Annotated in this window: 50 protein-coding genes, 1 tRNA gene and 3 pseudogenes (2 of these 54 only partly in view); 40 read left to right on the forward strand and 14 right to left on the reverse strand. The window is 65.0% G+C overall.

Features of this window, described 5'->3' with window-relative positions; all coding sequences use genetic code 11:
* The 6 genes from NXY83_RS04835 to NXY83_RS04860 all read left to right on the forward strand — a co-directional run.
* Positions 1–162, forward strand: the final stretch of a protein-coding gene (locus tag NXY83_RS04835; RefSeq protein ID WP_258804955.1) for an HNH endonuclease. 339 nt of this gene lie to the left of the window's left edge; only the last 162 of its 501 coding nucleotides appear in the window; its start codon lies off the left edge, out of view; its stop codon occupies positions 160–162.
* 54 nt (positions 163–216) lie between these two features.
* Entirely contained in the window at positions 217–879 is a 663-nt protein-coding gene (gene mobA / locus NXY83_RS04840; RefSeq protein ID WP_258804956.1) for a molybdenum cofactor guanylyltransferase, read from the forward strand.
* 15 nt (positions 880–894) lie between these two features.
* Positions 895–1,188, forward strand: coding sequence for a DUF6457 domain-containing protein (locus NXY83_RS04845; RefSeq protein ID WP_258804957.1), 294 nt, complete (start codon positions 895–897; stop codon positions 1,186–1,188).
* Positions 1,185–2,564 (forward strand): molybdopterin molybdotransferase MoeA, encoded by a 1,380-nt coding sequence (locus NXY83_RS04850; RefSeq protein WP_258804958.1) that lies wholly within the window; start codon positions 1,185–1,187, stop codon positions 2,562–2,564. The genes NXY83_RS04845 and NXY83_RS04850 overlap by 4 nt, the downstream gene beginning before the upstream one ends.
* Positions 2,565–2,627: 63 nt before the next feature.
* Positions 2,628–3,506 carry a formate dehydrogenase accessory sulfurtransferase FdhD gene (gene fdhD, locus NXY83_RS04855; protein WP_258804959.1) on the forward strand — a complete coding sequence of 293 codons (879 nt, stop codon included), beginning with the start codon at positions 2,628–2,630 and terminating at the stop codon, positions 3,504–3,506.
* 121 nt (positions 3,507–3,627) lie between these two features.
* Positions 3,628–6,666: an alpha-mannosidase gene (locus NXY83_RS04860; protein ID WP_258804960.1), complete on the forward strand. Its 3,039-nt coding sequence runs from the start codon at positions 3,628–3,630 to the stop codon at positions 6,664–6,666.
* A 229-nt stretch (positions 6,667–6,895) separates the two neighbouring features.
* Here the strand turns inward: NXY83_RS04860 and NXY83_RS04865 are convergent, their stop codons facing one another.
* Positions 6,896–7,633, reverse strand: coding sequence for a hypothetical protein (locus tag NXY83_RS04865; protein ID WP_258804961.1), 738 nt, complete (start codon positions 7,631–7,633; stop codon positions 6,896–6,898).
* Positions 7,630–8,367 (reverse strand): hypothetical protein, encoded by a 738-nt coding sequence (locus NXY83_RS04870; protein WP_258804962.1) that lies wholly within the window; start codon positions 8,365–8,367, stop codon positions 7,630–7,632. The genes NXY83_RS04865 and NXY83_RS04870 overlap by 4 nt, the downstream gene beginning before the upstream one ends.
* A gap of 246 nt (positions 8,368–8,613) precedes the next feature.
* On the opposite strand from NXY83_RS04870, the gene NXY83_RS04875 reads away from it, so the two are divergent.
* Both NXY83_RS04875 and NXY83_RS04880 read left to right on the forward strand, forming a co-directional pair.
* Positions 8,614–10,269: an ABC-F family ATP-binding cassette domain-containing protein gene (locus NXY83_RS04875; protein ID WP_258804963.1), complete on the forward strand. Its 1,656-nt coding sequence runs from the start codon at positions 8,614–8,616 to the stop codon at positions 10,267–10,269.
* 45 nt (positions 10,270–10,314) lie between these two features.
* Positions 10,315–12,228: an ABC transporter ATP-binding protein gene (locus tag NXY83_RS04880; RefSeq protein WP_258804964.1), complete on the forward strand. Its 1,914-nt coding sequence runs from the start codon at positions 10,315–10,317 to the stop codon at positions 12,226–12,228.
* Here the strand turns inward: NXY83_RS04880 and NXY83_RS04885 are convergent.
* The 3 genes from NXY83_RS04885 to NXY83_RS04895 all read right to left on the reverse strand — a co-directional run bounded on the left by NXY83_RS04885 (position 12,225) and on the right by NXY83_RS04895 (position 13,284).
* On the reverse strand, positions 12,225–12,710 hold the full coding sequence (locus NXY83_RS04885) for an NUDIX hydrolase (RefSeq protein ID WP_258804965.1): 486 nt from the start codon (positions 12,708–12,710) through the stop codon (positions 12,225–12,227). The two genes, NXY83_RS04880 and NXY83_RS04885, sit on opposite strands and share 4 nt — an antisense overlap.
* Complete coding sequence (locus NXY83_RS04890) at positions 12,707–13,210, reverse strand: DUF6314 family protein (protein WP_258804966.1); 504 nt, start codon at positions 13,208–13,210, stop codon at positions 12,707–12,709. The genes NXY83_RS04885 and NXY83_RS04890 overlap by 4 nt, the downstream gene beginning before the upstream one ends.
* Position 13,211: 1 nt before the next feature.
* A tRNA-Arg gene (locus NXY83_RS04895) sits at positions 13,212–13,284 on the reverse strand.
* 82 nt (positions 13,285–13,366) lie between these two features.
* Between NXY83_RS04895 and NXY83_RS04900 the strand changes: the two genes are divergently transcribed.
* Complete coding sequence (locus NXY83_RS04900; protein ID WP_258804967.1) at positions 13,367–14,125, forward strand: DUF998 domain-containing protein; 759 nt, start codon at positions 13,367–13,369, stop codon at positions 14,123–14,125.
* On the opposite strand, the gene NXY83_RS04905 is transcribed toward NXY83_RS04900, so the two are convergent.
* Positions 14,118–14,747 carry a hypothetical protein gene (locus tag NXY83_RS04905; RefSeq protein WP_258804968.1) on the reverse strand — a complete coding sequence of 210 codons (630 nt, stop codon included), beginning with the start codon at positions 14,745–14,747 and terminating at the stop codon, positions 14,118–14,120. The two genes, NXY83_RS04900 and NXY83_RS04905, sit on opposite strands and share 8 nt — an antisense overlap.
* A gap of 32 nt (positions 14,748–14,779) precedes the next feature.
* On the opposite strand from NXY83_RS04905, the gene NXY83_RS04910 reads away from it, so the two are divergent.
* The 6 genes from NXY83_RS04910 to sucD all read left to right on the forward strand — a co-directional run bounded on the left by NXY83_RS04910 (position 14,780) and on the right by sucD (position 22,670).
* A complete protein-coding gene (locus tag NXY83_RS04910) occupies positions 14,780–15,610 on the forward strand; it encodes an inositol monophosphatase family protein (protein WP_258804969.1) in 831 nt (276 codons plus the stop codon).
* 82 nt (positions 15,611–15,692) lie between these two features.
* Entirely contained in the window at positions 15,693–18,257 is a 2,565-nt protein-coding gene (gene pcrA, locus NXY83_RS04915) for a DNA helicase PcrA (protein WP_397427591.1), read from the forward strand.
* Positions 18,258–18,356: 99 nt separating this feature from the next.
* On the forward strand, positions 18,357–19,646 hold the full coding sequence (locus NXY83_RS04920; protein WP_258804971.1) for a glycosyltransferase: 1,290 nt from the start codon (positions 18,357–18,359) through the stop codon (positions 19,644–19,646).
* 9 nt (positions 19,647–19,655) lie between these two features.
* Positions 19,656–20,363 carry a hypothetical protein gene (locus tag NXY83_RS04925; RefSeq protein WP_258804973.1) on the forward strand — a complete coding sequence of 236 codons (708 nt, stop codon included), beginning with the start codon at positions 19,656–19,658 and terminating at the stop codon, positions 20,361–20,363.
* Positions 20,364–20,585: 222 nt separating this feature from the next.
* Positions 20,586–21,755, forward strand: coding sequence for an ADP-forming succinate--CoA ligase subunit beta (gene sucC, locus NXY83_RS04930; protein ID WP_258804974.1), 1,170 nt, complete (start codon positions 20,586–20,588; stop codon positions 21,753–21,755).
* Between the two features lie 12 nt (positions 21,756–21,767).
* The gene (gene sucD / locus NXY83_RS04935) at positions 21,768–22,670 is read left to right on the forward strand and encodes a succinate--CoA ligase subunit alpha (protein ID WP_258804975.1); all 903 of its coding nucleotides are present in this window, start codon (positions 21,768–21,770) and stop codon (positions 22,668–22,670) included.
* A 152-nt stretch (positions 22,671–22,822) separates the two neighbouring features.
* Here the strand turns inward: sucD and NXY83_RS04940 are convergent, their stop codons facing one another.
* Together NXY83_RS04940 and NXY83_RS04945 are read right to left on the reverse strand one after the other, a co-directional pair.
* On the reverse strand, positions 22,823–23,305 hold the full coding sequence (locus NXY83_RS04940) for an SRPBCC family protein (protein ID WP_258804976.1): 483 nt from the start codon (positions 23,303–23,305) through the stop codon (positions 22,823–22,825).
* A complete protein-coding gene (locus tag NXY83_RS04945) occupies positions 23,302–23,661 on the reverse strand; it encodes an ArsR/SmtB family transcription factor (RefSeq protein ID WP_258804978.1) in 360 nt (119 codons plus the stop codon). The genes NXY83_RS04940 and NXY83_RS04945 overlap by 4 nt, the downstream gene beginning before the upstream one ends.
* Before the next feature lie 151 nt (positions 23,662–23,812).
* Here NXY83_RS04945 and NXY83_RS04950 point away from each other — a divergent pair, with 151 nt between their 5' ends.
* The 16 genes and pseudogenes from NXY83_RS04950 (at position 23,813) to NXY83_RS05025 (ending at position 40,781) form a co-directional block, all read left to right on the forward strand.
* The gene (locus tag NXY83_RS04950; protein WP_258804980.1) at positions 23,813–24,217 is read left to right on the forward strand and encodes a tautomerase family protein; all 405 of its coding nucleotides are present in this window, start codon (positions 23,813–23,815) and stop codon (positions 24,215–24,217) included.
* Positions 24,218–24,403: 186 nt separating this feature from the next.
* A complete protein-coding gene (gene iolC, locus NXY83_RS04955) occupies positions 24,404–25,402 on the forward strand; it encodes a 5-dehydro-2-deoxygluconokinase (protein WP_258804981.1) in 999 nt (332 codons plus the stop codon).
* Positions 25,399–26,334: a Cgl0159 family (beta/alpha)8-fold protein gene (locus tag NXY83_RS04960; RefSeq protein WP_258804982.1), complete on the forward strand. Its 936-nt coding sequence runs from the start codon at positions 25,399–25,401 to the stop codon at positions 26,332–26,334. The genes iolC and NXY83_RS04960 overlap by 4 nt, the downstream gene beginning before the upstream one ends.
* A 6-nt stretch (positions 26,335–26,340) precedes the next feature.
* The gene (gene iolD, locus NXY83_RS04965; RefSeq protein ID WP_258804983.1) at positions 26,341–28,314 is read left to right on the forward strand and encodes a 3D-(3,5/4)-trihydroxycyclohexane-1,2-dione acylhydrolase (decyclizing); all 1,974 of its coding nucleotides are present in this window, start codon (positions 26,341–26,343) and stop codon (positions 28,312–28,314) included.
* 33 nt (positions 28,315–28,347) lie between these two features.
* A complete protein-coding gene (locus NXY83_RS04970) occupies positions 28,348–29,859 on the forward strand; it encodes a CoA-acylating methylmalonate-semialdehyde dehydrogenase (RefSeq protein WP_258804984.1) in 1,512 nt (503 codons plus the stop codon).
* A gap of 77 nt (positions 29,860–29,936) precedes the next feature.
* On the forward strand, positions 29,937–30,848 hold the full coding sequence (locus tag NXY83_RS04975) for a sugar phosphate isomerase/epimerase family protein (protein WP_258804985.1): 912 nt from the start codon (positions 29,937–29,939) through the stop codon (positions 30,846–30,848).
* Positions 30,849–30,882: 34 nt separating this feature from the next.
* Positions 30,883–31,896 (forward strand): Gfo/Idh/MocA family protein, encoded by a 1,014-nt coding sequence (locus NXY83_RS04980; RefSeq protein ID WP_258804986.1) that lies wholly within the window; start codon positions 30,883–30,885, stop codon positions 31,894–31,896.
* Positions 31,897–31,918: 22 nt separating this feature from the next.
* Positions 31,919–32,794, forward strand: coding sequence for a sugar phosphate isomerase/epimerase family protein (locus NXY83_RS04985; RefSeq protein WP_258804987.1), 876 nt, complete (start codon positions 31,919–31,921; stop codon positions 32,792–32,794).
* Entirely contained in the window at positions 32,791–34,233 is a 1,443-nt protein-coding gene (locus NXY83_RS04990; RefSeq protein ID WP_258804988.1) for a sugar porter family MFS transporter, read from the forward strand. Before NXY83_RS04985 ends, NXY83_RS04990 begins: the two co-directional genes overlap by 4 nt.
* Positions 34,234–34,495: 262 nt before the next feature.
* Positions 34,496–35,497: pseudogene (locus NXY83_RS04995) on the forward strand (substrate-binding domain-containing protein).
* A gap of 66 nt (positions 35,498–35,563) precedes the next feature.
* The gene (locus tag NXY83_RS05000) at positions 35,564–36,613 is read left to right on the forward strand and encodes an ABC transporter permease (protein ID WP_258804989.1); all 1,050 of its coding nucleotides are present in this window, start codon (positions 35,564–35,566) and stop codon (positions 36,611–36,613) included.
* 12 nt (positions 36,614–36,625) lie between these two features.
* Positions 36,626–37,561: an ATP-binding cassette domain-containing protein gene (locus NXY83_RS05005; RefSeq protein ID WP_258804990.1), complete on the forward strand. Its 936-nt coding sequence runs from the start codon at positions 36,626–36,628 to the stop codon at positions 37,559–37,561.
* A gap of 94 nt (positions 37,562–37,655) precedes the next feature.
* A pseudogene (locus NXY83_RS05010) lies at positions 37,656–37,845 on the forward strand (inositol 2-dehydrogenase); the annotation flags it as partial.
* A 25-nt stretch (positions 37,846–37,870) separates the two neighbouring features.
* On the forward strand, positions 37,871–38,959 hold the full coding sequence (locus NXY83_RS05015) for a Gfo/Idh/MocA family oxidoreductase (RefSeq protein ID WP_258804991.1): 1,089 nt from the start codon (positions 37,871–37,873) through the stop codon (positions 38,957–38,959).
* A complete protein-coding gene (locus NXY83_RS05020) occupies positions 38,959–39,744 on the forward strand; it encodes a TIM barrel protein (protein WP_258804992.1) in 786 nt (261 codons plus the stop codon). The genes NXY83_RS05015 and NXY83_RS05020 overlap by 1 nt, the downstream gene beginning before the upstream one ends.
* Positions 39,741–40,781, forward strand: a complete 1,041-nt coding sequence (locus tag NXY83_RS05025) for a Gfo/Idh/MocA family protein (protein WP_258804993.1) — start codon at positions 39,741–39,743, stop codon at positions 40,779–40,781. The genes NXY83_RS05020 and NXY83_RS05025 overlap by 4 nt, the downstream gene beginning before the upstream one ends.
* A gap of 34 nt (positions 40,782–40,815) precedes the next feature.
* Here NXY83_RS05025 and iolB read toward each other — a convergent pair whose 3' ends face one another.
* Positions 40,816–41,709, reverse strand: coding sequence for a 5-deoxy-glucuronate isomerase (gene iolB, locus NXY83_RS05030; RefSeq protein ID WP_258804994.1), 894 nt, complete (start codon positions 41,707–41,709; stop codon positions 40,816–40,818).
* Positions 41,710–41,727: 18 nt separating this feature from the next.
* On the reverse strand, positions 41,728–42,468 hold the full coding sequence (locus tag NXY83_RS05035) for a GntR family transcriptional regulator (protein WP_258804995.1): 741 nt from the start codon (positions 42,466–42,468) through the stop codon (positions 41,728–41,730).
* 306 nt (positions 42,469–42,774) lie between these two features.
* On the opposite strand from NXY83_RS05035, the gene NXY83_RS05040 reads away from it, so the two are divergent.
* On the forward strand, positions 42,775–43,908 hold the full coding sequence (locus NXY83_RS05040) for an LOG family protein (protein ID WP_258806068.1): 1,134 nt from the start codon (positions 42,775–42,777) through the stop codon (positions 43,906–43,908).
* Here the strand turns inward: NXY83_RS05040 and NXY83_RS05045 are convergent, their stop codons facing one another.
* Positions 43,909–44,835, reverse strand: a complete 927-nt coding sequence (locus NXY83_RS05045; RefSeq protein WP_258804996.1) for a matrixin family metalloprotease — start codon at positions 44,833–44,835, stop codon at positions 43,909–43,911. It abuts the gene before it with no gap.
* Positions 44,835–46,001, reverse strand: coding sequence for a VIT1/CCC1 transporter family protein (locus tag NXY83_RS05050; protein WP_258804997.1), 1,167 nt, complete (start codon positions 45,999–46,001; stop codon positions 44,835–44,837). The genes NXY83_RS05045 and NXY83_RS05050 overlap by 1 nt, the downstream gene beginning before the upstream one ends.
* A 254-nt stretch (positions 46,002–46,255) precedes the next feature.
* Here NXY83_RS05050 and NXY83_RS05055 point away from each other — a divergent pair, with 254 nt between their 5' ends.
* Entirely contained in the window at positions 46,256–46,489 is a 234-nt protein-coding gene (locus tag NXY83_RS05055) for a hypothetical protein (RefSeq protein WP_258804999.1), read from the forward strand.
* A gap of 90 nt (positions 46,490–46,579) precedes the next feature.
* On the opposite strand, the gene NXY83_RS05060 is transcribed toward NXY83_RS05055, so the two are convergent.
* Entirely contained in the window at positions 46,580–48,100 is a 1,521-nt protein-coding gene (locus NXY83_RS05060) for a sodium:solute symporter (RefSeq protein WP_258805000.1), read from the reverse strand.
* Between the two features lie 274 nt (positions 48,101–48,374).
* On the opposite strand from NXY83_RS05060, the gene NXY83_RS05065 reads away from it, so the two are divergent.
* Positions 48,375–48,950, forward strand: a complete 576-nt coding sequence (locus NXY83_RS05065) for a helix-turn-helix domain-containing protein (protein WP_258805001.1) — start codon at positions 48,375–48,377, stop codon at positions 48,948–48,950.
* Here the strand turns inward: NXY83_RS05065 and NXY83_RS05070 are convergent.
* Positions 48,947–49,207, reverse strand: a complete 261-nt coding sequence (locus tag NXY83_RS05070; RefSeq protein ID WP_258805002.1) for an endonuclease domain-containing protein — start codon at positions 49,205–49,207, stop codon at positions 48,947–48,949. The genes NXY83_RS05065 and NXY83_RS05070 overlap by 4 nt on opposite strands.
* A 397-nt stretch (positions 49,208–49,604) precedes the next feature.
* On the opposite strand from NXY83_RS05070, the gene speB reads away from it, so the two are divergent.
* From speB to NXY83_RS05100, 6 genes and pseudogenes are all read left to right on the forward strand, one after another.
* On the forward strand, positions 49,605–50,669 hold the full coding sequence (gene speB / locus NXY83_RS05075) for an agmatinase (RefSeq protein ID WP_258805003.1): 1,065 nt from the start codon (positions 49,605–49,607) through the stop codon (positions 50,667–50,669).
* A gap of 4 nt (positions 50,670–50,673) precedes the next feature.
* The gene (locus tag NXY83_RS05080) at positions 50,674–52,380 is read left to right on the forward strand and encodes a thiamine pyrophosphate-binding protein (protein ID WP_258805004.1); all 1,707 of its coding nucleotides are present in this window, start codon (positions 50,674–50,676) and stop codon (positions 52,378–52,380) included.
* A 153-nt stretch (positions 52,381–52,533) separates the two neighbouring features.
* Positions 52,534–53,019, forward strand: a complete 486-nt coding sequence (locus NXY83_RS05085; RefSeq protein WP_258805005.1) for a MarR family winged helix-turn-helix transcriptional regulator — start codon at positions 52,534–52,536, stop codon at positions 53,017–53,019.
* A pseudogene (locus NXY83_RS05090) lies at positions 53,019–54,605 on the forward strand (MFS transporter); the annotation flags it as partial. The gene NXY83_RS05085 and the pseudogene NXY83_RS05090, both read left to right, overlap by 1 nt.
* Before the next feature lie 181 nt (positions 54,606–54,786).
* Complete coding sequence (locus NXY83_RS05095) at positions 54,787–56,520, forward strand: ABC transporter ATP-binding protein (RefSeq protein ID WP_258805006.1); 1,734 nt, start codon at positions 54,787–54,789, stop codon at positions 56,518–56,520.
* On the forward strand, positions 56,517–57,671 hold the 5' portion of the coding sequence (locus tag NXY83_RS05100) for an ABC transporter ATP-binding protein (protein WP_309484121.1). Its footprint extends 909 nt past the window's final position; the window shows 1,155 of its 2,064 coding nt (coding positions 1–1,155); its start codon is at positions 56,517–56,519; its stop codon lies beyond the right edge, outside the window. Before NXY83_RS05095 ends, NXY83_RS05100 begins: the two co-directional genes overlap by 4 nt.

The following is a 57,671-nucleotide window of genomic DNA, read 5'->3' on the forward strand; positions in this document are numbered from 1 at the left end:
CTTCGCTGCAACAACGTCAAAGGCGACCATACCCCGGCTGAAATGGGCTGGAAACTGCGGTTCGTACCGGAGCCTCCACGCGGCGCCATCTGGCAAATCAAGGAACTGGAAAAGCCCACGCCAGCGTGGGATCCGTTCCTGTTGCCCGAACGCGCTGCCTGACGTACCCGCTGTACGGCCGGCCAGCCACGTCCGGGGAGCCGGTAGGCTGGGACAGTGGAAGAGAGCGCCCCGTACTTTGATGCCTTGATCCTGGCCGGAGGCCGGTCCTCGCGGCTCGGTGGTGTGCCGAAACAGAACCTGGTGTACCACGGCGCTACCCTCCTGCAGCGGGCCCTTGCCGCCGCTTCAGGTGCCGGTCGCGTCGTGGTGGTGGGGCCCGACCCCGGACGCCTGCCGCAGGGCGTCCTCTCCTGTCGGGAGAAGCCGGAATTTGCAGGGCCTGCTGCTGCCATTGCGGCCGGACTCGAAACCCTGAAGCCTGATGGGGGAGGTGCTGAATACACGCTGGTGCTGGCCTGCGACATGCCCCTGGTGTCCGACGCTGTCAAGGCCCTGCGCTCGGAGCTGCTGTCTGGGAAAAGCATGGAAGCAGACGCGATTCTGGCCCGGACGGATGACGGAACTCCGGAGGGCAGGATCCAGCCGCTGGCCGGCCTTTATCGCACAGCCGGGCTAAATAAAGCCGTGCGGGATCTTGCAGCCAAGGGGGGCTTAATCAACGGCTCTGTCCGGTCGCTCCTTGCTAGTCTGGACGTGCGGCTTGTCACCGTCCCTGATGCGTCCACAGCAGACGTGGATACCTGGGACGATGCCTCCGCACTAGGGATTGCCGCCGGCAACCAGGACACCGCACCTGGCCGGCGCGGCCGCAGTTAACTTGGGAGGCAGTTCGTGAAGAGCCAGGATGAAACGCTGGAGGAATGGTGCAGGTCCCTGCTTCAGGCCTATGAACTTGAGGACGTCCAGGTGGATGTCAACGCCATCCTCTCGCTCGCCGGCGTAGCCGCCCATTCCGTGGTCCGCCCCGCTGCTCCGCTCACCACCTTCATTGCAGGTTTTGCCGCCGGCCTTGCCTCGGGAGCGGACCGGACGGCGGACGCCGCCTCCATGGACGCGGCCCTGGCCGTGGCCCGCAGCCTGGCGGCTGACTACGATGCTGAAGCCGCCGGGACTCCCGGCGAATGACCGGGGAATCCCAGGAAGAAACCGGCAAGCCCGAAGGGCAGGAAGCACCGCATCACCTCGCCCACACCTGGGAAGAAGCCCGGCAGGCGGCCTTCGACGCCGCCACGCCTATTCCTGCCGGGCCCGTGGCGCTGGAGCTGGCCCTTGGCCGCCGCCTGGACCAGGACATCGTGGCTCTCCAGGACATGCCGCACTACGCGTCTTCAGCGATGGACGGATGGGCTGTGAACGGAACCGATCCGTGGATCCCGGTGGAGCCGGGGACCAGGCTGGCGCCGCACCAGGCCAGTCCCATTGTGACGGGCGGCCTCGTTCCTCCCGGCGCCAAGGCCGTACTCCGCAGTGAGAGCGCCGTCATGGAAAAGGACGACGACGGGCTGCCCGTCCTGGCGGCCGGCGGAACCGCCCGTCCGGGCGAACCGCGCAATGGCCAGCACATCCGGAAGGCGGGGGAGGAAGCCCGGGAAGGGGACATCCTGGTCAAGGCTGGCGTGGAGCTGAATCCGGCGCATCTGGCACTCGCTGCCCTGGCCGGCCACGACGAGTTGCGCGTCCAGGGCAAGCCCCTTGTGCGGCTGCTGCTGACCGGTTCCGAGGTGGTGGCGCACGGGCTCCCGGTCCCGGGCCAGGTGCGTGACACGTTCGGTCCCCAGTTGCCGGCAGTCGTCACGATGCTCGGCGGCATCGCCGGCGGACAGCAGAAAATCGGAGATTCCTATCCGGAATGGCTCGCCGCCCTGGAGGACGTGGTTCCGGAGGTGCCCGGTGCGCCTGACCTGCCCGCCGACGTCGTCATCACCACAGGCGGGACGGGGCGCTCCGGCACGGACCACCTGCGCCGCGCAGTTGCTGAGCTGGGCGGGCGGCTGATCATCGACGGCGTGGCGATGCGTCCCGGGCATCCGGCTGTCCTGGCTGAGTTGCCGGACGGCCGCTTTGTGCTGGGCCTGCCGGGCAATCCGCTCGCGGCAATGATGGCGCTGTCCACCGTGGGCGCCCCGCTGCTGGCCGCACTGGGCCACGGTCCGATGCCAGCGGTGCAGGATGTGCCGTGCGGAACCGTGATCGACCCCGAGCCGGGCCGCACCCGGCTGATGCCCTTCAGTCTCCTGTATGGCATGGCCTCGCCAGCGCAGCATACGGGACCGGGCATGATGCGGGGACTCGCCTCCGCCGACGGCGTCATGGTGGTGCCGCCGCACGGGGTGCAGTTGGGTGAGGCAGTGCCTGCCTTCGCTTTACCCTGGTCTGCTCCCATTCCCGGGCCTGCAGAAGCCCCGGCCAAGGCAAAGCCCCGGAGCGGCGGCCGGACTGCCCGGACTGCTGCCAAGCCCGCCCCGGACGGCCCGGTGGACTGGAGCGCCCTCCTTGGTTGAACCCTCGGTGCCTGCCGGCTCCCCGCGGTGTCATGATGGAGTTATGGAAAGGCAGGGTGGGACATGGGACGCGTAACCCAGCGCCGCAAGGTGCATAAGTATGTGCTGGACGGTTCACAGAATGCCCTCGAGTTCCCGGTGCGGTACCGGGAGGACGTCCTGGCTGTGGAGGAACCGCTGGAGATCCGTTTGGGCCGGCTCTCCTTCTCCGTCACCATGCGGACTCCTGGCGACGACTTTGACCTGGTGGCCGGGTTCCTGGTGTCCGAGGGCGTTATCTGGACCGCAGAACAGCTCGTTTCGCTGCGGTTCTGTGCCGGCGAAGACGAAAACGGGGTCCAGACATTCAACGTGGTGGAGGCGCAGCTGCGGCCGGACGTCCCGCTCCCCGCCACCGGGCGCAATGTCTATACGTCCAGTTCCTGCGGCATTTGCGGGACGGATTCGATCGAGGCGGTGGAGAAATCCTCGCACTACAGCCCGCAGTCCGATCCTGTGACGGTGGATGCCCAGGTCCTTGCCTCACTTCCTGCACTGCTCCGCCAGTCCCAGCGCGTCTTCGACGAGACCGGGGGAGTGCACGCGGCCGGGCTGTTCAAGGTAAAGGACGACGGCGGTGTGGAGCTTCTCTGCCTCCGCGAGGACGTGGGGCGGCACAACGCGGTGGACAAGGTGGTGGGCTGGGCACTGCGCGAAGGACTCCTCCCGCTGCGGGGAACGGTTCTGCAGGTATCGGGCAGGGCATCCTTCGAGCTGGTGCAGAAAGCCGCCCTGGCAGGCATTCCCGTGCTGGCCGCCGTCAGCGCGCCCTCCAGCCTGGCCGTTGAACTAGCCGAAGCAAGCGGAGTGACCCTGGCAGGCTTCAGCCGCGGTACCAGCCTGAATATCTATGCCGGCGATGAGCGCATCGCCAGGCCTGTGGTCAACATGCCACCCGCCTGAGCTTTCGCCGTGGGGTTTCGCGCGCGTTCCGCGGAGGGGTTGGTTATCAGGCTACTAGCGGGTAGATTTGTCCATCGAATGGACACGTTGGTCCAGCTGCAAACTCATAAGAAGGCCTACATTGCATGACGACCGCCGGATCACGGAAGTCCGCCTGGAAAGGTTTGTGCGTGAGCGCATCATCCCTGCCATCTACAGCCGGACCCTTCCCCTCTCCCTGAGCAGCTGGGACGTCCCCGACGAACCGGTCCCCGCGCTGGAGGCAATGCGCCAGGAATTCCAGCCGCAGGAACATGGCGCACCCTGGGGAAAGCCCTGGGGGACCAAGTGGCTTCACCTTCGGGGCGAAGTCCCCGAATCGTGGGGCACCGCGCCGGATACCACGGTGGAGGTGGTGGTGGACATTGGCTTCACCATCGAAACCCCGGGCTTCCAGTGCGAGGGCATTGCCTGGCGCCCGGACGGCACCATCATCAAGGCCGTCTCCCCGCGGAACCGGTACATCCCGTTGAAGCTGCTGGGTGGCGGCATGGCGGTGGACTTCTACGTCGAAGCCGCCGCCAACCCCGATGTTGCCCAGGGCTGGACCTTCGCCGCTACGCCGTATGGGGACAAATCAACGGCCGGAACAGCCCCGCAGTACAGGCTCGGAACCATTGCCATTGCCGAGCTGAACCAGAACGTGTGGGAGTTGCAGCAGGATGTCTGGACCCTGGCGGGACTCATGGAGCAGTTGCCGCTGGAGCTGCCGCGCAGGCATGAAATCCTCCGGGCACTTGAGCGCATGATGGACGTGATGGATCCGGACGACGTTGCCGGAACAGCCGCAGCAGGACGCGACGCGCTCGCCGAAGTCCTGGCCAGGCCCGCCTACGCCTCAGCCCACCAGTTGGTTGCCACCGGCCACGCCCACATAGACTCCGCGTGGCTCTGGCCGGTACGGGAAACAATGCGCAAATGCGCCCGGACGTTTTCCAACGTGGTGTCCCTCATGGACGAAAACCCTGACTTCGTCTTTTCCTGCTCCTCCGCCCAGCAGCTTGCCTGGATCAAGGAGTTCTACCCCGAGCTGTTCAGCCGGATCCGGGAAAAGGTCCGGTCCGGGCAGTTCGTACCCGTGGGCGGCATGTGGGTGGAATCGGATACCAACATGCCCGGCGGCGAGGCCATGGCGCGGCAGTTCCTGGAGGGGAAGAGCTTCTTCCTGGCCGAGTTCGGCGTGGACTGCCGTGAAGCCTGGCTGCCGGACTCGTTCGGGTATTCCGCAGCCCTGCCGCAAATCGTCAAGTCCGCCGGCAGCCGCTGGTTCCTGACCCAGAAGATTTCGTGGAACCAGACCAACAGGATGCCCCACCATACTTTCAACTGGGAGGGCATCGACGGCACCCGGCTCTTCACCCACTTCCCGCCGGTGGACACCTACAACTCCGAACTCAGCGGACGCGAACTTGCCCATGCCGAACGGAACTACCGCGACCACGGCCGCGGGACAGTCTCGCTGGTGCCGTTCGGCTATGGGGACGGCGGCGGTGGACCCACCCGCGAAATGCTGGCGGCGGCAGCCCGCACCGCAAACCTGGAGGGCTCCCCGAAGGTCCGGATCGGTTCCGCCGAGAGTTTCTTCCGGCAGGCTGAACAGGATTACCCTGCGCTGCCCGTGTGGGTGGGCGAAATGTACCTTGAACTGCACCGCGGCACGTACACCAGCCAGGCCCGCACCAAGAAGGGGAACCGGCGCAGCGAACACCTGCTCCGCGAAGCGGAACTGTGGTGCGCCACGGCCGCCGTCCGGACTGACGGTGCGTTCGCCTACCCGGCGGCCGAACTGAAACGCCTGTGGCGGCTGGTGCTCTTGCAGCAGTTCCATGACATCCTTCCCGGCAGTTCCATCGCCTGGGTCCACCACGATGCGGAGCGGAACTACCAGGCGATTGAAACCGCCCTTGAAGCACTTATCGGGCAGGCTGCTTCCGCGGTGCTCGGCAAGGGGGAGCGGCAGTTCCTGCTGAATGCGGCACCCCATGCCAGGGAGGGAGTGGCGCCGCTGTCGGCAGCGGAACCCGTCACCATTCCTGGCGCCGTTAGTGCTACTGCCGATGCCGGCGGCTACGTCCTGGATAACGGGGTCATCCGGGCTGTCCTGGACGCTCACGGCCTGATCGTCTCCCTGCGCGACTACGCCAGCGGCCGTGAAGCAATCGCTCCGGGCGAGTACGGAAACTTGCTCGAACTGTACCGCGACACCCCCAACGAGTGGGATGCCTGGGACATTGATGAGTTCTACCGGCGCAACGTCACAGCCCTGACCAGCGCACAGTCATTGCGGCTGGAGGAGCATGGCGGCGCCGCCGTCGTGGTGGTCGAACGGCTGGCCGGGGCGTCGCCGCTCACCCAGCGCATCACCCTTGCGCCCGGAAGCCCCTCGCTGTCCATCTCCACCTCGGTGGACTGGCAGGAACGCGAAAAGCTGCTCAAGCTTGGCTTCGCAGTGGACGTCCGAGCGGACCGGTCCGCCGCGGAGACCCAGTTTGGGCACGTTTTCCGGCCGACGCACACCAATACCTCCTGGGAAGCGGCGAAGTTTGAGATCTGCGCCCACCGGTGGATCCATGTGGCCGAACCCGGCTACGGCGTGGCGGTGTCCAATTCGTCCACCTACGGGCACGATGTCACCAGGAGCGTCAGGGCTTCCGACGGCGGCACCACCACCACGGTGCGCCTGTCGCTGCTGCGTGCCCCCAAGTTCCCGGATCCGGAAGCAGACCGTGGGCGTCACGAGCTGAACGTCACTATCCGGCCGGGCGCCGATATTGCCGACGCTGTCCAGGAGGGCTACCGCACCAACCTGGCGCCCCGTCTGGTCCGCGGCGCTTCCCCGGTTGAACCACTGTTCTCCGTCACCAATCCCGCCTTGGTGATCGAAGCCGTCAAGCTTGCCGAGGACGGGTCCGGAGATGTGATCGTCCGGCTGTACGAGTCCTTGGGCCAACGTTCAGCCGGAAGGATCACCGGCAACTTCCAGGCAGGGGCGATACAAACGGTGGACCTGCTGGAACGTGAGGTTCCAGCCCCGGGGGTGGAGCCGGATGGGAAGGGCGCCACACTGCACCTGCGCCCGTTCCAGCTCGTCACCCTGAGGTTCGTCCGGGCGGCAGTCTGAACGTCGCGGCTCGGCGAACCAGGCCTTAAATCAGCGAACAAGGCCTTAAATAGGCTGAGTGGGGGCGGTCCCCAACGGCCCGCCACCACTCATCCCCCCAATGATGTGCGAAGGCCCCCGGGACGGCAGACGTCCAAGAATTTATCCCCGTTCTAAAACGTCCGTCCGCCCCACCTTCACACATTCATGATTGTTTCACATTCTAATGATTTTGTGAAAGGTGATGAGGTTACATTTCGGTAGATGTCCGGCTGCGGCTGGTGCTCCTGCCGCTCTTCACCCTTGCTGCCCAAATCAGTGCCAGGCCGATCACAAAGCACAGTACCGCCGTGTAGTTGATGACGTACTCTATGGCGGCCCAGTCCCTGGGGATGACCGGGAAAAGAAGTGAAAGGGCGATGGCAATCGCGCCCGCTGCCAGAAGCCCCGCTGCGAGCCGCACCAAAACAGGCAGGCGGCTTCGCACAGCACGGAGCATGGCCGGCAGCAGGACCAGCGAAACGTAGGACGGGTATGCCCGGCCGGCAGCGCCGTAGTACTCAACCAGCACTCCGTTACGGACATTCGTTCTGGCTATTTCCACAAGCCCTGCCGAGGAACCTGCCGTATCCATCATGAAGAACACCGCCATGAGCACCAGGGAGATGGTGAGCAACACGGCCATTCCGGCCTTGCCTGTGATCAACCGGTAAGCACCATCGGCACCAAACCCCTTCGTGACGCGGATGCCCACGAAGTAGATGGCAGCAAAGATGACGAAGCGCAGCAGCAGGTTAGCCAGGTTGATCCCGCCCAGGGCCTGGTCAATCGCGACGTAGGGCCCCTGGATGCTCAGAAGAATAGCCACGGTCATCAGGGCGAAGATGTAGAACACGGTTCTGTTCTCCCCGCGCAGCGCACTGGGTATTCGGGCCAACGCGATCAGGCCGCAGATGGCCAGTGTGCTCCACTGAAGAATTGCTATCATCCCAGGTTCTCCCATATCTTTTCCGTCTGCGCTTGGTCCTGTTCCTGCCGGCGCAGAACTTTGCCCAGGGCCTGCAGCCTGTCACCGGCAAGGGCGGTAAGGTCGCCGTCGGACAGGCTGTCCAGCGCCGCCTGCCGGGCGCCGGGAGGCCAGCCGGCCTCCTCCTCGGTGATCAGGCCGGTGGCCACCAGCCCGTCCACAGGTCCGACGCCGGCTGCCAGCGCAGTGGCTACGGCCAGTTCGGCGGACAGCCGGTTGGCACTCAACTGCGCGGAATAGTTCTGGGGAGCCACCCCCGTGGCGGCGGAGACCCGGTGCCGCACCTCGCCGTCGTCAATGGCGTCCACCCAGTTCTTGACGGAGGTGGCGTGGGGTGCCGGGGTCAGCGCCGGGGGCCTTTCGCCGGATTTCCCGGCAGTTTCCATGGCAGGGCGCGCCAGCAGGGAGCGAAGGAGGTCGGCAGTGGAAATCTGGCTGACCAGCTCACACCGGGTTGGAGGACGGGCGGGACCCCCCAGCTCCCGGTACGGCTCGAAATCGGCGAGGGCCGCTACCGGATTGATGTTGTAGGCGCGGCTGATGCTGACCACGGTGCTCACGGATACTTTCCCGCGGACCAGCTGCTGCGCAAGCGTGGTCCGCTTGATCCCTGAGACCCTGCAGACATCTGCCGTGCTGGCGTCCGGCGCGATGCCGTGCAGCCAGCGCTGGAACGCCTTGGCGGGGAGGGTCATGAAGAGCTCTCTGCAGAACGGACACTTGACTTGATTTTAGCTGCCCTCATGCAGCCGATTTTACCGGCGGGTCCGATTCGACTATGCTTGATGGTCGAGCCCGTTGGTCCGTACACCCCCCAAGTCCGGACCAGCGGGTTCTTTATGTCCTGCGGGCCCGAACACCTTGTCCCTGGTGATTTCGCAAGGCAATGCCGGGACGCTTCCGGCAGGAAACCGGCTGCACACCGGTGAAAGGACCGATCGATGACTGCAACGCTCGTTGCCAAGGACGTCGCCGGCGGCCATGACCACCGCCGGCTCTTCTCCAAGCTTTCCCTCACTGTTGCACCCGGCGATGTGGTGGGAGTGGTTGGCGCCAACGGCGCCGGCAAGTCCACCCTGCTGAGGCTCCTCGCCGGCGTCGACGAGCCGCAGGAAGGCAATGTCAGCCTTGCTCCCGCGGACGCGTTTGTGGGCTGGCTTCCCCAGGAGCATGAGCGGGTCCCCGGTGAGACAGTGGCAGGGTACATCGCACGCCGCACCGGCTGTGCCCAGGCCACGGCAGAAATGGAATCAACCGCAGAAGCACTGGGCTCTGGCGCACCCGGTGCCGACGACGCTTACGCCCGCGCCTTCGACCGGTGGATGGCTTCCGGCGCCGCCGACCTCGATGACCGCATCCCTGCCGTCCTGGCGGACCTCGGCCTGGAGGCCGGCCCGGACGCGTCCATGACCGGGCTCTCCGGCGGCCAGGCGGCGCGGGTGGCGCTGGCGGCGCTGCTGCTCAGCCGTTTCGACGTGGTGCTCCTGGACGAGCCCACCAATGATCTTGATCTTGCGGGCCTGGCCAAACTGGAGGACTTCGTCAAGGGCCTTCGCGGCGGTGTTGTCCTGGTCAGCCATGACCGCGAGTTCCTGGCCCGCTGCGTCACGACGGTGGTGGAACTGGATCTGGCCCAGAACGACGTGGCGGTTTACGACGGCGGCTATGACGCGTTCCTGGAGGAACGCGCCGTCGCGCGCCGGCATGCCCGGGAAAGGTACGACGAGTTCGCCACCACCAAGGCCGATCTTGTCTCACGTGCCCGGACCCAGCGTGAATGGAGCTCGCAGGGCGTCCGGAACGCCATGAAGAAGAACCCGGACAACGACAAGATCCGCCGCGCCGCCAGCAGTGAGTCCTCAGAAAAACAGGCCCAGAAGGTGCGGCAGATGGAATCCCGCATTGCCCGGCTGGACGTAGTGGAAGAGCCCCGGAAGGAATGGCAGCTTCAGTTCTCCATCGGCAAGGCCCCCCGCTCCAGTGCCGTGGTGGCGACCCTCCGTGACGCGGTGGTGCAGCAGGGAAGCTTTACCTTGGGACCGGTGAACCTGCAGCTCAACGCGGGGGAGCGGGTCGGCATCACCGGCCCCAACGGAGCCGGCAAATCGACCCTGCTTCGCCTGCTGTTGGGTATCACTCCACCGGACTCGGGCAGCGCCTCGATGGGTGCTTCGGTGGCCATCGGCGAGATTGACCAGGCCCGCGGGTTGCTGGCAGGCCACCTGACCCTCGCATACGCCGTCGAGGCCGTCCTGGTGGACCTGAATCCGGCAGAGGTCCGCACCCTCCTGGCCAAGTTCGGATTGAAAGCGGACCACACGGCCAGGGCGGTTGAGTCCCTCTCGCCCGGCGAGCGGACCCGGGCAGCGCTGGCCCTGCTCCAGGCCCGCGGCGTGAACCTCCTGGTCCTGGACGAACCCACCAACCACCTTGACCTGCCTGCCATCGAGCAGCTTGAAGAGGCGCTGGAAACCTATGACGGCGCACTGCTGCTGGTGAGCCATGACCGGAGGCTGCTGGAGAACGTGCGCCTCGATGTACGTTGGGATGTGGACAGCGGCAGGGTCACCGAGCAGCACATCAGCAGCAGCATCTGAACCGAACGGCAGTGTGGGCAGTAATTTGAGCGCGGAGCAATATCGATGAGCATGGAACGGGTTGCCCTGAGCTCCCTTCACAACATCACCCGGGCCAAGACCGGTTTGAAGCCGTTCTCCAAAGCCACACTGAAGCGGGTCCTTGCTTTCGCCCGCCCACACCGGGGGAAACTGCTGGCTTTCGTGGCACTGTCCGTGGTCATGGCCTTCCTGGCCGTGGCCACCCCGGTCCTGGCGGGGCAGGTGGTGGACGCGATTGTGGCCAAGGCCGGCGCCGGGGAGGTGATCCGGCTGGCGGTGCTCATCGCCGCCGTCGCTGTTGCGGAGGCGGGTGTGGGCCTGCTGAACCGCTGGCTGTCCTCCACCATTGGGGAGGGCGTGATCCTGGACCTGCGCACCCGGGTCTTTGACCACGTGCAGAAGATGCCGATTGCCTTCTTCACACGGACCCGGACCGGTGCCCTGGTGAGCCGCCTGAACAATGACGTCATTGGCGCACAGTCGGCTTTTGCCGGCACCCTCTCCGGGGTGGTCAGCAACGTGGTGGCGCTGATCCTCACACTGATTGTCATGCTGGGCACCTCGTGGCAGGTCACGGTCCTCGCCATGATCCTGCTGCCCGTCTTCCTCATCCCGGCCCGGCGGATAGGATCCAAGCTCGCAGACCTGCGCCGGGAGGCGGCCGACCACAACGCCGCCATGGGCACGCAGATGACCGAACGCTTTTCAGCTCCCGGTGCCACGCTGGTCAAACTGTTCGGCAGGCCCGACGAGGAATCCCGGGAGTTCGCAGTACGTGCAGGACGTGTGCGCGACATTGGCGTCCGGACGGCCATGCTGCAGTTCACGTTTGTCACGGCACTGACCCTCGTTTCCGCCCTGGCCCTTGCCCTGGTCTACGGGCTGGGTGGATGGCTGGCGATCACCGGCGAGCTGGCCGCCGGTGATGTGGTGGTACTGGCTCTGCTGCTCACCCGCTTGTATGCACCACTCACAGCCCTGTCCAACGCGCGCGTGGAAATAATGACCGCCCTGGTCAGCTTTGAACGCGTATTTGAGATCCTGGACCTCAATCCACTGATCCAGCAGAAGCCGGGTGCCGTACCTGTTCCGCCGGGTCCGGTGTCCGTGGAATTCGACGACGTCCGCTTCGCCTATCCCTCAGCGGACAAGGTTTCGCTGGCCTCGCTGGAGGAGGTATCCACCCTGGACACCCGCGGCGGCGAGGAAGTGCTGCACGGCATCAGTTTCCGCGTGGAGCCGGGCCAAACGGTGGCCCTGGTGGGATCCTCAGGGGCGGGCAAATCTACCGTCGCCCAACTGCTGGCACGCCTGTACGACGTGGATTCCGGGGCAGTCCGGCTGGGTGGCACCACGCCCGGCAGTGGCCTGGACGTACGCGACGCCACCTTCGACTCCCTCCGCGACACACTGGGAATGGTCACCCAGGACGGCCATCTCTTCCATGAAACCATCGCCTCAAACCTTCGCCTGGCACGGCCGGACGCCACCGGGGAGGACATGTGGGAGGTCATCCGGCAGGCACGGCTGGAAACCATGATCCGGTCACTGCCGGACGGTCTGGAAACAGTGGTGGGGGAGCGCGGCTACCGGCTGTCCGGCGGTGAGCGCCAGCGCCTCACCATCGCCCGGCTGTTGATCGCCCAGCCCCGGGTAGTGATCCTGGACGAGGCCACAGCCGCACTTGATTCCACCAATGAGGCAGCCGTGCAGGCCGCCCTGGGAGCGGCACTTGAGGGACGGACGGCCGTCGTCATCGCCCACCGGCTGTCCACCATCCGGGCCGCCGACGCCATCCTGGTGGTCGAGGACGGCCGGATCGTGGAACGCGGAACCCACACCGAGCTGCTGGCTGCTGAAGGCCGTTACGCCGAGCTGTACCGGACCCAGTTCGCCGAGGCCACTGCGGTGGCCCAGGAGGCTGTTCCGGAGCTTTAGGCGTCCGGTCGGCGGGTTTGCAGCCGGGCACCGCCGGGCGGGCCACCGCCATGCCCCAAAGCCGCCGACTGCGCAGCGGCCAGCTCGGGCAGGATGTGGTTTGTCAGCAGCGGGGCAAGGTCCGCGGGCAATGCTGCGCGCGGATCAAGGGCCGCCAGGTCCAGCCACCGGATCTCCGCGATCTCCGCGGACGGGTGTGCCTGCCATGTTCCCGGCGCGCGGAATACAGTGGCTTCGATGTCCGTGGCGGCCTCGTTGGCGGCGTCGGCGATCCAGACGCCCATCAGCTCCAGATCCCCCGGGTCGATGACGATGCCCACCTCCTCCGCCAGCTCGCGGGCGGCGGCCTGGGCGGCTGTCTCACCGGCTTCCGGCTTGCCGCCGGGATGCATGAACATGCCTGTGCCGCGCTTGCGCACGGTCAGGAGCCGGCCCGCGCGGTCGAACACGCAGACGGCGGACACCACGATCCGCGCCTTCACCTGGCAACACCCCGCAGGAGGCGGGAGGTCAGCAGCAGGTCCTTGCGCGGCCCGGTGACGTCCCAGCTGTAGCTGAACGCGTCCGGCCCCTCCCAGGCGTAGGCCACGCGGTAGGTATCGGGATTGCACCAGTGGTTGTCCAGGTTGGCCTCGGGGGTAAAGCTCATCCGGTGGAAAGGCCGCCCGTCGGGGAAAAACACGTCCAGGGCATCCGGGCGCCCGGCCGGCCCCAGCAGGTATTCACGGGAAGCGGGGCCGGTAAAGGAGGGCCAGCGCATGGTGCCTTCTTCGCGGAGGGCCAGGCCGCCGTCGTCGGTCGGGGTAAAAAGTACGACGCCGGAAAAGGTTCCGCGGGTGCCGTCCGCCCGGTCCAGCAGGTCCCGCTCAAGAGTCCAATGCCCAAGGCTTGGGCGGCCAGCCGCCGGCGGACCGGCGGGGCCGGGCTCATGGGTACCCAGCAGGTAGGCACGGAGGTCAAACTCCGGGGAACGAACATTCAAGTGCCCTCGATTGGAATCGAACCAACGACACCGGCTTTAGGAGAGCCGTGCTCTATCCACTGAGCTACGAGGGCGGGCGTCCGAAGATCGGCAGGGCCGGTCCGGCCGGACACGGATACAAGCATACAAGGTGTGGGGCCGTACTACGCTCAAGGCATGAGTTCAGTCCCGAACGCCACTCCCGCGGTGGCCTTCATTCCCGACACCACCTCCACCCGGCAGTACATCGGGGCGTGGTCCGTTCTGAGCGTGCTGCAGTACTTTGCGGCCGAAGCGGCAGTGATCGGGGCCTGGGCGGGTCCCAGGCCGTACGACCTGCGGACCGGCTACATCAGCGACCTCGGTGCAATCAACTGCGGCATATTCGACGGCCGGGAGGTCTGCTCCCCGTTGAACTGGCTGATGAACGCCTCATTCGTGGTGCAGGGGATGGGGATGCTGCTGGGTGCATTGCTGCTCAGCTCGGGGCTGCTGTGCGTGGCTGCCCGCGCCGGTGTGCGGGTCCGGCCCGGCCGCAGGAAGCCCTGGCTGGCAGCTGTCTGGGTGCGGATCCTGACCGGTACGGCCGGGGCAGGAACTGTCATTGTGGGGCTCGTGCCGGAGGACGTGGGTTCCGGCTGGCACTTTGCCGGAGCTGTCATGTATTTCCTCGCAGGCGCCGCGGCCCTGCTGGTGCTGGGCATCCTTTGGCTGCACAAATCGGGGATGGCCTGGTTCATCCTGGTGTGCGGCGGGGTGTCGCTGGCCGCGCTGGTTACCGGAGCCCTGACCCGCATGGACATCCCTGAGCCGGGCACCCTGGAACGGCTGATGGGTTACCCCGTGACGCTGGGGATGGCGACGGCGGGATTAGTTGTTGCCCAGCGTGTGCACCGGCACCGGAAGCAGGTGCGGGCGGCAGCAGCTGTCAGGTAGTTCTTTTTGCCTTCCGCGCGTTCAGCACCACTGCTGCGGCTCCCGCCAGCAGGCTCAGGACCAGCAGTACCCAGCCGGCAACGGTGAGGCCGGACGCCAGGGCCACCTGGCCGGCGTCGGGTGCATCCGCCGCCATCATGCCGTCTATGGCCACGTTGGCCCAGAGGCGGACCACTACGAACAGCAGCGGCAACGCCCACAGCGCCCAGCGGAGCGCCTTCCGGGCCACATTGGTGCCGATCAGCAGCAACCACGTGAAGCCGAAGATCAGCGGGAAAAGCGTTCCAGCTGTTTTGTGGACGTAGTTGAGCTGGCCGCGCGCGTCAGCATCCATTGCAGCCTGCAACTGGCCGATGTACCCGGGGTCAAAACCACCGACCAATGAATCGGGCATGGCCAGGCCGCCCGACAGCTGCCGCAGTTGGTCCAGCGTCAGCAGGTGCAGGTACCAGAACAGGAACAGGCTGACCACCACGCCGGCAATCAGAATGAGGTTGCTGTTGTTTTGGGCTTTTTCCGGGGTGCGGGCAGTGGTGGGGTTCACAACCGGTGGCAGGTGGTGCTGCGGCACCACCGCCTTGGAACCGTGCTTCTTAATCCGCTGGGCAGGGGTTTTGGCCATGGCACCATTATCCCGCCCCATAAACTGAAGCCATGACCATTGGCCGGCACAGTGCAGCTGAACTTGACCCATCATTGGACGACCACCAGTTGGCGGCAGCCCTGGTCCGCGAGGCAGGGCAACTGGCGTTGCTGATGCGGATGGCCGGGCTGCAGTCGCAGCAGAAGACGTCCATCTCGGATGTGGTAACGGCCGCCGACCATGCCGCCGAAGCCTATGTGCTGGAACAGCTCCAGCGCTGCCGTCCCGAGGACGGAATCCTGGGCGAAGAGGGCGCTTCCGTCCAGGGCAGCAGCGGCCGGACCTGGGTGATCGATCCGGTGGACGGCACCTACAATTTCCTGCACGGTTCCACGTACTGGTGCTCCGCCATCGCCCTGAAAGACAGCTCCGACGTTCTGCTCGGAGCCATCTTCCAGCCGGAGGAGGACAAGCTCTGGCTGGGCGGACCTGCCCACCCGGCCACCCTTAACGGGGAGCCGCTCACCGTCTTCCACAACAACCGGGGAGAGCGCAACGCAACGGCCGTCGCCCAACTGGGCGCCGCCACCTACATCCATCCGACGTGGCTCATGGACCCGCTGTGCGCCATGCCGTGGCATGCAGCGGCAACCTCCGCCGCTGCGCTCCGCATGCTCGGTTCCGGCTCCTGCGACCTGGGCAGGGTGGCGGACGGGCAGCTGGGCTGCTGGTTCCAGCACAGCTGCCCCGAATGGGACTGGCTGCCCGGCAAGGCCATTGTCCGCGCCGCGGGCGGCGCGGTGGACACAGTCCGGGTGAACGGCCTGGAATGGTTCATGGCGGGAGGAACGACGGCGGTACGCGAGTTGCGCGCAGCCCTCGAGTCCGGCTCGGTCGCCTGACACTTCCGGCCGTTGGCGCCCGTAATCCACAGCCTGGAACTGGGTGTCGGTCCCACCGCCTAGACTTGTAGGCACCATGGATATGTTGTTTGACCCGTACTCTGACGGACCGTTCAAAGCCGCTCCCGCAGCAGGCACCCGTACCAGGACGCGTCCTGAAGGCGTGGCCACCGCGGCCGGTCCGGGCGGCAGCGTGCCGTCCGGAAACCACGCGGACGCTGGGCACCTGGGCGGCCCGCAGGCGGGCGGCCAGCATTCGGGAGGCCAGCACTCGGGAGGCGAGTCCGGCGGGCAACACCATGCCACCCGCCGCCTCGACGCGGCCCAGCTCCTGGAGGGCCTGAACCCGCAGCAGGAGGAAGCGGTCAAGCACGCCGGTTCCGCACTGCTGATTGTGGCCGGCGCAGGTTCCGGCAAGACCCGCGTACTCAGCAACAGGATCGCCTACCTGATCGCCACCGGACGCGCCCACCACGGCGAGATCCTGGCCATCACCTTCACCAACAAGGCCGCCGCGGAAATGCGGGAGCGCATTACAGCGCTTGTCGGCGGCCGCGCCAAGATCATGTGGATCTCCACCTTCCACTCATCCTGCGTCCGGATCCTGCGCCAGGAGGCCGCCAACGTCGGCCTGAAATCGAACTTCTCCATTTATGATTCCGCGGACTCTCTGCGGCTCGTCACCCAAGTATCCAAAGCGCTTAACCTGGATCCCAAGAAGTTTGCCCCCAAAGCCATCCAGCACAAGATTTCGGCATTGAAGAACGAACTGATCGATGCCGATTCCTATGCCTCAGCGGCAAATTACAACGATCCCTTCGAGCAGGCTGTGGCTGAGGTATACAAGGGCTACACCCAGCGGCTGCGCCAGGCGAACGCTATGGACTTTGACGACCTCATCGCCGAGACCGTCTTTATGTTCCGCGCGTTCCCTGCGCTCGCGGAGTCCTACCGGCGCCGGTTCCGGCATGTACTGGTGGACGAATACCAGGACACCAACCATGCCCAGTACGCCCTGGTCCGCGAAATTGTGGGGGAGGGGCCCGGGGCATCGGAGCTCACCGTGGTGGGCGACTCGGACCAGTCCATCTACGCCTTCCGCGGCGCGGACATCCGGAACATCGTGGAGTTTGAAAAGGACTACCCGGAGGCCCGGACCATCAAGCTGGAGCAGAACTACCGCTCCACCCAGAACATCCTCAGTGCAGCCAACTCGGTGATCTCCCGCAACCCCAACCGCCCCGAAAAGCGGCTGTGGACCGCGGAGGGCGAAGGCCACAAGATCATCGGGTACGTGGGCGAAAACGAGCACGACGAAGCCCAGTTCATCGCCAAGGAGATTGACCGCCTCCAGGACGAGGACAACCTCCGCCCCGGCGACGTCGCGATCTTCTACCGGACCAACGCCCAGTCCCGCTCCATCGAGGACGTGCTGGTCCGGGTGGGCCTGCCCTACAAGGTGGTGGGCGGCACGCGCTTCTACGAGCGCAAGGAAATCAAGGACGCCCTCGCGTACCTCCGGGTCCTGGTCAATCCCGACGACGACGTCAACCTCCGCAGGGTCCTCAACGAACCCAAGCGCGGGATCGGCGACCGCGCCGAAGGGGCCGTCGCTGCCCTGGCCCAGCGCGAACGCACATCATTCATGGCTGCCGCCCGCCGGGCCGAGCAGGCCCCGGGCATGGCCACCCGTTCCGTCAACGCAGTCCTTGGCTTCGTGAAGCTGCTGGACGACCTCGCGGAAGTGGCAGCCGGCTCCGGTGCCGCCGCGGCCTTGGAAGCTGTCCTGGAACAGACGGGCTACCTGGCTGCGCTGCGGTCCAGCACCGATCCCCAGGACGAGTCCCGGGTGGAGAACCTGGCGGAACTCGTCGCCGTCGTCCGTGAATATGAGCGCGACAACCCCGAAGGGTCGCTGGAGGCGTTCCTGGAGCAGGTGTCACTGGTGGCGGACGCCGACCAAATCCCGGATGCGCCCGGCGCCGACATCGACTCCGCGGTGGCTGAGGCAAAGCGTCTTGGCGTGGTGACCCTGATGACGCTCCATACTGCGAAGGGGCTCGAATTCCCCGTGGTGTTCCTGACCGGCATGGAGCACGGCCTGTTCCCGCATCAGCGTTCAGCAACCGACCCCAAGGAACTGGCCGAAGAACGCCGGCTGGCGTACGTGGGCTTGACCAGGGCGCGGAAGCGGCTGTACGTCACCCGCTCCGAGGTCCGCAGCATGTGGGGCCAAAGCCAGTACAACCCTGCCAGCCAGTTCCTGGAGGAAATTCCCGCCGAACTGCTGGAGTGGAAGCGTGAAGGCACCAGCAGGCAGGCCGGCGGCTGGGGCGGCGGATCGATCGGCTCGGGCCGCTACAGCGGATCCTTCTGGGGTGCCGGCACGGCCCGCGCCGCAGCGGCTGATCCTTCGGCCGGCTTCAACTCCGATGTTCCCGCCGTCATCGCCCGGAACCGGGTGCAGCCGCAAAAGGAAATCGTGGCCGTCAGCGTGGGGGACAAAGTCAACCACACGAGCTTCGGCAACGGGACCGTCCTCGCCCTGGAAGGCGCAGGGGACAAGACGGTGGCCAAGGTGAAATTCGATGTCGGTGAAAAGCGGCTGCTGCTGCGATACGCGCCGCTGACCAAGCTCGACGCCTGAGGACACAGGCGGGGCGAAGCCCTTGCCCGCTTCCGCCGGCGGTACTACAGTTCAGGAACCTTTCCCCAGCAGCCGTACTCGACATGTCGGAGTGGCACCATGAACATCCTGTTCGCGAGCCAGGCAATTGACGGCCACTTCAATCCGATGACCGGAGTGGCCATGAAGCTGAAGGAGCGTGGCCACGACGTCCGCTGGTACACGGGTCCCGTGTTTGCCGGAAAGCTCAAGGACCTGGGGATTCCCCTCTTTCCCTTCAAACGTGCCATCGAGCACCGCGCTGACAACCTCTTTGAGCTGTATCCGGAAAGGGCCAGGCTCAAAGGCCCCCGGGCCATCGGGTTCGACGGCGAAAAAATCTTCGCCAGCAACATCAGCAACTTCCTGGAGGACCTGCGGGAACTGGACCAGGAGTTTCCCTTCGATGCCCTTGTGGTGGACAGTTCCATGTTTATCCAGCGGCTCGTCTCGCACCTCATGGGCAGGCCCGTGGTGAGCGTCGTGGTGATCCCGAACATGGAAAGTGATCCGCTCGTACCCCCACTGTTCTTCGGCTTCCGGCCGGCCCGCAACCCCGCTGACAAGGCCCTGCAGGCAGTTGCCGGGCTGTTGTCGGACAAGGTCATCCTCCGCCCCGCGGACCAAAGCTACCGGAGGCAGCACTCCTTTTACGGGCAGGAAGTACCCAAAGGGGGCAGGCTGACCGACGAGACGTACCGGTGCTCGGACGCCATTATCCAGGCGGGCACTCCGTCCCTGGACTTTCCGCGCCGCAACCACAACCCCAAGGTCCATTACGTGGGCGCACTCCTGCCCTACCGACGCCCGGGAGCCCCAGCCGGGGAGCCATTGCCGCAGGGATACGGCAACACCATTGTGGTCACCCAGGGCACGGTGGACAACGCGGACCAGGAGAAGCTCATCATTCCCGCCCTGGAAGGGCTGAAGGACATGGGTGCACTGGTCATTGTGGCAACAGGCGGCAGGGGAACCGCCGAACTGAACCAGCGCTATCCGCAGTCAAACATACAGATCCGCGACTATGTGGACTTTGCCGCCGTCTTTGAGTCCACGGACGTCTTCGTCACCAACGGCGGGTACGGCGGAGTGCAGCTGGCCCTTTCGAAGGGTGTCCCGCTGGTGGTGTCCGGCATCAACGAAGGCAAGAGCGACGTCAACGCCCGTGTGGAACATGCCGGGGCAGGCATCAACCTCCGAACCGAATCCCCCTCGCCGGAAAAGATCCGCAGGGCCGTGCATTCCATCCTGGCCGATCCGAAATGGAAGAACCGGGCGCAGCAGATGCAGCAGGACTTCGCCCGGCAGGACCCGGCCGAGGCAGCAGCACGCGTCGTCGAAAGCGTGCTCAGCTCCAGGAGAACGCCGTAGTAAAGCATAATGGGGGCCATGCGACGGACTGTTTGGGGGATGCTCGCCGCCCTTTTCGTGGTGGCCGCCACAGCGTGCACCGTAACCACGGAGGACCCCGGCTACGTGCCGCCGCCGCCACCCGCTCCGATGGAACAACTGGAAAAGGCGGGGCTGGCCAACCCGCAGGACTTTTCCAACGGCGAGGACGTACTCTCCTTCATCACCGATGACCGCAGCGTTGCGTGCTCGCTGACGTCCGCCCGCGGGGAGCACCTGAACCTTCCGTATGAAATGAACAGTTTCAGCGACACCGCGAACAACAGACTGGCGACAGTTCCCGTGGCCCACTGCCAACTGGCCAGGTACCCGAAACCCGGCCCCGACGACGTCGTGGATGACTGCGCCGGAACCAACCTCGGCTATCTGGGCGGGGTTGCCCTGGTGACGCCTGAAGACGCAAGGTACGGTGAATGCCGCTCGGGCGTCACACGAATGGAGGCAACGTACGGGCCGAACGGCAAAAAAACTGGAGCGCTTACACAGCTGCCCGTCCTGGCAGAGGGGCAGAACCTCGAACGCAACGGACTCCGCTGTTCCGCCTACAACGGGGGCGTGGCATGCGGAAACGTCTCAGCCGGCGTCGGTTTCTTTGTTTCACCCGAGCGTTACGAGCTGGTGGCCCCACCGGCTGCCGGTGCCCCGCCCCCGCCGGCGGAGGCCTCAAAATCCCCGTAATTCCGCGGTTTTTCTACGCCTCATAGAATAGTGTCCTTACTCACATAAGCGGTAGTCTGGGACGGCCCGGTCCCTCCAAAGGACTAGAGTTCCCAATGGAGCATTACGCCGCGTGGCTCGTTTCCAGACAGGCCGCCGGTGCATGCATTCCGCAGCCCGGTCATCGTCTCCGATGGTGTCCGACTGTACAGAAACTACTTCGACGTAGAAGGACACTAAACCGTGGACCTGTTTGAATACCAGGCGCGCGATATGTTCGAGGCGCACGGTGTACCCGTGCTTGCCGGCATCGTGGCGCACACCCCAGAAGAAGCAAAGGCAGCTGCCGAGAAGATCGGCGGCGTAACCGTCGTCAAGGCACAGGTCAAGGCCGGCGGCCGCGGCAAGGCCGGCGGCGTGAAGGTCGCAAAGTCCGCCGACGAGGCACTGGAGCACGCAACCAACATCCTGGGCATGGACATCAAGGGCCACACTGTCAAAAAGGTGATGATTGCCCAGGGTGCGGATATCGCCGAGGAATACTACTTCTCCGTCCTGCTGGACCGGGCCAACCGCAACTACCTGGCCATGTGCTCTGTTGAGGGCGGCATGGACATCGAGCAGCTCGCCGTCGAACGTCCCGAGGCGCTGGCCAAGGTCGCCATCGACCCCGCCGTGGGCATCGACCAGGCCAAGGCCGACGAAATCGTCGCAACCGCAGGCTTCGCTGAGGAACTGCGCGGCAAGGTGGCCGCCGTTATCCTCAAGCTCTGGGACGTCTTCAAGAAGGAAGACGCAACCCTCGTCGAGGTCAACCCGCTGGTCAAGACCGGCGCCGGCGAAATCGTCGCCCTGGACGGCAAGGTCTCCCTCGACGAAAACGCCGACTTCCGCCACGCCAAGCACGCCCTGCTCGAAGACAAGGACGCTGCCGATCCGCTCGAGGCCAAGGCAAAGGCGCAGGACCTCAACTACGTCAAGCTGGACGGCGAAGTGGGCATCATCGGCAACGGTGCAGGCCTGGTCATGTCCACCCTCGATGTCGTCGCCTACGCCGGCGAGAGCCACGGCAATGTCAAGCCCGCCAACTTCCTGGACATCGGCGGCGGAGCCTCCGCTGAGGTCATGGCTGCCGGCCTCGACGTCATCCTCGGCGACGAGCAGGTCAAATCCGTCTTCGTCAACGTCTTCGGTGGCATCACCGCATGCGACGCCGTTGCCAAGGGCATCGTCGGCGCGCTGGCCGAGCTCGGCCACTCGGCGAACAAGCCGCTGGTAGTCCGCCTCGACGGCAACAACGTTGAGGAAGGCCGCCGCATCCTGGCCGAGGCCAACCACCCGCTGGTTACCCTGGCCGCAACCATGGACGAGGGCGCCGACAAGGCCGCCGAGCTCGCCAACGCAGCTAAGTAAAGGGACAGCCACATGTCTATCTATCTGAACAAGGACTCCAAGGTCATCGTCCAGGGCATCACCGGCGGCGAAGGCACCAAGCACACCGCCCTGATGCTGAAGGCCGGCACCAACATCGTTGGCGGCGTCAACGCCCGCAAGGCCGGCACCACGGTCCTGCACGGCGAGACCGAAATCAACGTCTACGGCACCGTCAAGGAAGCCATGGCAGAAACCGGCGCCGACGTCTCCATCGTCTTCGTGCCGCCGGCATTCACCAAGAACGCTGTTGTCGAAGCCATCGAGGCCGGCATCGGCCTGGTCGTCGTCATCACCGAAGGCGTGCCCGTCCAGGACTCCGCCGAATTCTGGGCCCTCGCCCAGTCCACGGTGGACGCGGACGGCAACCAGGTCACCCGCATCATCGGACCGAACTGCCCCGGCATCATCACCCCCGGCGAAGCGCTGGTGGGCATCACGCCGGCCAACATCACGGGCAAGGGCCCCATCGGCCTGGTTTCCAAGTCGGGCACCCTGACCTACCAGATGATGTACGAACTGCGCGACCTCGGCTTCTCCACCGCCATCGGCATCGGCGGCGACCCGATCATCGGCACCACCCACATCGACGCCCTGGCCGCGTTCGAGGCTGACCCCGAAACCAAGGCGATCGTGATGATCGGCGAAATCGGGGGCGACGCAGAAGAGCGCGCAGCCGACTTCATCAAGGCCAACGTCACCAAGCCGGTGGTTGGCTACGTTGCAGGCTTCACCGCGCCCGAAGGCAAGACCATGGGCCACGCCGGCGCCATCGTCTCCGGTTCCGCCGGAACTGCCCAAGCAAAGAAGGAAGCCCTCGAGGCTGCCGGCGTGAAGGTCGGCAAGACGCCGTCCGAGACCGCCACACTGCTGCGCGAGGTTTACGCAGCCCTCTAGGCTCTACGCACAAAACAACGCGGGGTCACTTCCCGCCCATTCCGGAAGCTTGGATGGGCGGGAAGTGACCCCGCGTTGCTGTTTAAAGTACGACGACGGGTGGTTCCCTTTCCCAGGAAAGCGACCACCCGTCGTCGTACTTTTCCTGTTTTTCACACCTTGGCGCCGCTGAGCAGTTCGTCCAACCGCTCGTAGCCTTCGGTCATGCCGCCTTCCATGCCGGACTGTGCCATGCCGTCGCGGGCCTCCAGGGTCGGGTAGACAGAGTGGCCCCGCAGCCGGCACCGCCCGTTTCCGAGGTCCTCAAATGTCATGAACTCCAGGCTGACCACGTCAGGGTACCCGCCGAACTCAAAGGTCTGGATGGCGAACTCGTTGTCGCGCACCGTATGGAAGATGCCCTTGAACTCGTAGGCCACACCGTCCGGCCCGGTGTGCAGGTAGCTGTAGCTGCCGCCCGTTCGGAAATCGTAGTGGTCGAGGTCCATCTTCATGCCCCGCGGGCCCAGCCACTGGACGATCAGGTCCGGTTCCTTGTGGGCGCGGAAGACAGCCGGGACGGGAAAATCGAACTCACGCTCGTAGTCGATGAAGGGAAGGCCTTCGGGGACGGTGAGTTTCAGGGGATTGGTCATCGGTTTTCCTTTGCCTTGGCGCCGCTTTGCCCGGCGCTGGATTGAAGCACGGCATCGAGGCTGCGGAACTGCTCCTCGCGGACCAACCTGTACTGGTCAATCCATGCGGTGAGTGCCTCCAGCCGTGCGGGGTTCAGGTGGACGGGCCTTCGCTGGGCCTCCCTGGTACGGGTGACCAGCTGCGCCTGCTCAAGCACCTGGATGTGCTTCGAAACTGCCTGCTTGGAAATTTCGAAGGGTTCCGCCAGTTCATTGACGGTTGCCGGGCCCCGGCTGAGCCGGGCAATGATGCTTCGCCGGACGGGGTCGGCCAGGGCCATGAAGGCCGAGTCCAGTGCCGCGCTTTCGGAAACCATCGCTGCCTCGTAATCAACCAACTCGTTTATCAACGTCTTAGTTGTTTAAGAGTAAGACCATTCAGCGCCCTCCTCAATACCCCTTCCCCTCTTGTTTCCCTTGGCGGCGGTTTGTTAGTATGTCAGTACAAACTTTTGGAAGGAGAACTTAATGCCTCTTGTCCGTATCGACGTAAACGAAGGCCGTTCCGCGGAGGACCTGCAGCAACTCAGCCGGGGAATCCATGACGCGATCCTCGCCCAGTACGGCATTCCGGAGCGTGATTACTTCCATATCCTCACCGAGCACCCGCAGGGGCAGATCTTCGCCCAGGATGCGGGCCTGGGATTCGAGCGGAGCGGGGGAGTGGTGATGATCCAGATCTTTACCCAGGGCGGCCGCTCGCAGGAAGCAAAGCAGCGCCTGTTCGCTGCCGTCGCTGAAAAGCTTTCCGGGGTGGGGGTTGCGGGTGAGGATGTCTTCATTGGCTATGTGGAAAACACTGCGGGGGACTGGTCCTTCGGCTTCGGCCGGGCGCAGTACATGACGGGTGAACTGTCGGTCCCGAAGAAGTAGCTTTTCGGCTCCGTTCCAGAGTTGACGGAGACCGCAAAACTGCGATGTAAGTATGTCAGTACAAACCTTTGACAGGACATTGGATCTAGGGCAAAGTAGTGCCTGTGGCCTCCACCACGGCCTGCCAGTCCCGGAGCTCCTGATCCTCAAAGGAAGAGTTCCACACCAGAAAGGTCCACGATCACCGTGACCCACGAGCTTCTCACGATCGGGCGCATCAGCGTTGATATCTACCCGAACGATATTGGGGTGGACCTGGAGGACGTCACGTCCTTTGGGAAATACCTCGGCGGTTCCCCTTCCAATGTGGCTGTCGCCGCTGCCCGGCACGGCCGCCGCACAGGCGTTATTACCCGCACCGGGGACGACGCCTTCGGCAACTACCTGCACCGGGAACTGCGCAAGTTCAAGGTCGATGACGCCTTCGTGTCCCCCGTGAAGGAATACCCGACGGCGGTCACATTCTGCGCCATCAAGCCGCCCGAAGACTTTCCGCTGTACTTCTACGGCCGCTTTCCCACGGCACCGGACCTGCAGATCAAGGCCGACGAACTGGACCTGGACGCCATCCGCGACGCCGGGATCTTCTGGTCCACCGTGACCGGCCTGTGCCAGGAGCCCAGCCGGGAGGCCCACATCAGGGCGCACGAGGCACGTCCCCGGACCGGCCTGGCCGAAGGGCAGTTCACGATCCTTGACCTTGACTACCGGCCCATGTTCTGGGCATCGGAGGAAGAAGCCCGGGCCGAGGTTGCCAAGGTCCTGCCGCACGTGACCGTTGCAATCGGCAATGACAAGGAATGTGCCGTAGCGGTGGGCGAGGGCACTCCGGACGAGCAGGCCGACAGGCTGCTGGCCGCGGGCGTCGAGATCGCCGTCGTCAAGCTTGGCCCCGAGGGCGTGATGGCCAAGACCCGCACCGAGCGCGTCGTCTCCGCCCCCGTTCCGGTAGAGACCGTCAATGGCCTCGGCGCAGGTGACTCCTTCGGCGGCGCCTTCTGCCATGGACTTCTTTCCGGTTGGCCGCTGGCCCAGGTCCTGGATTACGCCAACGCCGCCGGCGCCATCGTGGCTTCCCGCCTTTCGTGCGCCGACGCTATGCCCACGCCGGACGAGGTCAACTCGCTGCTCGCCGAACGCGGCCGCGCCGTTCCGCAGCTTGCCACCGAAGGAGCAGCACTGTGACACTTACCCCTATTGCCTCCAACCAGGCACTCAATGACGACCCGCGCCGCTACGAGCACCTGAGCATCATCCGGCTCGAAGATCCGGAGGCAGTGGCACGCGCGGCCCGGTCGCGCCGCCGCCACCCGGGCGTAAAGTCCGGCCGGCAAAACTTCATCGTGGCGGCAGACCACCCGGCCCGTGGCGCCCTCGCCGTCGGAGATGACCCGGTGGCCATGGCAGACCGCCGCCAGCTCCTGGACCGGCTGCAGATTGCCTTGGCGAACCCGGCCGTTGACGGCGTCCTGGCGTCCCCCGACATCATGGATGACCTCCTGCTGCTCGGGGCGCTTGAGGGCAAACTGGTGTTCGGCTCCATGAACCGCGGCGGCCTCGCCGGCCTGGTCAACGAATTCGATGACCGGTTCACCGGCCATACCGCAGCAGCCCTGGAGGCCCTCGGGGCGGACGGCGGCAAGATGCTCACCCGCATATGCCTTGGCGATCCGGACACCGTCTCCATGCTGGAAGCCACCGCGAAGGCCATCGACTCGCTGGCCGAGCGCAAGCTGATTGCCATGGTGGAGCCGTTCCTCTCGATCCGCGAGAACGGGCGGGTGCGCAACGACCTGTCCACCAACGCCGTGATCAAATCCATCGCCATCGCCGAAGGCCTGGGATCCACCAGCGCCTATACCTGGATGAAGCTGCCCGTCGTTGCCGGGATGGAACGCGTCATGGCCGCGACCACCATGCCCACCGTGCTGCTGGGCGGCGACCCGGACGGGACCCAGGACGAGGTCTTCGCGACCTGGCAGGCCGCGCTGGCCCTGCCCGGCGTACAGGGCCTTACCGTGGGCCGCACCCTGCTCTACCCCTCGGACGGGGACGTCGCCGGCGCCGTCGCCACGGCTGCCTCGCTCCTTCACCACACCACTGAAGTATCGGAGTAACCTCCCATGGGAACTGCAACGCGCAGAATGACGGTGGCACAGGCCGTCGTTGAATACCTTTCCAAGCAGTACACGGTGGACCAGGTGGGCGACCGGGAATACCGCGAACGCCTGATCCCCGGCACATTCGGCATCTTCGGCCACGGCAACGTGGCAGGTGTGGGCCAGGCCCTGAAGCAGTACCAGCAGCTGGATCCCGCCATCATGCCCTACTACCAGGGCCGCAACGAGCAGGCCCAGGTCCACCAGGCGGTGGGGTACGCCCGGCATACCCGCCGCCGCCAGACCTTCGCCATCAGCACCTCGATTGGTCCCGGGTCCTCGAACCTGCTGACCGGTGCCGCGCTGGCCACCACCAACCGGCTGCCGGTCCTGTTGTTGCCGAGCGACACCTTCGCCACCCGCGCCGCAGACCCGGTGCTGCAGCAGCTGGAGCAGCCCTACGCCTACGACCTCACGGTCAATGACGCCTTCCGGCCGCTGTCCAGGTTCTTTGACCGCGTCAACCGGCCCGAGCAGCTGTTCTCGGCGTTCCACCACGGGCTCCGGGTCCTGACGGACCCCGCAGAGACCGGTGCGGTCACCATTTCGCTGCCACAGGACGTCCAGGCCGAGGCCTTCGACGTCCCGGCGGAGTTTTTGGCCGAGCGTGAGTGGCGTATTCGCCGCCCGGACGCGGACGACGACGACATCCGGCGCGCCGCCGACGCCATCCGGGCCGCAAGGCGGCCGCTGATCATCGCCGGTGGCGGTGTCCTGTACGCGTATGCAAACGAGGAACTCGCCAGGTTCGTCGAGCTGACCGGCATCCCGGTGGGCAACACCCAGGCCGGCGTCGGCGTGCTGCCCTGGGACCATCCGTTCTCCCTGGGAGCCATTGGTTCCACGGGTACGACGGCGGCGAACGCCATCGCTGCCGAGGCGGACCTGATCATTGGCATCGGCACGCGGTACGAGGACTTCACCACCGCCTCCCGGACCGCTTTCCAGAACCCCGACGTGAAGTTCATCAACATCAACGTCGCCCCGATCGATGCGTACAAGCACGGCACCACGCTGCCGATCGTGGCAGACGCCCGGAAGGCGCTGGTGAAGCTGAATGAGGCACTGGGCGGCTACCGCGTCGGCGCCGACCTTGAGGAGCAGGTGTCGGCCGAGAAGAAGCGCTGGGACGCCACCGTGGACGAGGCATTCGACACCCGGCACACCCCGCTGCCGGCACAGAACGAGATCATTGGCGCCACCAACCGGGCCATGGACGCCCGTGACGTGGTGATCTGCGCGGCCGGTTCACTGCCCGGGGACCTGCACAAGATGTGGCGCGTCCGGGACCCCTTCGGCTACCACGTCGAATATGCATACTCCTGCATGGGCTACGAAATTCCCGGCGGGCTGGGCGTCAAGCGCGCAGCCCTTGCGGAAGCGGTGGCAAGTACGACGGCGGCTGGTGGGGGCCGCGCGGACGTGCGGGACGTCGTCGTGATGGTGGGGGATGGCTCCTACCTGATGATGCACACCGAACTGGTCACCGCCGTCGCCGAACGCATCAAGCTGATCGTGGTCCTGATCCAGAACCACGGCTACGCCTCCATCGGCTCGCTCTCCGAGTCCCTCGGTTCACAGCGCTTCGGCACCCAGTACCGGTCGCTCAATGAGGAACAGCACAGCTTCGACGAAGGTGAAACCCTTCCGGTTGACCTGGCCCTGAACGCCGAATCCCTCGGCGTGAAGGTCATCCGGATCGAGCCGGGGGAGAAGGCCATCGCCGAGCTCGAACAGGCCATCCGTGACGCCAAAGCCGCACCGGAGCGCGGCGGACCCATCCTGATCCACGTCGAGTCCGACCCGCTCCTGGACGCCCCCAGCTCCGAATCATGGTGGGACGTTCCCGTCTCCCAGGTATCCGAACTGGACTCCACCCAGCAGGCCTACCAGACCTACACCGACCACAAGTCCCGCCAGCGCAAACTGCTCGGCTGACGCCGCCCTTTCCACCACTCAAGGAAGAGTCCCATGACTGCCACCACCGAGACCACCGTCATCAACCACTTCATCAATGGCGCCGAAACTGCCGGCGCGGGCGGGCGCACCACGTCCGTCTATAACCCTGCCACCGGCCAGGTCAGCGCAGAACTGCGCCTGGCCAACCGCGCCGACCTGGACGCCACCGTGGCCGCTGCCCGCAAGGCGGCCGATACTTGGGGCGATATCTCCCTGGCCAAGCGCACCGCGGTGCTGTTCAAGTTCCGCGAACTCGTCGCCGCCCACGTGGACGACCTCGCCGCCCTGATTACCGCCGAACACGGCAAGGTCATCTCCGACGCCAAGGGCGAAATTGGCCGCGGCCTGGAAGTCATCGAATACGCCTGCGGCATCCCCACGCTGCTCAAGGGCGACTACTCGGACCAGGTCTCCACCGGCATCGACGTGTTCAACTTCCGTGAACCCCTTGGCGTGGTGGCCGGCATCACCCCGTTCAACTTCCCGGTGATGGTGCCGCTGTGGATGGCGCCGATGGCGATCGCCACGGGCAACGCCTTCATCCTCAAGCCCTCCGAGCGGGACCCCTCCGCCTCCATGCTCCTGGCCAAGCTGTGGAAGGACGCCGGTCTGCCCGATGGGGTGTTCCAGGTCCTGCACGGCGACAAGGAAACCGTTGACGGGCTCCTGACCCACCCTGACGTGGACGGCATCTCCTTCGTCGGCTCCACGCCGATCGCCCAGTACGTCCACGAAACCGCCACGAAGCACGGCAAGCGCGTCCAGGCCCTGGGCGGTGCGAAGAACCACGCCATCGTCATGCCCGACGCGGACCTGGACAACGCCGCCGACCACCTGGCCGCCGCAGCCTTTGGTTCCGCAGGGGAGCGGTGCATGGCCATCTCCGTTGCCGTCGCCGTCGGAGACGCCGCGGACCTGATCGTCAAGAAGGTCGAAGAGCGCGCCCTGGCCGTGAAGGTCAACAACGGGACCGCTCCTGAGGCAGAGATGGGCCCGGTCATCACCCCGGCCTCCAAGGAGCGCATCGTCAGGATCGTCACGGAAGCAGAAGCCGCCGGCGCGGCCATGGTGGTTGACGGCCGCGACCTCGTGGTCCCCGGCCACGAGGACGGCTTTTGGGTTGGTCCCACCGTGATCGACCACGTCAAAACCGGAATGACTGCCTACACCGAGGAAATCTTCGGTCCCGTCCTCGTCGTGGTCCGCGTGGACAGCCTGGAAGACGGCATCAACCTCATCAACGCCAACCCCTACGGCAACGGGACCGCCATCTTCACCTCCTCCGGCGCCCACGCGCGCAAGTTCCAGCGCTCCGTCACCGTAGGCATGATCGGGATCAACGTGCCCTTGCCCGTCCCGGTGGCTTACCACTCCTTCGGCGGTTGGAAAGCCTCGCTGTTTGGCGACAAGCACATCTACGGCCCCGAAGGCGTGTCCTTCTACACCCGCGGCAAGGTCATCACCTCCCGCTGGCCCGAACCCACCCACGCCTCCGGCGCCTCCTACAACTTCCCGTCCAACTAGTCCCCACTGCCGCCCTCGCCCCCGCCCAGGAACCCTGCCGGGCGGGCCCCACCAGCAAAGAGAAAGACAACGCTGTCATGACTGAGAACAAGCTGATCATCGGCACCGCTCCGGACTCCTGGGGTGTCTGGTTCCCTGACGATCCCAAGCAGACCCCGTGGGAGCGCTTCCTGGACGAGGTGGCGGAATCCGGCTATAAGTGGATTGAGCTTGGCCCTTACGGCTACCTTCCCACCGATCCCGCGCGGCTGGCGGAGGAATTGAAGCAGCGCGACCTAAAGGTCACCGCCGGCACGGTGTTCACCGCCTTCCATCGCGGGCTTGACCAGTGGGAGACCGCCTGGGAGCCGGCCCGCAAGGTGGCCGAACTCACGGCAGCCTTGGGCGGCGAGCACATCGTGGTCATCCCGGCCATGTGGCGTGACGACGTTACGGGCGAGGCAGTGGAAAGCGGCACGCTGAGCGACAAAGCCTGGAGCGACTTGTTTACCGGCCACAACCGCCTGGGCAAGACCCTGCTGGAGGACTTTGGGCTGAAGCAGCAGTTCCATTCGCACGCCGATTCACACGTGGGTGCCCAGGAGGACATCGAAACGCTGCTCGGCGCAACGGATCCGAAGTACCTGAACCTGTGCCTGGACACCGGCCATGCCGAATACTGCGGTGCTTCCAGCCTGGAGCTGATCAAGAACTACCCGGACCGGATCGGCTACCTGCACCTGAAGCAGATCAACCCGGAGATCCTCAAGAAGGTCAACGAGGAAAACATGACCTGGGCCGCAGCCAACCTGGCCGGCGTGATGACCGAGCCGCCGAACGGACTGCCAGACCTGCGCGCCGTCATCGAAGCCGTGGAAGCGCTGGACCGCCCGATCTTCGGCATCGTGGAGCAGGACATGTACCCCGTCGCCTTCGACGTTCCCATGCCCATCGCCAAGCGCACCCGCAACTACCTGCTGTCCTGCGGTTCCCGCACCGCCGTCAGCTGACCGCATCCGTTTACAGACACCGAAGGACGAAACAATGACTGAAACCCTCCGCGTAGCCGTTATCGGCGCAGGGCGCATGGGCGCCGACCACATCCAGCGCCTCCACAAGCGCATCCACGGAGCCGAAGTTGCCGCCGTCGTTGACGTGGACCTGGCCCGTGCACAGGCCGCCATCGAGGGCATTCCGGGCGCTGTTGCCCTGGCCGACGCCGAGGAAGCCCTTAACAACGGCGACGTCAATGCGGTACTGATTGCCACCCCCGGCTTCCTGCACGAGGACATCCTGCTGAAGGCGCTCGCCAAGGACATCCCGATCCTCTGCGAAAAGCCGCTGACCCCGGACGCCGAATCCTCCTGGAACGTTGTCCAGGCCGAGGTGGCTTTGGGCCGCAAGCGCATCCAGGTGGGCTTCATGCGCCGCTTCGACGCCGAATATGCGGCGCTCGGCCAAATCATCCGCGACCACGAGCTGGGCGAGCTGCTCATGCTGCACCACCAGCACCGCAACCCCACCACGCCGGTTGGCTTCACGAACGAAATGCTGATCCACGACTCCGTGGTGCACGAGTTTGATGCCATCCGCTTCTTCACGGGCGAGGAAATCACCAGCATCCAGGTCCGCCTGGGCAAGGCCACCAGGAACGCCCCGGCCGGCCAGCACGATCCACAGCACGTCCTGATCGAGACCGAATCGGGCGTCCTGGCCGACGTTGAGATTTATGTCAACGCCAAGTTCGGCTATGAAGTGGCTACCCAGGCATCCTTCGAAGAAGGCGTCGTCAGCATCGGCGGCGACAAGGGTCCCTACACCCGCAGCGCCGGCCGCTGGGGCGGAAACATCACCCCCGGCTTCGAGGAGCGTTTCGGCGCGGCGTACGACGTCGAAATCCAGTCATGGGTAGACGCGGCACGTAAGGGCGAAATTGGCGGCCCCTCCGCCTGGGACGGCTACGCCACTGCAGCCTGCTGCGAAGCGGGCGTCGAAGCACAGAAGAACGGCGAAAAGGTCGCTGTAAAGCTGGCCACAAAGCCCGACCTCTACAAGTAGCCACCCGGAGGAGTCTTTTCCCTTGAAAATCGCACTTGATCCTACGCCGTTCCACCACACCCACAGCCTGCTTGAGTTCCCTAAGGTGGTTGCGGACCTTGGCTACAAATACATGCAGATGACTCCGCACGCGGACTTCATCCCCTTCTACAACCACCCCAAAGCAGACGATGAACTGGTAGGCCAGCTGAGCAAGGCCTGCAAGGATGCGGGAATCGAAATCGCCTCAGTCTTGCCGGTGCTCCGCTGGTCCGGACCCGACGAGGACGCCCGCGAGGCAGCGGTCCGCTACTGGAAGCGTGCCATCCAGATCACGGTGGACCTCGGTGTCGGCACCATCAACACCGAGTTCAGCGGCAGGCCGGAAAAAGCCGAAGAGTCCGAGCAGGCCTTCTACCGTTCCATGGAGGAACTGCTGCCGATCATCGAGCGTGAGGGCATCGACCTGCTGATCGACCCGCACCCGGACGACTTCGTGGAGGAAGGCCTCGCCGCCATCCGCATGATCCGCGGGCTCAACTCGAAGAACGTTGGCATGGTGTACGTGGCCTCGCACAGCTTCCACATGAAGAACGCGCCGCTGGACATCATGCGGGCGGCGGGGGACAGGTTGCGGCTGGTCCACGTGGCCGACACCATGAACCACCATGCCTCGCACGGGCTCCGTTACATCACCAACCCGCCGGGCAACCCCGTCCGTGTCCACCAGCACCTGAAAATCGGCGACGGCGACGTCAACTGGGACGAGTTCTTCGGCGGCCTGAAGGAAATCGGCTTCCTGGACCGGGACGATACCGTCATGGTTTCCAGCGTCTTCGCCGAGGACGAAAACGCGGAGGACGTCTCCCGATACCAGCTGGAGACCATGCAGCAGTATGTCCGGAAGGCCAATGCATGAGTGGCCCTGCTCCTGCTGCCACCACCGTCAAGGCTCCGGCCAACCATAAGAAGGCGCTCCGTACGGTCACCATCATCTCCACGTTCGGCGGCCTGCTCTTCGGCTACGACACCGGCGTGATCAACGGCGCCCTGCCGTACATGCAGGAGGACCTGGGGCTCACGCCGCTGACCGAGGGCCTGGTCACCTCATCCCTGCTGTTCGGTGCAGCCTTTGGTGCCCTGTTCGGAGGCCGGCTGGCTGACCGCAACGGCCGGCGCAAGATGATCATGGTCCTGGCGGTCGTCTTCCTGCTGGGAACGCTCGCCTGCACCTTCGCGCCGAACACGGAGGTGATGATCGCCGCCAGGTTCGTACTGGGCCTTGCCGTGGGCGGCGCGTCCGTGACCGTTCCCGTTTACCTCGCGGAGGTGTCTCCCAGTGCGCGCCGCGGCAGGATCGTCACGCAGAACGAGCTGATGATCGTCACCGGCCAGCTGCTGGCCTTCATCTTCAACGCCTACCTCGGGAACACCTTCGGGGAAGCCGGCGGCATCTGGCGGTGGATGCTGGTCATTGCAACGCTCCCCGCGATCGTGCTGTGGATCGGTATGAATTTCATGCCGGAAAGCCCGCGCTGGCTGGCTTCGATGGGCAGCTTCGGCGAAACGCTCAGCGTGCTGCAGCGCATCCGGTCCCAGGCCGATGCGCGGACAGAGTTCGAAGAGGTCAAAGCGATGGCCGTGGAGGACTACAAGTCCAAGATGGGCTCGTGGAAGGACCTGAGCATTCCGTGGCTGCGCCGGATCTTTGTGGTGGGCCTGGGCCTGGCCGTAATCCAGCAGATCACCGGTGTGAACTCCATCATGTACTACGGCACCCAGATCCTCTCGCAGTCCGGTTTCGGCCGGGAAGCAGCCCTGACGGCCAACATTGCCAACGGCGTGATCTCGGTGCTCGCCACCTTCGTGGGCATCTGGCTGCTGGGCAAGGTGGGCCGCCGGCGGATGCTGATCACCGGACAGGTGGGAACGACGTCGGCCCTGCTGCTGATTGGCCTGTTCTCGCTGATCCTGCCGGAAGGCCCTTCCCGCGGTTTCGTCATCCTGTCCCTCACGGTCACCTTCCTGGCCTTCCAGCAGGGAGCCATCTCGCCTGTGACATGGCTGATGCTTTCCGAGATCTTTCCCCTGAAGATGCGCGGCCTGGGCATGGGGGCTTCCGTCTTCGTGCTGTGGATCGTGAACTTCCTGGTTGGCTTCGGCTTCCCGCAGCTCCTGGCCGCCATCGGGCTGTCCAACACGTTCTTCGTATTTGCCGTGTTGGGGGTGGGCGCCATCGCCTTCGCCGCCAAGTATGTTCCGGAAACCAGGGGCAAGAGCCTGGAGGACCTGGAGCACTACTTCAAGAATGTGGCGGGAGCGAAACCGGAAGCCGTCGCAAGCGGAGCTAACCATTAGCCCAAGTTAAGTCTCGAAACCCGCTGGGGGCACCGTCGTCGAATCCGATAACGGTGCCCCTTTTGACTGTTTTCCGGACAGGGTCAGTAGCCGTGTGCCGTGGAGTTCGCGGGATTTCACAGGCATCTGCGCGTAACTTACGTGAGTACATACTAATGTCAGGACAAAGTCTTGACATGTGTGGTTCAAATCACCATGATCGATGTAGGCGTATCCGTTGGCTGCACAGTGGCAGTCCGGAGCTATATCAAAGGAGATACACGTGGCTAGATTCTCTTGGCGTAAAGCAGCACTTGTAGCGGCTATCGTGCCGATGCTGGCAATGAGTGCATGCTCTAGCACCGGAGGCAGGACCGAGGAGGCCGGCGGCGGAGCCGGCGGTGGCCAGGTAGCTACAACAGAACGCATGAAGGTTGCCCTTATCACCCACGCCGCTCCCGGCGACACCTTCTGGGACATCCTCCGCAAGGGTGCCGAAGAAGCGGCTGCCAAGGACAACGTGGAGCTGCTCTACACCTCCGACCCTGAGGGTGGCCGCCAGGCCCAGCTGATCCAGCAGGCCATTGACTAGAAAGTAGAGGGGATCGCCGTCACCCTGGCCAAGCCGGATGCACTTAAGGACGCCTTGAAGAAAGCTACCGAGGCCGGCATTCCCGTCGTCAGCCTGAACTCCGGCGCCGATGTCTGGCAGCAGGCAGGCGCTTTCACCCACTTCGGATCGGATGAGAACCTCGCGGGCGCCGCCGTCGGGGAAAAGCTGGCCTCGCTGGGAGCCAAGCGCCCCATCTGCGTGATCATGGAACAAGGCAACGTGGCCCTGGATTCCCGCTGCGCCGGCGTCAAGTCCAAGATCCCGGCCACCGAGAACCTGTTTGTCCAGGGAACCGACATGACCCAGGTTTCCTCAACGGTCACGGCAAAGCTGCAGGCCACCCCTGATGCAGACGCCATCATCGGTCTGGGTGCACCCTTCACGTTGACCATCAATAAGGCAGTGGAAAGCCTGGGCCTGACGGACAAGGTCAAGGTTGCCTCCTTTGACATGAACGGTGACCTGGCCCAGGCCATCATCGACGGCAAGGTGGCCTTCACCGTCGATCAGCAGCCGTGGCTCCAGGGCTATGGCGCCATCGACGCCCTCTGGCAGGTCAAGAGGGGCGGCATCCACGTAGGTGGCGGGCTTCCGGTACTGACCGGCCCGTCGATCATTGATCAGGCAGCAGCTCCTGACGTCCTCAAGTTCGCCAAGGAAGGCATCCGCTAAGGATGCTTTGAGCCGGGTTCCGGGGCCCTTGCGGCTCCGGAACCCGCCCTAGCAGGAGAAAACCCCATGACTCAGACCCTAACCAAGACCTCCCTCCCCGTGACCGATGAACGAGTCGGTAAGCGCAACCCCCTGCAGAAACTGCTTGGCCGCCCTGAGGTCGGCGCACTGGTAGGCGCAATCGTCCTCTTCGTTTTCTTCGCCGCAGTTTCCCCGACGTTCCTGCAGCCTTCGTCTTTCGCCACCGTGCTGTATGGCAGCTCAACCATCGGAATCATGGCGGTCGGGGTCGCACTGCTCATGATCGGCGGTGAGTTCGACCTTTCCACAGGTGTCGCCGTCATCACTTCGGCACTTACTGCCTCGATGTTCAGCTGGTACTTCAGCACCAACGTCTGGGTGGGCGTGGCCCTGGCGCTGCTGGTTTCCCTGGCCATCGGATACATCAATGGCTGGATCCTGATGAAGACCAAACTGCCCAGCTTCATTGTCACGCTGGCCACGTTCCTGATGCTGACCGGCCTGAACCTGGGCCTGACCCGCATGATCGGCGGCGGGGTGTCTTCCCCCTCGATCTCGGATATGGATGGCTTCGCCTCCGCCCGCGCGGTGTTCGCGTCATCAGTGACGATCGGCGGAATCGATGTCCAGATCACGGTATTCATCTGGATTGCCCTGGTGGCAGTGGCCACCTGGGTGCTGATGCGGACCCGGGTAGGCAACTGGATTTTCGCCGTGGGCGGTGACTCGAACGCAGCACGCGCCGTAGGCGTTCCCGTGAAGGCCACCAAGATCGGGCTGTTCATGGGTGTTGGTTTCTGCGGCTGGATCCTGGGCATGCATAACCTTTTCGCCTTCGACGCGGTGCAGTCCGGTGAGGGCGTAGGAAACGAGTTCCTGTACATCATTGCCGCCGTCATCGGGGGATGCCTCCTGACCGGCGGTTATGGTTCGGCAATAGGCGGCGCGATCGGCGCGTTCATCTTCGGCATGGCCAACAAGGGCATCGTCTACGCGCAGTGGAATCCGGACTGGTTCAAGTTTTTCCTGGGCCTGATGCTGCTGCTCGCCACCATCGTCAACCTCATCGTCAAGCGCCGCGCGGAACTGAAGTAAGGGGTCCGGAGAATGAATGCCCAGAAGATCGACCAGCAAACCCTGCTGCAGAATGAAAAAGATCCACTCACCCACACGCCGGTGCACCTGCTTTCACTTGATGGCGTCGGTAAGCACTACGGCAACATCGTGGCGCTTCGGGATGTCACCATGGCAGTCGATAACGGCCGTGTCACCTGCGTTCTCGGTGACAACGGTGCCGGCAAGTCCACGCTCATCAAGATCATCGCCGGACTGCACCAGCATGACGCAGGAACGCTGAACATCATGGGCGAGGAGCGGAAGTTCGATTCGCCCCGTGATGCCCTGGACGCAGGTATTGCCACCGTCTACCAGGACCTCGCCGTTGTGCCCCTGATGCCGATCTGGCGCAACTTCTTCCTGGGTTCCGAGCTGACCAGCGGCTTCGGACCCTTCAAGAGCATGGATGTCCAGCAAATGAAGGACATCACCAAGAAGGAACTCGCGGAAATGGGCATTGACCTCCGCGACGTGGAACAGCCCATCGGCCAGCTCTCCGGCGGTGAACGCCAATGTGTGGCCATCGCCCGGGCTGTCTACTTCGGCGCCAAGGTCCTCATTCTGGACGAGCCGACGGCGGCGCTCGGCGTGAAGCAGTCCGGCGTGGTTTTGCGCTACATCCTCCAGGCCAGGGACCGTGGACTCGGGGTCATCTTCATCACCCACAACCCGCACCACGCCTTCCCTGTGGGGGACCGGTTCCTGCTGCTCAAGCGGGGCAAATCGATCGGCTACTACGACAAGAAAGACATCACCCTGGACGAACTCACCGCGCAGATGGCAGGTGGGGCGGAACTCGCCGAGCTTGCGCACGAACTGGAACAGCTCGGCGGACACGGCGACGTCGTCAAGGAAGTGCAGGCAGAGGTCGCGGACGTGACCCACACTGCAGAGACGACAAAGGAAAGCAGCCCCCGGCACGCCTAGCATGGACCGAACCGGGGGCCTGCCGGAAAACCGGACGGGCCCCCGCCCGCCATGCCAGGGCTCAGAAGGTAACCACGGGCAGACGGGAAAAATCATGCCGATCCGGGTTGGTGTCATCGGCGCCGGCGCCATGGGCGCAGACCACATCAGGAACCTCTCCACCGCCATCAGCGGGGCCGAAGTCAGCTCGCACCACCACCGATCCCTCCGAGCTCATTAATTCGAGCGAGGTGGACGTGGTGGTTGTGGCCCCTCATGACTCGACGCACGCCGGCCTGGCCCTGCACGCACCATCGAAAGGACGAGCCATTGGCTTACATCTCCCAGCACCCCTCGGCAGCGCCCGTACCGGTACGGATCGGACTCATCGGCTCCGGCTGGATGGGTGCATTCCATGCCGAGAGCGTTGCCCGACGCGTCCCCGGTGCGGTCCTGGCCGCCATCGCGGACCCCAACATCGAATCCGCCCGGAACCTTGCACTGGAACTGGGTACCGCCAAGGTGACGGCCAGTGCCGACGACATCTTCGCCGATCCGGAGATTGATGCCGTGATCATCGCAAGCCCGGCACGATTCCACTCACCGCTGATAGCCCAAGCCGCCGCCGCCGGGAAGCACGTTTTCTGCGAGAAACCGGCTGGCCAATCCCTGACGGAACTCGACGCCGCGCTCGCTGCGGTGGACGAGGCCGGCGTCCTGTTCCAGATTGGATTCAACCGCCGGTATGCCGATGACTTCCGGGCAGCGAAGAAAGACCTCGCCGCAGGAGTTGCTGGAAGCCCTCAACTCCTGCGCTCGCTAACCCGTGATCCCGGGACCGGGAGCATCGCCAACGCCGCCAGGGTTCCGGCGTGGACCATCTTCCTGGAAACGCTCATCCATGACTTCGACACCCTCAACTGGTTCAACGAGGGGGCCGAACCCGTGGAGGTGTATGCCGTGGCGGATGCGCTCGTAGAGCCGTCCCTGCGCGACCAGGGTTTCCTGGACACTGCTGTGGTGACCATCCGGTACAGCAATGGTGCCGTGGCGGTGGCCGAAGCAAATTTCAGTGCACTGTACGGGTACGACGTCCGCGGCGAAGTCTTCGGCTCCAAAGGCATGGTGCAGGCCGGCCGGGCCACCGAAACGGCGGCCAGGCGCTATACCGCCGGGGGACTCTCGGCGAACACGCCACGCCTCAACGTGGAGCTGTTCCGCCAGGCCTACACGGACGAACTCGCAGACTTCGCCGCGGCCGTGCGGGCAAAGCGCGACGGCGGGCCCTCGCCGTCGTCTGATGTCACCCTTACGCCCGGCGCCGCCGACGCCCGCCGCGCCCTGGCCATGGCCCTTGCCTGCATCGAATCGGTCAAGCGCGGCACCCCAGTGGCCGTCACCGAGAAGGCAGCCATCTGATGCGGCTCGCGGTCTGCGCGGAGATGCTCTTCCTGGACCTTCCGTTCGTGGAACGGGTGCGGCGGATCCACGAGGCGGGATTTGACGTGGAACTGTGGGATTCCCGGGACAAGGACCTCCAGGCGCTGACGGCGACCGGAGCAGTCTTCTCCTCCATGACCGGCTACACGTCCGGCAGCCTGGTGGATCCGGACACGGCGGATGACGTGGTGCGGACAGCTGAATCACTGATCCCCACCGCCCTCGAGCTCGGCATCAGCCGCATGGTGGTCCACCCCGCGGAGCTAGTGCAGGGCCGGGCCGCCCGCCCTGTTTACCGTTCCTCCGGCCGCATGTGGGCCACAGGCGCTCGTACCCTTCAACGGCTGGGCCGCCTGGGCGAACAGCATGGTGTGACGTTCTGCCTGGAGAACCTGAACACCATCGTCGACCACCCCGGTATTCCACTGGCGCGGGCCAAGGACACGCTCGCCCTGGTGGAGGCCGCCGGGCACCCGAACGCCAGACTGATGCTGGATCTCTATCACGCGCAGCTGGGGGAGGGGAACCTTATCGAACTGGTGAGGTCGGCCCTGCCGTACATCGGTGAAATCCAGGTGGCGGACGTTCCCGGACGCTGCGAGCCAGGCACGGGGGAAATCAATTATGCAGCTGTGGCCCGGGCCCTTGCTGGGGCCGGCTATGAGGGCACGGTGGGCATGGAGGCGTGGGCGAAGGATGACAGCAACGCTGCCCTCGAGGCCTTCCGGACCGCCTTTACCGTCTATGCAGAGGAAAATGCATGAAAAACATAAGACTTGGCCTGGTGGGTGTGGGCCGGATCGGCGTGATGCACGCCAAGAACATCGCCGCCCTCAACGGAGTGCTCAATCCGAAGGGGATCAACGTGATGCTTCGCCTCACGGACGTGGCCGAAGAGCACGCCCGGGGCGTGGCCACGGACCTGGGTGCGGAGTACCTTTCCTCCGTCGATGCACTTCTGGCATCGGGCGTGGATGGCCTGGTGGTGGCCACCGGTACCGCTACCCATCCCGAGCTGATCAAGGCGGGGGTGGACGCCGGCATCCCGGTCTTCTGCGAAAAGCCGGTGGCTATGAACGTTGCGGACGCCCTGCCGGTGCTGGACTACATCCGGGACAAGAACGGCGTGGTCCAGATTGGCCACCAGCGCCGTTTCGATGCCGGCTACCTGGAAGCCAGGAGGGCTTACCAGGCAGGCGAACTGGGGTGGATCCACTCCCTGCGTGCGGTCACCTGCGACATGGCCCCGCCGCCTGTGGAGTTTCTGGCAACCTCCGGTGGGCTCTTCCGCGACTGCTCGGTCCACGACTTTGACATCCTGCGTTGGCTGACTGGCCGTGAAATAGTCGAGGTCTACGCCAAGGGCTCGAACAACGGGGACCCGGCCATCGGTGAAGCAGGGGACGTGGATACTGCGCTGGCGCTGGTGACTTTCGACGACGGGACGGTAGGCACGGTCTCGGCGACGCGTTACAACGGGGCTGGCCACGATGTGCGGCTGGAAATTCAGGGGTCCAGCCGGTCGCTCATGGTGGGCCTGGACGAGAAGACCGCCATGGCATCGGCCGAACCCGGCGTCGGCTTCCCATCGGGTGAGCCGCACCGGACGTTTGCCGGGCGCTTCGACCAGGCCTACCGTTCCGAAATGGCCGCCTTCGTTGAGATTGTCCTGGGGCAGCGGGACAATCCCTGCACGCCTGGGGACGCTGTGGCCGCCTCCCGCGTGGCCGACGCCGCCCAGGAGTCGCTTGCACGCGGGGTTGCGGTAAGGGTGGAGCTGCCTACAGCGGTTGGGGGCTGAGTTCCTCGCGGAACTCAGCCCCGGGGCGCCCCGCCTACCCGCCGAACGGCAGCCGGGGGTCAATTTCCTGGCCATCCCAGCTCTGGCGGACCCACCCGTGGTGCGGGTCATCGCTGATGAGCCACTCGCGCACAGGGCCCGGACCGGCCATGACGTTGAGGTAGTACAGGTCGTAGCCGGGTGCCGCCATTGCGGGACCATGCCAGCCGTAGGGGACCAGGACCACATCGCCCGTGCGGACCTCTGCGGAGACGTCGATGGGGCGCTCGTCGGAGGCATAGACGCGCTGGTAGCCGATGGCGTCGGCGTTGGCGGGCGCCGCGGAACCGGCCGCCACGCGGGTCTCGAAGTAGTAGATCTCCTCGAGGTGCGTCTCGCCGTCCTTCTCCTCGTCGTGCTTGTGCGGGGGATAGGATGACCAGTTTCCGGCCGGGGTGAGGACTTCGCAGACGATGAACCGGTCGGCTTCCAGCGCGGCGGGAGTGCCGAAGTTGTGGACCTGGCGGGAGCAGTTGCCGGCCCCCCGCAGTTCCACCGGCGTCTCGGCCGCCGTTACCAGGCGGGTTGGATAGGAAGCCCGGGCAGGGGCCGTGGCAACCGCCACCCGGCCGCCGTCGGCAGAACTGATGGTGATGCTCCGTTCCGTACCGGAGTAGAGGACGTCGGTGGGGCCTGCGAACACCGAGGCACGGCCGTTCAACCCGTAGCCCGTCCCGTCCACCGTCACCGTGAAGGATCCGTTGAGGGGCACCACGATGCGTTCCTCAGCGGCGGCCGGAAGTACGACGTCGGCCCCTGCGGTGAGGGTGGCGACCTTCAGTCCCGTATGCTCCCACCCGTTCACGGTGAGGGAGGAGTCGGAGGTTCCGATCGAGACGTCCCATTTACCGTCGGCGGCGGTGCCCAGCGGATAGATCCAGTTGGTCATGAAGTGTGCTCCTTGCGGTTAGCGCTGTACGAGTGTCATTTCAAAGCTGTAGGAATCGGCCCGGTAGACGTGATGGCCCGTCTCCACGCGGCGGCCGGTATCGTCCACCGCCGTGCGCTCCATGGTGACCAGGGCGGAACCTTCACTGGTTTCCAGCATGGACGCCTGGTATTCATTGGCGATCATGGCGCCGATCCGCTGGGTTGCCAGCCGGAAGTTGACGCCGCCGCGGCGGAGGATCGAGTAGAGGCCTTCCGCTACGAGCATGGTTTCGTCCATGTCCGCAATGTCATCCCGCACCCAGTTCTCCATCAGTGCCAGCGGCTTGCCGCCCACCTTCCGCAGCCGCGTGAAGTGGTAGACCTTCGATCCCGCCGGCAGCTGGAGCGTGGCCAGGGTGGCCTCGTCTGTCTCCACGTGGGCGAAACTGAGAACATCTGTGGTGGGCTTTTTACCGTTGTTGGTGAGGTCGTCATAAAGGCTGGAAAGCTCCAGCGGGCGCCGCACCTGGCTCGAGACCACCTGGGTACCCACTCCACGCTTGCGCACCAGCAGGCCGGACCGGACCAGCTCATCCATGGCCTTGCGCATAGTGGGACGCGACAGGTTCAGCTGGGCCGCCAGGTCGATCTCATTGTCCAGCCGGCTGCCCGGCTCGAGGACCCCGCTGTAGATCGCGGCTTCGATGCCCTGCACCACCTGGTGGTAGAGGGGCACGGGGGAGGAGCGGTCGATGATGAGACCCAGGTTGTTCGCCACGTTTCGTTCCTGTTCTTGCTTGCGGCTTCAACCCGGCCCGGTAAGGCGGGAACGGCCGCTTTGCCGCTATATGTTCTCTTGATAGGACATAGTTCCGTCTTCGATCGTAGCAGGCGGAAATGGCGGGTCAAGGGGCATCAGTAGCTCCGGGAAGGAGTAGCCCGCCCGCGTCTAACGGGCGCCCCACCACCTTTACCCACGCGGGGTCAGATTCCGCCCGTTCCGGTGCGCCGGACGGGCAGGACCTGACCCCGCGATAATTGCTGTTGACTACGCTGGATGGATGAGCAGCAGAAGGCGGCAGCGATGAATCTTTCAGGAAACCTTGGTCCCAGCCCCCGCAGCCTCGAAGTGGAAGACCTGGAAAGCTTCGACCGTATGCTGGCAGCCGGGGCAGTGCACCTGCAGGGCTGGCATGCACAATCCCTGGACCTGCGAGGACGGTCCGCCGCCCTCGACAACCTGGATGTGGAGGGCGCCATTTTCCTTGGCTGCACCTTTGACGGGGGAATGGAAGACAGCCTCCGCCGCCGGGGAGCACTGATTTTTCCACGGCTCACGGGAGTCCCCTTCAACCCCTACCGCTCCACTCTGTACTCGCCCGCCGAGCTCTATGCAGGGCTTGCGGACTCGCCCTACGAGGAATTGCCGGACGCGCAGATCTACCAATGGAGCATCCAGCCCGGCCAGCGGCACCGGGTGGACGCTACCCTGGCCTCCGCGCTGCACGACCACGCAATCGGTGATGCACTGGACGAACTCACCCATTCCGGCCCTTGGTCCGGGCAGGCCATGGTGGGGGTCATGGGCGGGCACGCCGCCCAGCGGGGCAGCGCGGACTATGCCAAGGCGGCAACGCTGGGCAGGCTGCTGGTGCGGAACGGCTGCTCCGTCGCCACCGGCGGCGGACCCGGCGCCATGGAAGCGGCGAACCTGGGCGCCTACCTGAGCGGGGCGGACGACGGCGGGGTGCAGCTCGCGCTGGACATGCTCGCGTCCGTTCCAGGATTCCGTCCCTCAGTGTCCGCCTGGGCACGCACGGCGGCGGCCGTCGTCGAACGCTTCCCGGGAGGGACCCCGTCACTCGGCATTCCCACCTGGTTCTACGGCCACGAGCCGCCCAACTGCTTTGCCACCCACATCGCCAAATACTTCGCCAACGCCATCCGGGAAGCCATCCTGCTGGAACTGTGCCGGGGAGGCATCGTGTTCCTGCCCGGAGCTGCCGGCACCGTCCAGGAAATCTTCCAGGATGCCTGCGAAAACTACTACGGCGCCCCGGAAAAGGTCACGCCCATGGTCCTGGTGGGCAGGAACCACTGGGAGCACCAGTACCCCGCGTGGCCCATGCTCCGCAGCCTGGCAGCCGGGCGGCCCATGGAGGAGCGGATCTTCCTGGTGGATACCGTGGAGGAAGCCGTGGAGGTCCTGCTGGGCTAGTCAGAGGTCCTTCCGGCACTGGGCTTTGCTTAGCTCGAACAAACCGTTCATGTCGCCCGCGGAAAGCCCTTCGGGTGTGCCGATTTCCGGATACATCAGTTGCCGGGGGTCTTCCACATGGTCAAGGCCCATCACGTGGCTCAGCTCGTGCAGGATCACCGCAGTGGCGTAGAGGTGCCCGTCCGGGTTCTTCAGTTCGTTGGCGATCTGCGGGGCGTCCAGGTCCAGGCCGCCGGTCACAAAAGTCCTGGGCCCGTCGTCGTAACTGAAATGGGTGCTGCCGCCGGTGCCGATCACTTTCCCCTTGAGCTGAGGTGCCACCTCGGGCGTGGTCCAGGCGATGAGCAGCGGTGCCCAGCGCTCGCCGTACGCGTCCGGCTGGTAGGGCGGACGTTGCGGCGACGGCTGTTCGCCGGTGGTGCCGTCATAGACGAACGAGATCCCGGTTGCCGCCGAAATCGTGGCGATGGCCTCCGGAACAAGATACTCCGCGCCGGCCGGTGCGAGGTCCTGGTTGACTACGTAATGGAGGGGCCGGCAGGGCGAATATCCCACCGGGCTGCCGTCACCGTTGACCGCCAGGAAGCGGTAGGAGTCGCTGCCCACGGCAGGCGGGCTGGGGGCACCGAGGGGAGCGTCTTCTTCCTCGAAAGCCGGTGGAGGCGTCTCCATGCTCACCTCCGACGGGGGTTGGGCACCGGCCTCGCCGGACGGTGCGGCATCGCCGGGTCCGGCACTCCGCTGCTGCCCATTGCCCGGGCCTATGCGAAGGTCCAGGAAGTGCTTGACGCGCGGATCGTCCAACACCAGTGCGCCGCCAAAGACTGCCGCCGCGCACAGCGCCCCGGTCAGGAGGAAGCTGTAACGTGGCCCTGCGCCTTCCTTGCGGGCCCTGGAGCCTGCGTGGCGCGGTGGCCGGTTTTCCACTAACCCACCACAGTGCCGAAGACCAGCCCCAGCAGGTAGGTCACGGCGGCGGCGCCCAGCCCGATTGCCAGCTGGCGCAGGCCGCGGGTCAGGGGAGACGTGCCGGACAGCAGGCCCACGATGCCGCCGGTGGCCAGCAGGGCAATACCCACCAGCGCGCCGGCCACCACCAGGGCGGCTACTCCGGTCAGGCCGAAGATGAACGGCAGGATGGGGACAATGGCTCCGGACGCGAAGAAGCAGAAGCTGGACAGCGCCGCACCCCATGCGGTGCCGACAGCTTCATGCTGGTCCTCGTCATCCGGCAGTTCCGGCTGCAGCGAAAGGCTCGGATCACAGTCGCAGGAGAGCAGCCCCATGCGCTCTGCCACCCTGTGCTCCGCCGCTTCATGGGACATGCCCCTGGCGAGATACACGAGGAGCAGTTCGTTGTGCTCTATGTCCAGTTTCGGAGCAGCGGCCAGGGTGATCTGGGTAGGTCGGGTGGCTGCCAGGAGCTCCCGCTGGGACCGGACGGAAATGAATTCACCCGCACCCATGGACAGGGCACCCGCCAACAGGCCGGCGATACCACTCAGCAGCACCACGCTGCTGGCGACGCCCGAGGCGGCCATGCCCATCACCAGGGACAGGTTGCTGACCAGGCCGTCGTTCGCGCCGAACACCGCTGCGCGGAACGTGCCTGCCAGGCGGTTGCGGCCTCGCGTGGCCAGGCCCCGGACCACTTCCTCGTGGATCTGCTCGTCGGCGGCCATTGCGGGGGTTGCGTTGGGGTCCCTGGCATAGGGGGAACGGCCTTCTGCGCGTTGGGCCAGCGCGAGCACGAACACCGACCCGAAGTGCCGGGCCAGGAAACCGAGGAACCGGCTGCGGAACGATGCCGGCCGTGCCTTGCCCGCCTGTTCCCCCAGCAGGGCCAGCCAGTGTGCTTCGTGCCGGCCTTCGGCTTCAGCCAGGGCCAGGAGGATTTCGCGTTCCTCGCCCTGGCGGTTCTGCGCAAGGTCACGGTAGACGGCGGCTTCGGCACGCTCGTCGGCAAGGTACTGGCGCCACCGCTTGATGTCCGCCGCGGACGGTTTGGGACGATGCGGTTCAGCCTGGGACGGGGAGGAATTCCCGGCATTGGCGTTGGAGGCGGCGGAATTGGACTGGGCGTGCTGTGACACGGAGACTCCTGGGCTGGATAGGGCATGTAACGGCCCCATTGCAGTGCCAGCTTACTGCGAAAATACGGGCTTTTTTGGCCGGTAAACCTCGCTCAAAGGTTTCGGTCCGCCTCAATCCGCTAAGTCTGCAGCCCGCGTGCCGGGGCTGCAGATGGGCTATTGACCCGCCTGCTTCGCGGTGTTGTGATGAAAGTGTGGCGCAGCCAGCGCCCTCACTGAAAGAGCACGTCAGGCGAACAAACGGAGGTTGAATCATGAGCACCACCGGACAGCACCCGGACATGCCGCACCTGGACGCCGTAGAAGCGGACCCCGCCTACGACTACGCCGAGGATGCACCGGTAGTTGAGGACGACTGGGACACGGAGGATGAATTCCTGGACGAGGAGGAACCGGTGGTTCAGGTGCCTCCCGTTGTGATCGACGCCGAGGACCGCGTCGTCCCGCTGGATCCGGACGAGGTCCGCGAAACCGACGAAACCGAATAGGACATACGACGGCGGCGCCTTCCTTCGCTGTTATGCGAAGGAGGCGCCGCCGTCGTGCGTGGACCCTGTGGAGGGTGCTGGAAGCTCCCGTCAGGGAGCGGCGACTGCTTCCACCGGCGTTTCCTCAGCGGCCTGGCCGGAGACACGGCGCTGCCAGTTCCGCATCACCTGGGCATCGGTGGGCGGGGTGAGGAGGGAAACCGCGACGTAGACCACGGCCGAGGCGAGAAGGCCGTAGTAGATGGGCTCGTTGGCGTAGATGCCGTCCAGCGGTGCTTTGGCGTTGATCTCCAGGACGACCATGGTGCCCAGTGTGACCACTGACCCCACTGCCATGGAGGCTGCGGCAGCGGGACCGGTGCCGCGCTTCCACACCAGGCCGCCCAGGATTGCGACCAGGAGGCCGCCCACCAGGATGTCGTAGGCGATGGTCAGGGCGGCGACGACGTCCTTGGTGATGACGGCGATGACGATGGCGATGATGCCCAGCGTGAGCACCCAGATGCGGTTCGCCTTGACGTCGTGCTCCGGGTTGTCCGAGTCTCCGGTGTTGACGTCCTTGCCGAACCAGCTGGCCACGAACGGCAGGACGTCGGCGCGGGCAACGGTGGCGGCGGCGATCAGGGCGCCGGAGGCGGTGGACATCATGGCGGCGACGGCGGCAGCCAGGACCAGCCCGCCGATGCCAACAGGCAGCAGGTTCTGGGCCACTTCGGCGTAGACGTCATCCTTCGCGGCGATCTCGATGTTGGCGAGGGCGACGCTGGCGGCCATGCCGATCAGGGCGCCGGCGACACCATAGAGGATGCAGTAGATACCGGCAGTGGCTCCGCCCCAGCGGGCGACTCCGGGCGTCTTGGCCGTGAACACGCGCTGCCAGATGTCCTGGCCGATCAGCAGGCCAAGGGTGTAGACCACAAAATAGGTGATGATCGTCTGGAGGCCGATGCCGTCGATCTGGAAGAAGCTTTCATCCACCCGGCTGCGGATGCCGTCAAAGCCGCCGGCGGCGTTGAGTGTGAAGGGAAGCATCAGGAAGAAGATGCCGACGGTCTTGATGACAAACTGCACCTGGTCCGCCAGGGTGATGGACCACATGCCTCCCACCGTGGAGTACACCAGCACAATGGCGCCGCCGATGGCGATGGCAAGTGCGCGGTCCAGGCCGAACAGCACCACGAAGATGGTGGCGTAGGCGCCGGTGGACGTGGCGCAGAGCATCAGTGTGTAGGCGAGCATAACGATGCCGGAGGCTTCGGTTGCCCTGCTGCCGTAGCGCAGGGTCAGCATCTGGGACACCGTGTAGATTTTCAGCTTCTGGATGGTTCCGGCGAAGAGCAGGCTCAGGAGCAGCACGCCCGAGCCGATGGCCACCACCAGCCACATTCCGGAGATGCCGAACTTGTAGCCAAGCCCCACACCGCCCACCGTGGAGGCACCGCCCAGGACGACGGCTGCCATGGTGCCGGTGTAGAGGAAGGGCCCGAGCCGCCGGCCGGCAACGAGGAAATCACTGTTGTTCTTGGTACGGGACTTGCCCCACCAGCCGAAGGCCAGCATTGCGAGAAGGTACACCGCCACAATGGCGATGTTGATGACACTTACGTCCATGTGGGGCTCCTTGGAGAGCGGTTTGGGCAGCCGGGGATTGCATCCGGGGCGGGGGACGGCCGGACGGGCGCTGCTAAAAATTGGGGTGAGAGGAGACTCTCAACAATTGCCCTATAGGCAACATGTGTTTTCCAAAGGTTAGGCTGTGACGGCAGTAACAGTCAAGGGCGGATCAGCTGGGCCCGGCCGCGCGCCATGGACGCGTCACAGAAGAGGCTGGCCATTAGTATTGCTCCAGAGTGGGGCCGGGCTGCCGGCGATGAAAGGTTCGTAGATGAAGGCACTGCCAGTTGAACCGAGCAACGTTCCGGTTGCCATTGGATCCCGGATCCGGGCCGCGCGGCAGTCCCAGCGGCTCACCATCGAGCAGGTGGCTGATGCGACGGGGCTCACCAAGGGCTTCCTCAGCCGTGTTGAGCGTGACCTGACATCCCCGTCCGTGGCCTCGCTGGTGACGCTGTGCCAGGTCCTCTCCATTTCCATCGGCGACTTGTTTGCCGCGCCCGAAACGCATCTCACCAAGCGCAATGAAGGGCCGCGGATATCCCTTGGTGGCCAGGGGATTGTGGAGCGCCTGCTGACAGCCCGTTCGGAACGGCGCATCCAGATCATCCAGGCCTGCATTGAGCCGCATGGGCGCGGTGAGTCCGAGCTCTACGCTGTTGACTGCGACGTGGATGTCCTGCACGTGATCAAGGGCAGCATCCGGCTGATCCTTACCAATGAGCAGTACGACCTCAATACGGGGGACACCGTAACCTTCCCCGGCCGCGAGCCGCATACCTGGGTCAACCCGACGGACAAGCCTGTCGAGGTGCTCTGGGTGCTGGTCCCCGCGGCAAGCCGTTAGCCGCTTCCTTCCGCCGCCGTTGGGTGCATTCCTGCCCGGTTTCTGGCCATCCCGGTCTGCCTCTTCCGCGGGTTTCCGCCCGAATTCCGGCTTGCGGGCAGCATGTCCACACGCTTCGAGTGGAAAGCAAAGCCATCAATTTCTACGATCAGGAAGCCGGCAAGCAGGAAGTCCACCCGCCCAATGCCCGGCAGGAGCACTTGGGCCTCGAATTCGATGCCGTTGCTGCGGAACAGGTGTTGGGCGTCCACTTCCACTATGGGCTTGTCCCGGCGGGAGTATCCGGCCCGAGGAGCTGCGCGGCCCGGGCAACGCCGCCGCTCCGTTTCAGATGTTCGAAGATGGCCATGGAGCCATTCCAGGGGGTGGGGCGGACGGGGAATGCGCGGCCGGAGGTATGTGTGCAACCCCCGCCGTTTCCGTTGTTCATTCCTCCCCGGTTGCTTCAGCCACCAGCGCAAGACCCGGTCCGGCAGCGCCGCGTTTCCGCGGAAGCCGGTGGCCGGGTTGGAACCGGCAGCAGGGAACTGGGCAGGAACGTTCGGGAACCCCCAGCTTTAAGCTGTGTGGGTAAACACTTGGTGCGCATAGGAAAACCAAGGTGTATGATGGCAGTCACATCAGTTATTCAACTCCTCGAAGGAGAGGCCTCCATTGGAAGAGCTGCGCATCGAAGCCAACGGCAACCTTGGCCCCATCGATTCATCCCGAATTCCCCGTTATGCAGGTGCTGCCACCTACGCCCGCCTCCCGCGGCTGGACCAGGTGGCCAAGGCCGACGTTACGGTGGTTGGCGTTCCCTTCGACTCCGGCGTCTCGTACCGCCCTGGCGCGCGGTTCGGCTCCAACCACATCCGGGAAGCCAGCCGCCTGCTGCGCCCCTACAACCCGGCCTGGGACGTCAGCCCGTTTGAAAGCGTCCAGGTGGCCGACGCCGGCGACATGGCGGTCAACCCTTTCAACATCAATGAGGCCATAGAAACCGTCCAGCAAAACGCCCTCGACCTCACAGCCGGCGGCAGCAAGCTGGTAACCCTCGGCGGCGACCACACCATCGCGCTGCCCCTGCTCCGTGCCGCCGCCGAGCGCGCGGGTGAGCCCATCGCCATGCTCCACTTCGACGCACACCTGGACACCTGGGACACCTACTTCGGTGCCGAATACACCCACGGCACCCCGTTCCGCCGGGCCGTCGAGGAAGGCATCCTGGACACCGAGGCAATCAGCCACATCGGCACCCGTGGTCCGCTCTACGGCAAGAAGGATCTCGACGACGACCACCGCTTCGGGTTCGGCATCGTCACCTCAGCCGATGTCTACTACCAGGGCGTCCTGGAGACCGTAGCCAAGGTCCGCGACCGGATCGGCAACCGCCCGCTGTACATCTCCGTGGACATTGACGTTCTGGATCCCGCACATGCTCCCGGTACCGGTACCCCTGAAGCGGGCGGCATCACCAGCCGCGAACTCCTGGAGATCATCCGCGGCTTCCGCGGGATGAACCTGGTGGGTGCCGACGTAGTTGAGGTTGCCCCGGCCTATGACCACGCGGAGATCACGGGTGTCGCTGCCAGCCACGTTGCTTATGAACTGGTGACCCTGATGGCCGACAATGCTGTCCCGGGCGACCGCTTGGGCGCGGCCACCGGCTATGCGGCGCAAGCCCTCGGCCAGGAGGCACGGCAGCCCGCAGGCTTCGCAGCGGCCGGCAAGAAGTAGTGCCATGATCGATTTCGATCACGGAACAGCAGCCGCCCCCAATGGGAACAACTCAGGGACGGGGGCCCGCAATGGCGGGGACCTCGTCGTCGAGACGCTGGAGGCGCTGGGCGCGAAGACCGTCTTTGGCATCCCGGGCCAGCACGCGCTGGGCCTCTTTGACGCAATGGGCCGGGGCAACCTGCAGTTCGTTTCCTCGAGGGTGGAGAACAATAGCGCCTTCGCGGCGGACGGGTACTCCCGTGCCACCGGCGAAGTGGGGGTCCTCTTCCTCTCGACCGGGCCGGGCGCGTTGACTTCGCTCGCGGGCTTGCAGGAGGCGTATGCCACGGGCGTGCCGATGGTTGTAGTGGCCAGCCAGATCCCGCTGGAGGGCCTGGGCGCCCGCCGCAAGGGCATGCTGCACCAGCTTGATGACCAGAAGGCATCGGCCGCGAATGTCACCAAGAGCCAGCGGCTGATCCAGCATGCCTCGGGTATCCCGTCAGCCATCCAGGATGCCTGGACCGAGGCGATCTCCTCACCCCAGGGTCCGGTGTGGATTGAGATTCCGCAAAACGTGCTGCTGGATCCGATCATGGTTCCACCGGTGGAGGACGCCCTGGCCAAGGCCGCGGACAACCCGCCCCGGGTGGAGCTGGTCCGGGAGGCCGTGAAGTGGCTGGAAGCTGCCGAACGCCCGGCGATCATCGCAGGCGGCGGAACCCGCAGGGGGCGGGCGGAGAAGTCGTTGCTGTCCATTGCGGAGAAGCTGCGTGCGCCGGTGATCTGCACCCCCGGGGGCAACGGAGCGTTCCCCTGGAACCATGAGCTGTCGCTGCAGTCCTGGATCGAGGACCGGCATATGACCGACCTGCTCGAGGACGCCGACGTCCTGGTGGTCATCGGTTCGTCCCTGGGCGAGGTGACATCCAACTACTTCACGTTTGAGCCCCGGGGCAGGATTATCCAGATCGACGCGGAGCCGCGGGTGCTGGAGTCCAACCGCCCCGGCCTGGGAATCCGGGCCGACGCCGGTCAGGCCCTGGCTGCCCTGGACGAGGTCCTTTCCTCGGAGCGGGCCACCAATGCCAGCTGGCACGGCAGCCCGCCGGAGGACCTGGTCAAGGATTCGCTGGCGAAGGTCAGGGCACGGCTTGAGTCCCAGGACCTGGGCAAGGAGCTGAAGTTCATGGCCGACATCCGTGAAGCGGTGCCGGCGGACATGCAGACGTTCTGGGACATGACCATCTCCGCATACTGGGGCTGGTCCTGCTGGGATGCCCGCGAAGGCCAGTTCCACTCGGCGCAGGGTGCCGGCGGGTTGGGCTTCGGCTTCCCGGCAGCCATTGGCGGCGCCGTGGGCCTGGAAACCGTCGGCAAGCCGGGCCGTGTGCTTGCGGTGTCCGGTGACGGGTCCTCGATGTACTCCATCTCAGAGCTGGCGACCGCCAGGCAGCACAACGTGCCGGTCACTTGGCTGATTGTGGATGACGGCGGCTATGGAATCCTGCGCGAATACATGGTGGGCGCCTTCGGCAAAGCCACCGCAACCGAACTCGCCCGCCCCGACTTCGTCAAGCTGGCAGAGGCCTTCGGCGTCCCAGCCACCCGGGTTGCACCCGAAGAGGTGGGGGAGGCGCTTAGGGCGGGCTTCGCCGCCGACGGGCCAAATGTCGTCGTCGTCGAAACCCTCCTGAAAATGTTCGCCCCCACCCACCTGGACGGCTGATACAACAAGCAACAACCGAAAGGACCCCGGCTCCCGTTACGGAGCCGGGTCCTTTTGCATGCCCCGGCCGCCAGGTCGCGAATAGATAGTTTCCTAAAGCAACCAATCTGGGATATAGTTGCTTCAGGCAAACAACTGAGGAGTCCTGGAAGCATGGCAGTATCCCCTGATACGGCAGCCGATCTCGTGTACCAGATCTTCGACCTCCAACGTGCGATGCGGTGCATCGCAACGGCCAGCGTGTGCGGCCAGGACACAGGGGTGGCGCTCCAGGGCGTCCTGCGGTTCGTGGGGGAGGGGGAGTCGCGCGCTACCAGCCTTGCGGAGCGCCTTGGAGTCAGCGCGCCGGTCCTTAGCCGCCACATCGCGGACCTGGAGGAGCAGGGCTTCGTGGTCCGACGGCCGGATCCCGACGACGGCCGTGCCCAGTTGGTGGCCCTCACGGCGCCGGGCGCGGACAAGCTGCGGCACATCGAGGAGCAGCGGACAGCCGTGCTGCAGGACTACCTCCGCGACTGGAGCCAGGAAGACGCCGGTTCCACGGCGAAAACCCTGCACAAGCTCACGGAGTCACTTAAGAAATCAGTCCGGGCAACGGCGGCCGGCACCACAAAAACCACCGTTCTAGGAGCATCTTGATGGCAAGCCGGACCGCCGCACCTGATACATCTGCACATCAATCAAAGGGCCAGCCGACAACTGCGCCGGAGATGTCCCACCGGCAGATCATGGAGGCCCTCACGGGGCTCCTGGCCGCATTCTTTACCGCTATCCTCAGCAGCACCATCGTGGCCAATGCGCTGCCCACCATCATGGCCGACCTGAACGGAACACAGACCGACTTCGCCTGGGTGATCACCGCTGCACTGCTCGCAAACGCCGTCACCATTCCCATCTGGGGCAAACTCGCCGACCTCTTCAACAAGAAGGTCCTGGTCCAACTCAGCATCATCATCTTCGTGGCCGGCTCCGTCATGGCCGGGCTCTCCGAAACCATCCCGCTGCTGCTGGGTGCCCGCGTGATCCAGGGCGTAGCCATGGGCGGCCTTACGGCACTTGCCCAAGCCATCATCGGCACCATGATCCCGCCCCGGAACCGCGGGAAATACTCCGGCTACATGGGCGCGGTCATGGCAGTGGGCACCGCCGGCGGGCCGCTGCTGGGCGGCTTCATCGTGGACAGCCCGCTCGGCTGGCGCTGGACTTTCTTCGTCTGCGTGCCGCTCGCCGTCGTCGCTCTCATCCTGCTGCAGGTCACCCTCAAAATCAGGCACGTCCGCCGCCCTGCCAAGATCGACTGGCTGGGCTCCATCCTGCTGACCTCCGGCGTGAGCCTGCTGCTGATCTGGATCTCCTTCGCCGGCAACCCGGCATACTACGACTGGATCTCCTGGCAGTCGGCGTTGATGGTGGGCGGCGGACTCCTCCTGCTCGCCCTGCTGGTACTGGTTGAATCCAAGGTGGAGCAGCCCATCATTCCGCTCAAAATCATCTCCGAACGCACCACGGCACTGGCCATCCTCGCCTCCGTGGCCGTTGGCATCGCAATGTTCGGTTCCTCCACTTTCCTGGGCCAGTACTTCCAGGTTGCCCGCGGCGCCACTCCCACCGAAGCCGGGCTCCTCACCTTGCCCATGATTGCCGGAAACCTGGTGGGCTCGGTGGCATCAGGGCTGCTGATCAGCCGTACGGGCAAGTGGAAGGGCTATCTGATCGCGGGCTCCATCCTGCTGATCGGCGGCCTGGGACTGGCAGGCACCATGGACCACACCACCGAGCTGTGGCATGCGGGCATCTTCACTGCCATCCTTGGCCTTGGCCTGGGCATGCTGATGCAGAACCTCGTCCTGGCGGTGCAGAACACCGTCCGCGCCTCGGACATCGGCACGGCCAGTGCCTCGGTGGCGTTCTTCCGTTCAGTGGGCGGCGCCATCGGCGTCTCGGTCCTCGGCGCCGTCCTGGCCAACCGCGTCAGCAATCTTGCAACCGAGGGCCTGGCAGCCGCCGGTATTCCGGTCCAGGGAGGCAGCGCGGGCAGCAGCATGGACCTGGCACATATGCCCGAACCCGTCCGGGAGATCATGCGGGCCGCCTACGGTGACGCCACGGCCGAAGTTTTCCTGATTTCCGCCGCGGTAGCGGTGGTGGCGCTGCTTTCAGTGCTCTTCATCAAGGAAAAGCCGCTGCGCCGGACGGTTGACATCCAGCCTGAACCGGCGGCACAAGGTACGACGCCGGAGCTTGCCCCAGCGGGAAAGTGACCTGAGGGGGTACTCCCCCCGGATGATCTTTGTCCATGCTGTTTCACGGCGGGGAGGAGTTTCGTAGAGTGGGGAGGCTAAGGATGTCAGCCCGGCTGCTAGTACTTAACCTTCCTACCGAACTCATCCCTAAGGACCCGTGGGCATGCTCCTCACCCTCATACGGCGGTTTTCCAGGCCGTATACGCCGTATCTCGTGGCTGTCATCGTTTTCCAGTTGGCGTCCACCATTGCCGCGCTGTACCTTCCCAGCCTGAACGCGCAGATCATCGACGAAGGGGTCTCCCGCGGGGACACGGACTTCATCTGGCGGACCGGTGCCGTGATGCTGCTGGTGGCGTTCATCCAGGTGGGGACAGCCATCGCCGGCGTCTATTTCGGTTCCAGGACGGCCATGGCACTGGGCCGGGACCTGCGCCGTGCCGTTTTCCGCAAGGTCACCAGTTTCTCAGCCAAGGACGTCAACGCCTTCGGCGCTCCAACTCTGATCACCCGCGGTACCAATGATGTCCAGCAGGTCCAGATGCTGATGCTGATGGCACTGAACTTTATGGTGGCCACGCCCATCATGTGCATTGGCGGCATCATCATGGCGCTGCGGGAGGACCTCAACCTTTCGTGGCTGGTGTGGGTTTCGGTGCCGCTCCTCACCGTGGTGGTGGGCTACCTGGTGGTCCGGCTGATGCCCCTGTTCCGGTCCATGCAGAAAAAGATCGACCGCATCAACGCCGTGCTGCGTGAGCAGATCATCGGCATCCGGGTGGTCCGGGCCTTCGTCCGCGAACCCTATGAAACGGACCGGTTCGGGGAAGCCAACAGGGAACTGACCGACGTTTCCCTGAAGATCGGCGCCCTGTTTGTCCTCATGTTTCCCGCCATCAGCATGATCCTCCACCTGTCAACGGCCGCCGTGCTGTGGTTCGGCGGCCAGCGGGTCGACTCCGGGGAGATGCAGGTAGGCGCGCTGACGGCCTTCCTGCAGTACCTGCTGCAGATCCTGATGGCCGTCATGATGGGTACCTTCATGGCCATGATGATCCCGCGCGCCTCTGTCTGCGCCGACCGTATCGGCGAGGTGCTCGACGTCGAACCGTCCATCCACGATCCCGAAGAGCCCGAATCCCCGGCTTCGCTGACTGGCGTGGTTGAGTACCGCAACGTCACCTTCGCCTACCCGGGAGCCGAATCACCGGTCCTGAGCAACATCAGCTTCACCGCGAGGCCCGGGCAGACCATCGCCATCATCGGGTCCACGGGTGCGGGCAAGACCTCGCTCCTGTCCCTCCTGCCCCGGCTTTACGATGCCGCCAAAGGCGAAGTGCTGCTGGACGGCGTCCCGGTGGGCAGGCTTGAGCGCGCCGAGATCACCAGGCGCGTGGCCCTGGTACCCCAGCGGCCCTACCTTTTCTCCGGCACCATCGAGCACAACCTGCGGTTCGGAAAGACCGAAGCCACTGACCAGGAACTCTGGGAAGCGCTCCGGATGGCCCAGGGCGAGTTGTTCGTCCGGGAAAAGAAGAACGGCCTGAACGCCAGGATCTCCCAGGGCGGAACCAACGTTTCGGGCGGCCAGCGCCAGCGCCTCTGCATCGCGCGGGCCCTGGTGACCAAACCCAGGGTCTACCTGTTCGATGACTCCTTCTCGGCCCTCGACGTCGCCACCGACGCCCGGCTCCGTGCAGCGCTGAAGAGCACCACCGCGGACGCCACCGTCATTATCGTGGCCCAGCGGGTCTCCACCATCACCGAGGCTGACCAGATCCTGGTGCTGGACAACGGCCGGATCGTGGACCGCGGAACGCACGAGGAACTCCTGGAAACCTCGCCCACCTACCAGGAAATCGTTGAATCCCAGCTGAGCGTGGAGGAAATGGCATGAGCCCCCGCAAAAAGGACTCCACGTCCATTCAAGAAACGGCCCCTTCCCCGGATGCACTGGACGTGGAGCTGGTTGAGGACGACGAATTTTTCGAGGAGGAGTACAAGCCCTCCGAGGCGGACGGCGACATGTTCGGCGGGATGCCCGCGAAAAAAGCCCAGCATTTCTGGCCCTCCGCCAAGCGGTTGATGGGACTGCTGAAGCCTGAGGCCCTGGGCATCTACGTGGTGGTTGGCATGGTGATTGTCGCCGTGGTCCTGAACGTCATCGCCCCGAAGATCCTTGGCCAGGCCATGGACGTCATCTTCGCAGGCGTGGTGGGAAAGCAGCTTCCCGCCGGCGCCAGCAAGGAACAGTTCGTGGATGGGCTGCGCCAACAGGGACAGGACAACTTCGCGGACATGGTCTCCCGGATGGAGCTGGTGCCCGGTACCGGCATCAACTTCGACAAGCTCACCATGCTCATCGCGATTGTCCTGCTCATGTACTTCGTGGCCAACATCTTCCTGTGGCTGCAGGGCTATGTGCTGAACCGCATCGTCATGAAGGTGATCCGGCAGCTCCGCGACGACACCGAAAAGAAACTGAACGGCCTGCCCCTGAACTACTTCGACACCCGCCAGCGCGGCGACGTGCTGTCCCGCGTGACCAACGACGTCGACAACGTCCAGCAGGCTCTCCAGCAGGCGTTCGCCCAGCTGATCAACTCCGTCCTGACGGTGATCGGCATCGTGATCATGATGTTCATCGTTTCCTGGCAGCTTGCGCTGATCGCCTTGATCGCGCTGCCCTTGTCCGGCGTGGCTGCAGGCATGATCGGGGTGCGGAGCCAGAAGCTCTTCGCCGTGCAGTGGAAGAACACCGGCTCGCTCAACGGCCAGATCGAGGAATCCTTCTCCGGTCATGATCTGGTGCGGGTGTTCGGCCGGGACGCGGACATGCTGGAGCGGTTCGAGGAACGCAACGAAGAACTCTACAAAGCCAGTTTCGGGGCGCAGTTCGTGTCCGGCATCATCTTCCCGGTGATGCAGTTTGTCTCCTACCTCAGCTACGTGGGCATTGCGGTGGTAGGCGGGCTCCGTGTGGCCTCGGGCTCGATGTCATTGGGCGATGCCACTGCGTTCATCCAGTACTCACGCGAATTCACCCAG

It is taken from the genome of Pseudarthrobacter sp. NS4 (assembly GCF_024758005.1).
Lineage (GTDB): Bacteria > Actinomycetota > Actinomycetes > Actinomycetales > Micrococcaceae > Arthrobacter.

Coding starts and splice junctions, on each gene's coding strand:
- NXY83_RS04850 (WP_258804958.1), top strand. CDS start 1,185: ATGACCGGGGAATCCCAGGAAGAAACCGGCAAGCCCGAAGGGCAGGAA.
- fdhD (WP_258804959.1), top strand. CDS start 2,628: ATGGGACGCGTAACCCAGCGCCGCAAGGTGCATAAGTATGTGCTGGAC.
- NXY83_RS04865 (WP_258804961.1), bottom strand. CDS start 7,633: ATGATAGCAATTCTTCAGTGGAGCACACTGGCCATCTGCGGCCTGATC.
- NXY83_RS04870 (WP_258804962.1), bottom strand. CDS start 8,367: ATGACCCTCCCCGCCAAGGCGTTCCAGCGCTGGCTGCACGGCATCGCG.
- NXY83_RS04875 (WP_258804963.1), top strand. CDS start 8,614: ATGACTGCAACGCTCGTTGCCAAGGACGTCGCCGGCGGCCATGACCAC.
- NXY83_RS04880 (WP_258804964.1), top strand. CDS start 10,315: ATGAGCATGGAACGGGTTGCCCTGAGCTCCCTTCACAACATCACCCGG.
- NXY83_RS04900 (WP_258804967.1), top strand. CDS start 13,367: ATGAGTTCAGTCCCGAACGCCACTCCCGCGGTGGCCTTCATTCCCGAC.
- NXY83_RS04905 (WP_258804968.1), bottom strand. CDS start 14,747: ATGGCCAAAACCCCTGCCCAGCGGATTAAGAAGCACGGTTCCAAGGCG.
- NXY83_RS04910 (WP_258804969.1), top strand. CDS start 14,780: ATGACCATTGGCCGGCACAGTGCAGCTGAACTTGACCCATCATTGGAC.
- pcrA (WP_397427591.1), top strand. CDS start 15,693: ATGTTGTTTGACCCGTACTCTGACGGACCGTTCAAAGCCGCTCCCGCA.
- NXY83_RS04920 (WP_258804971.1), top strand. CDS start 18,357: ATGAACATCCTGTTCGCGAGCCAGGCAATTGACGGCCACTTCAATCCG.
- NXY83_RS04925 (WP_258804973.1), top strand. CDS start 19,656: ATGGGGGCCATGCGACGGACTGTTTGGGGGATGCTCGCCGCCCTTTTC.
- sucD (WP_258804975.1), top strand. CDS start 21,768: ATGTCTATCTATCTGAACAAGGACTCCAAGGTCATCGTCCAGGGCATC.
- NXY83_RS04940 (WP_258804976.1), bottom strand. CDS start 23,305: ATGACCAATCCCCTGAAACTCACCGTCCCCGAAGGCCTTCCCTTCATC.
- NXY83_RS04945 (WP_258804978.1), bottom strand. CDS start 23,661: ATGGTTTCCGAAAGCGCGGCACTGGACTCGGCCTTCATGGCCCTGGCC.
- NXY83_RS04950 (WP_258804980.1), top strand. CDS start 23,813: ATGCCTCTTGTCCGTATCGACGTAAACGAAGGCCGTTCCGCGGAGGAC.
- iolD (WP_258804983.1), top strand. CDS start 26,341: ATGGGAACTGCAACGCGCAGAATGACGGTGGCACAGGCCGTCGTTGAA.
- NXY83_RS04970 (WP_258804984.1), top strand. CDS start 28,348: ATGACTGCCACCACCGAGACCACCGTCATCAACCACTTCATCAATGGC.
- NXY83_RS04975 (WP_258804985.1), top strand. CDS start 29,937: ATGACTGAGAACAAGCTGATCATCGGCACCGCTCCGGACTCCTGGGGT.
- NXY83_RS04980 (WP_258804986.1), top strand. CDS start 30,883: ATGACTGAAACCCTCCGCGTAGCCGTTATCGGCGCAGGGCGCATGGGC.
- NXY83_RS04990 (WP_258804988.1), top strand. CDS start 32,791: ATGAGTGGCCCTGCTCCTGCTGCCACCACCGTCAAGGCTCCGGCCAAC.
- NXY83_RS05000 (WP_258804989.1), top strand. CDS start 35,564: ATGACTCAGACCCTAACCAAGACCTCCCTCCCCGTGACCGATGAACGA.
- NXY83_RS05005 (WP_258804990.1), top strand. CDS start 36,626: ATGAATGCCCAGAAGATCGACCAGCAAACCCTGCTGCAGAATGAAAAA.
- NXY83_RS05020 (WP_258804992.1), top strand. CDS start 38,959: ATGCGGCTCGCGGTCTGCGCGGAGATGCTCTTCCTGGACCTTCCGTTC.
- NXY83_RS05025 (WP_258804993.1), top strand. CDS start 39,741: ATGAAAAACATAAGACTTGGCCTGGTGGGTGTGGGCCGGATCGGCGTG.
- iolB (WP_258804994.1), bottom strand. CDS start 41,709: ATGACCAACTGGATCTATCCGCTGGGCACCGCCGCCGACGGTAAATGG.
- NXY83_RS05040 (WP_258806068.1), top strand. CDS start 42,775: ATGAATCTTTCAGGAAACCTTGGTCCCAGCCCCCGCAGCCTCGAAGTG.
- NXY83_RS05055 (WP_258804999.1), top strand. CDS start 46,256: ATGAGCACCACCGGACAGCACCCGGACATGCCGCACCTGGACGCCGTA.
- NXY83_RS05060 (WP_258805000.1), bottom strand. CDS start 48,100: ATGGACGTAAGTGTCATCAACATCGCCATTGTGGCGGTGTACCTTCTC.
- NXY83_RS05065 (WP_258805001.1), top strand. CDS start 48,375: ATGAAGGCACTGCCAGTTGAACCGAGCAACGTTCCGGTTGCCATTGGA.
- NXY83_RS05080 (WP_258805004.1), top strand. CDS start 50,674: ATGATCGATTTCGATCACGGAACAGCAGCCGCCCCCAATGGGAACAAC.
- NXY83_RS05085 (WP_258805005.1), top strand. CDS start 52,534: ATGGCAGTATCCCCTGATACGGCAGCCGATCTCGTGTACCAGATCTTC.
- NXY83_RS05095 (WP_258805006.1), top strand. CDS start 54,787: ATGCTCCTCACCCTCATACGGCGGTTTTCCAGGCCGTATACGCCGTAT.